The organism is Psychroserpens damuponensis (assembly GCF_000826655.1).
In the GTDB taxonomy this organism is placed as follows: domain Bacteria; phylum Bacteroidota; class Bacteroidia; order Flavobacteriales; family Flavobacteriaceae; genus Psychroserpens; species Psychroserpens damuponensis.
The window spans coordinates 230,686-288,356 of the sequence record NZ_JXJO01000011.1 but is presented as its reverse complement, the minus strand read 5'-3'; the positions used below and the strand labels follow the sequence as shown (position 1 = coordinate 288,356).

Sequence of the window (57,671 nt, the reverse complement as noted above, 5' to 3'; positions counted from 1 at the left end):
CATGCTCCAGAAACCGATTGATACTCATCAAAAACACGGTTTGAGTCACACGATAAAAAGCTCAACACAATCAATATACATCCTATCCAATACTTACTTTTTTGCATTACTTTTATTTGTATTGTTTGTATTTTTTCTACGTTGGTTTTGTTTGCCTTTATTATTTCTACGTTTCTTTTTACGTTTTGGACTATCAAAACGTGTTAAACTATCTTGACCAACAACGTTTTCAAACTCTGTTTTAGTATCTTCTATGAGTATAGAAGCGTACTCTTCAAGACTTGCAACTTTTTCTCTTTTCTTATTTTTTTCTATAATTTCATTGGCTTGATCTGTAGTTAATACATGCCAATTCATCCATTCGCCTTCGTAAGCATACCATAAATGACCTTTAAAAATATCTGTTTTTTGGCATACTGCTTTTCCTTTTTCTGTAAACAATTTAGTATCAGATTTAGGAAAGGCTTTTAAGGCATCTAAATAGGCATCTAACTCATAATTTAAACAGCATTTTAGTTTACCACATTGTCCTGCTAATTTTAAAGGATTTAATGATAATTGTTGGTAACGTGCTGCCGATGTACTTACCGATCTAAAATCTGTTAACCAGGTTGAACAGCATAACTCTCTACCACAGGAACCAATACCACCAAGACGAGCTGCTTCTTGCCTAAACCCAACTTGTTTCATTTCTATACGCGTTCTAAACTCACGTGCAAAAACTTTAATAAGCTCTCTAAAATCTACGCGTTCTTCTGCTGTATAGTAAAATGTTGCTTTACTTGCGTCACCTTGATATTCAATATCAGAGATTTTCATTTGCAATTTTAAATCAATAGCAAATTGTCTTGCTTTGACTTTCATTAGTTCTTCTTTATCTCTTGCTGCAGACCAAATATCAATATCTTTTTGACTTGCTTTGCGGTAAATTTTCATGACGTTATCTTCGTCATCAATATTTACTTTTTTACGTTTCATTTGTACTCTTACCAGCTCTCCAGTAAGTGTAACCATACCAATATCGTGACCTGAAGCGGCTTGAGTAGCAACGACATCTCCAATGCTTAATGTTAAATTTTCGGTATTTTTATAGTATTGTTTTCGTCCGTTTTTAAAACGCACTTCGACACCAATAAAAGGTTCTTGACCTTGTGGTAATGTCATGTTGGCTAACCAATCAAAAACAGTAAGTTTATTGCAGCTATCTGTACCGCAAGTTCCATTGTTTTTGCATCCTTTTGGTTGTCCATCCTTGCCAGTTGAGCAACTTTTACAACTCATGAAATTTTATATATAATTTGATAACTTGAATAAAGGTATCAAATGAAGATTAATGATTCTTTTGAAATGTAAATATAAGATTATTTATCCATAAAAATAATGAAAGCGATGTTGACTAAGTTCTCATAAACTTATATAGTTCTATAGCGATATAGAAATAGTATTAATGAAAAAAGCTTGCACTTTTAGTTTAAAATTTCCGAAGACATAAAACACAACCTCATGCGTTCATTCACCTTTTTTTTATTTTATCATATCTATTGGATTTTTAAAGTGCAACCGTTAAAAAAAGCTCCATTTAGGAGCCTTTTTTATTTTGAAAATGATTTGGAAATATTTCTCAAATCTTTTTTATACGGTAAATGATCTGCTCGTCCTTTTTTGAAAATGTCATTACTATTGCCTTGGCCTTTGCGAAGTGCTTTTTGCTCCTCATAAGGCAAATTATGAATTTCTTTACAGTTGGTTGAACAACAATTTTCCATTTGTGCTTTACAACTATCACATTGAATAAACAATAAATGACAAGCTTCGTTAGCACAATTAGTATGCATATCTGCAGGTGCTCCACATTGATGACAATTGGCGATGACATCTTCACTAATACGTTCTGATCGACGTTCGTCAAACACAAAGTTTTTACCAATAAACTTATTTTCTAAATCATTAGATTCTACTTGTCTTACATAATTGATGATACCACCATCTAGTTGAAACACGTTTTTAAACCCTTTGTGTTTGTAATAAGCACTAGCTTTTTCACAACGAATTCCGCCAGTACAGTACATGACTAGATTTTTCTCTTCTTTATGTTCTTTTAAATCTTCTTCAATAATATCTAAAGATTCTCTAAACGTATCGACATCTGGAGTTACAGCGTTTTTAAAATGACCTATTTCACTCTCATAATGATTTCTCATATCTACCAAAACGGTATTTGGGTCTTCAATGAGCTCATTAAATTTTGAAGCATCAACATGTACTCCTTTATCAGTTACATCAAACGTGTCATCATTGAGGCCATCTGCTACAATTTTTTGTCGCACTTTAACTTTTAGTTTTAAAAATGCAAAATTATCATGCTCAATAGCAATGTTTAATCTTACGTTTTCTAGAAATGTAATAGTGTCTAAATGCGTTTTGAAAGTGTCAAAGTTTTCGGCAGGAACAGAAAGCTGAGCATTTATACCTTCATGAGCGATATAAATTCGACCTAAGACATCAAATTCATCCCATGCTAAGAACATGTGATTTCTAAAAATTTGGGTGTTTTTAATTTTTGCGTACTTGTAAAAAGAGATTGTTAAGCGTTCTTTTCCCGCTTTTTCAATAAGTTCGACTCTCTCTTTAGCACTTAAGTTATTGTACAGTTGCATGCTATACTAATTTTAAGGTTAAAAAAATTACATCTGTGTTTAATCTATGATGTATGTGGATACAAAGGTAAGGAAAGTTATGAGTTAAATAAAACGCATAAAAAAGCCCTGCGGATTTGATAAAACAGGGCTTTTTTAGAGGACTAACTCGTTATTAATATTTTTAAATTTGTCTTAAAAACACATAACGAGCTAGCCACCATCGGCTTTACAGTTACTATTCACATGAATTGCAACTGTAACACCTGAGGCATTGTTAAAAATAGTTTTTCTAAAAAATCTCATTTCTAATAAGAATTTAAGTTTGTGGGATATGCCTAATTCTATAGTGTTTTTTAAAATTATGATGCTTAGAAAAACCTCTAACTAAGTCGCACACTTTCTAAAATAATAGAAAGTACAAAGTTTTTAGTTTTCAATTTGTCAATAATTTATAATCTCATTTACAGATTTAAAGCTTCTTTTTCATAACAAGATTTCCCAATCTCAATTGGTAGATGCAAAAAGTTTAAAAAGGTTGCGTCATAAGTCAAAAAAAAATAAAAGTTGTTGTATTTTAGCTAACCCTTTTAAAAGGAGATTAATTATATAAATTACAAGGAAATGAGCAGTGAAAAAGACGCAAAATTAAAAGCATTAAAATTAACTTTAGATAAACTTGATAAGGCCTACGGTAAGGGAACAGTAATGAAAATGAGCGATCAAGCAGTCGTAGATGTTGATGCTATTTCTTCTGGATCTTTAGGTTTAGATATTGCTTTAGGTGTTGGTGGATATCCTAGAGGAAGAGTTGTTGAAATATACGGTCCAGAATCATCTGGTAAAACTACATTAACGTTACACGCTATAGCCGAGACTCAAAAAGCTGGAGGCATTGCTGCATTTATTGATGCTGAGCATGCTTTTGATCGTTTTTATGCTGAAAAACTTGGTGTTGATATTGATAACCTTATCATTTCACAACCAGACAATGGCGAGCAAGCTTTAGAAATCGCAGATAATTTAATACGATCTGGTGCTATTGACATCGTGGTTATTGACTCGGTTGCCGCATTAACTCCTAAAAGTGAAATAGAAGGCGAGATGGGAGATTCAAAAATGGGATTACATGCACGTTTAATGTCTCAAGCGCTTAGAAAATTAACAGGATCAATTAGTAAAACTAACTGTACTGTAATTTTCATTAACCAATTACGAGAAAAAATTGGTGTTATGTTTGGTAACCCAGAAACAACTACAGGTGGTAATGCCTTAAAATTTTATGCATCTGTACGTTTAGATATTCGTCGTTCTACTCAAATTAAAAACACCGATGGAGGTGTAATGGGTAATAAAACCAGAGTGAAAGTTGTTAAAAACAAAGTAGCACCTCCTTTTAGAATGTGTGAATTTGACATTATGTATGGTGAAGGTATTTCTAAAGTTGGAGAAATTTTAGATGTTGCTGTTGATCAAGAGATTGTTAAAAAGAGTGGCTCTTGGTTTAGCTATGGTGATACTAAATTGGGTCAAGGTAGAGATGCTGTTAAAGCGTTAATAAAAGATAATCCAGAATTAATGGATGAACTTGAAGAAAAAGTTCGCGCAAATATTAATGGTGCCGACTAAAAAAAACCATTTTTAAAAATTTAAAAAAATCCCTCTTTTTGGGATTTTTTTGTTTTTAGACGCAACCTTTTTGTACTTTTTGTATCTACATGATGAAATCATAATATATTTCAAAAATTAATTTATATAAATGAAGAAGATTTTTTTATTAAGCTTTATAATAACCTTATTAGTCTCTTGTAGTCCTGATGATAGTCAACTTAGCTTTCATACCGAAGTTTTACCAATTGAAAATGTGACTATACCAGATGAATTCCAGTTTGGTGAAGTTTATCAAATAGGTGTCACTTATTTTAGACCTACTGGCTGCCATATATTCAACAACTTTTATTACGACATCAATGAAAATGAACGCATTGTTGCTGTGATTACTACGGTTTATGATGAGCAAGATTGCCAAACTTTTGAGCCAGAAGAAAATGAAGTAGAAGTAGCATTTAACTTTCAGGTTAATAGTTTTGACACTTACACTTTTAAGTTTTTTCAAGGACTAGATGAGAACGATAATGACCTCTACTATATTATAGAAGTACCTGTTGTAGAATAAATTAATTAAATTATAATTATGTGAGTTTAGACCAACTCATTAAAGGCTGTAAACGAAATGATACTCAAGCGCAAAGTCAATTATACAAGCTATATGCTAGTAAATTGTTTTCGGTGTGTTTGAAGTATTCGCGCAATTATGTCGAAGCCGAAGATAATTTACAAGATGCCTATTTAACGATTTTTAAAAAAATTGGTCAGTTTAAAAGTCAAGGATCACTTGAAGGTTGGATGAAACGAATTACTATAAATACCGCGTTGCAACGTTATAGAAGCGCTGGTGTTTTTGATATTATAAATGAAGATCAAATTGAAGATGTAACTGTAAACGTTGATGATGACGATGATATGAGCATTGACTATCTACTTATCATCATTCAAGAATTACCAGACCGTTACCGTTTGGTATTTAATTTATATGCCTTAGATGATTATTCGCATAAAGAAATTGCTGCGTTATTAAATATCTCTACAGGTACATCAAAATCAAACTTGGCGCGAGCTCGAATGATTTTAAAAGAGAAAATAAAACAATATAAAGCGAGTCCCAATTCGCAAAGTATATAATGAGTGAAAAGAAAAACATAGACAAACTCTTTAAAGAGCAGCTCAAAAATTTTGAAGTTGCTCCAAGTGATGCTGTCTGGGGAAAAATTGAGGCAGAACTCCATAAAGATAAACGTAAACGCAGAGTGATCCCAATTTGGTGGAAAGTTGCTGGAGTTGCGGCTGTTTTAATAGTAATGTTTACTGTAGCTAATACTTTCTTTAATGCTTCGGAAAATTCAATTGAAAAAGACATTGTTGATACAGAAAAATCTAAGAATAATTCTACAATCGACGATAAAGAGCAAGAAAATAGTACTGATTTAATTACTTCGGAAAAGATAAAACAACAGCCAATTGTAGATAACAAAACTAAAGCTGATACCTCTACCAAGCTCAGTACAAATGTTCAAAACGAATCCAACAACAACAACAACAACAACAACAACAACAACAACAACAACAACTATTCACCTCAAAACGAGCTTACAACACCTCATAAAACAGACTACAAAACGAGTGTAACGATTTCCGAAGAGCACGAAAAAACAGAAAACGATAAGCGCAGTAACGACACTCAAAACAATACATCTATAATTAAGAATACATCACAACAACGTGATGCTGTTGTTTCTCAAGAAAAAAATAATTTTAAGACCGACAAAGCGACCAATAAAAGCGACCTCAACAGCAAAAATGCTATTGCTAAAAACTCAAACAACAAAACTCCCGAAAATGAATCGCTTAAAAACGATAATAGAAAAGACAAATCTGAAATTGATAACCTCATAAAACAAACTAAGAGTAATACATCAACTCAGGTAACGACTTCTAATGCTTCGGAAAAAGAAAATAGCGAAACATTAATAGATACCATAAAAGTTATTGAAGAAAACGCGATAGAAAAAGCCATTGCTGAAAACGAAACTGAAGATAATGAAGAGGTTAAGGACTCTATTAATCCGTTGTTAAAACGTTGGAGTCTTGCGCCAAATATGGCTCCTGTATATTTTAATTCAATAGGTGGCAAAGGGTCTCCAATTGATGAGCAGTTTGTTGATAATACTAAAAAAGGAGATATTAATTTAAGTTACGGTATTAAAGGGGCTTATGCTATTAATAAAAGGCTAACGGTTAGAGCTGGAGTTAATAAGGTTGATTTGGGTTATTCTACAAATAACGTTGTTGCATTTTCTAACCCAAGTGCGTCTAGTTCAAGTCGTGCTTTACAAAATGTATCTTCAACCGATTCTACAACCACGTACATAAGTGCTAGTAATTTTAGTTTTGCTACAGGTCCTGAAGTATTGTTTATAAAAGAACAAGGATCAATTAGCCAACAATTAGGGTTTATAGAAGTGCCTATAGAATTAGAATACAATGTGCTTGACACTAAAATTGGACTCAATATCATTGGTGGTTTTAGTACGTTATTTTTAAGTGATAATGATGTGTATTCTATAGAAAGTAACGGAAACAAAACGCGATTAGGCGAAGCCTCAAATATTAACGACATGAGTTATAGTGCCAATTTTGGTATTGGTGTAAACTATAATATTTCAAAACAATTACGATTTAATCTTGAGCCCACGTTCAAGTATCAAATAAATACATTTAATAATACGTCTGGAGATTTTCAACCTTTTTTTATAGGTGTTTATACTGGACTTAGTTTTAAATTTTAGGTTTTTTAGTTGGTTAGATAATTATTGCAAATGCAATAATGACGAAAAGCTACTCTGTGCCAGGAGTAGCTTTTTTTTGTGATTAAAACTTGAACTTCACCGATAACAAAACCAGTCTTTCAATCAAATTATGCTCATAATTAGATGACGAAAAATCAGATACATTTATATTTTGATAGGTGCTATTATTCAATAAATTATTAGCTTTTAATTGATACTCTATTTTACCTTTTTTAGGTTTATAATTTAAAGAGGCATCTAAAAATAAATCACCATTAATGTTAGTTTTTAAATCTGGCTTAACATATTGTGTAGTAAATACAAATTGAAATTCATTTTTTACAAACTTTGTTTTAAAATCAGTTTGCAATGCAGTAAATGAATTTGTTGAGCCATCTTGATTATCAAAAACATTGTTTCTAATAGCAATTTTATTTTCAAAATTGATTGCAGACTTAAATCCTGTTCTAAGTTGAAATTTAGCAAACAGCGATTTACTTTTATTATTTCTTAACTCTGAATCATTGATAATGTTTTGATATTCATTTATTGAATAATTACTATCAAAGTTTAAAGTACTTCTCATAAAATGAAGGTACTTTTCTAATCTCAAACCAAAATTATAATTATTGTTATTTGTAACATTTACGATAGATGTGTAAAAATCTACATCTTCTGAAACATTAAAACTATTTACGTAACCATATTTATTATAACTATAACGACCAAAAAGATTAAATTGAAATAAGTTGTAGAAGTCATTAACTTCATAACCTAATGTATAACTGTGATTGTTAAACAAATTAAAACTAAAATCATTTACTAAAAGAGACCTAACATCTCTCAATATTAATCCAGAATAAATATTTGATAAGGTTGGTATTTGATTTGAAAGGTTATAATCTACATAGTAATTTGCGTTTTTACTTATGCTGTATTTTAGTGTAAGCGATGGATTTAAAATGAACTCACTATTACTATAAGTGGATTCTAAATTAGCATCTTCAATTTTTATATTAAGCAATTGATTTTCAACTTCTGCTAGAAATTGCCATTTATTTTTATTGTAATTATATGATAGGTTTAAAAACGGTTTTGATAATTTATAATTAAGCTGGTTTGTTAATGATAATGATGTTTGGATCCCATCAAGGTTAGAAACCAAATCATTTGTTTCAAAGTTATAGCCTAGACTAAATCCATACTCTATATTTTTTTGTTTTGTGAAATAATTAGACTGAACATTAAATGTTGTTTTCTCAATATCAATAGCTTGATGACTAAAATCTGTTTCTTCTAATACTTCTAAATCTTGAGGTATCTTGTTTGAAGACATATTTGATACGATCTGCAAAACACTTTTACTATCAACTTTATAGGTGTATTCTAAATCGGTATTAAAAAATAAATCTTTGCTCACAGATGTTCTTTCTAAGTATAATCCATTATTATTTCCTATGGCATTCTCAGTTATATTTTTAGACTCAAATTTACCTTTAGCAGTAAATAAGGATTTTTTATTGATGTGATAAATCAACTCAGAGCTAACATTATGTAATGTTGGTATTCTATCAATATTATTCTGAGAAAAAATATCTATTTGAGTATCTTCAAAATTGTATAAAACAGCATTAGTTTCATTTCTTTTTAATTTATCTGCAAATAGATTATAGTTTCCTCTTAGAGAAATATCCTTGTTAATTTTATAGAGTGCATTTAAACTCCCAAAAAAATTATTATTAACTCTAACTCTATGATCTGGTAAACTTGAATTAAAACCACTTCCATTTACTAAATTACTTGTTCTTTGGTTAATTTCGTTAAGGGAAGAAATATCTAAACTATTAGAAACAAAATTATACGGACTATAATTTTCTCCAATATTATTATGACTAAAAGTCCCAAAACCTTTAAGTTTTTTTGAAACAGAAATCATATTGGCTCTTAAATAAGTCCTGTCTTCAATACCCAAACCAACCTCAGCATCTCCTGATACATCAACCTTGCCTTCTTTTAATATAAGATTGACCGCAACATCATCTGAACTTTTAACGCCTTTAAGCAAAGGGTTAGTATTATAATCTTCAATAGCCTCAATAGAGGCAATAATATTTGAGTTTATATTACGAGAACCAACCGTATAATTAGAATCAAACAAGTTGTCTCCATCTAAAAGCAACCTAATCACTCGCTTACCTTTAAATTTAATATTACCATTTTCGCTAACAGTGATTCCTGGCAATTTTTTGAGTAAATCTTCAACAACTTGTTCAGTACCATCTTTAAATTGATTGATGTTATAAACTGTAGTATCTTTTTTTACGGTAATTGGTCTTTTTTTGCCTTCAATATATACTTCCTTCAATGCGGTAAGTCGTTCTTCTAAACTAATATCTAGTGTGATGTTAGAATTCTTATAATCTGAGATTAGAATTTCTTTACGGTAAGCTAAATGACTAATTATAGAAGTCTCGAGAATCAATTTATCAAATCCAGCAGGTAACTTTATATTAAAATCACCATTAAGGTCTGTACTCGTATAATCTAAAATTAAACCATTTAAGTTTTTTAATAGTATGTTTACATCTGGTACAGGTTTAAGAGATGTTTTATCAACAATATTGCCGCTGATTTCTGTCTCTTGTGCCTCTGATAAAAATGAAGTTAAAAAAAACAGAACCATAAAAAATATTATGGTTCTATTGGCTTTATTAATCAATATAAAATTATTAATTCTCAACAAGTAATTCTATTTTTTTTGCTGGTATTGATGATGATCCACCATCAGGATCAGTGTAAGATAAAAGTTCTTCATACTTTCGTTTGTATTCGTCTGTAAACTCTTTCCAAGACACTTTCTTTTCAAGATAATTTCTATATGGGTTTTTAATATCAGTATCACTTTTCTTTATGCTTAACTTATTTATTTCTAATTGAAAAACACCATCTGTGGATTTAACTTCCATTATTAAACCCGGAAGACCAGCAAATTTCCATGGTCCATTATTAAATGGGATTTGCGATGAAAAATAGGCAACATAGTTTCTGCCTCTGTAAAATGTAGTCGCCTTTTGACATTTATAATTTAAAATATCCTTAAACTCATTTTCAAGTTTCCAATCAAATATTTTAATATTATCCTCTACAAGAAACGGTTTCATCCCAACTCTTTCAATACTATAAAAATTATTAGAAAGTAAATCTTTATAAATATAAGGATTGTTTTTAGGTTTTATGGATAAAATCTTCCCTTGTCTTCCTTCCCTTTCTTCTAAAAAATTAGAATCCCCAACAAAATCCATTTCATAAACAGATTTTGTTTTGCTTGCTATCAAAGTAGAATTTACTACCGTTGCAGTAGGAAGTTCTTCCATTTTAATTGAATAAGAATATTCGGCAATCAATATATCTTCTTTCTCATTGCCTAATAAAAATATCGATAGTATAAAGATTAATTGAGTTAATTTCATGTTTATTTATATTTAAAAGAAAGACAAAATAGAAATATGAATTGTCATTCTTTTTAGTAAATTTGAACTATTATTCAGGCGTAAACTCTGGTTCATTTTGATTTTTTAATATCCAATTTTGAGCCTTTTTTTCAGCAATACGACAAGATAAACCAGTGTCAATACCACATTCCGTAAAAGATTTAACAGCTACTCCTTTGTAATAAATTATCGCTGTACAACAACCGAATGCTTCTTCGATTGTTAAATTTGTTTCATTTTCACTACTAAAAGACATAAACCCCAAAGACATGATTGCTAAAAACAATAATTTTTTCAGAATTAAATAAATTTTTGGGTAATAATTACTCAAATATGAGAAAATATACTATACCTCCAAAACAATTTAAGTTAAATATTTTATTTTAACACCAATTAATCAAAAACACAGTCTAAACTACGGAAAAACCGTAATTAAAATGAAGATTTTTCTTACTTATACACTTTTAATTGATTTAATATCAATAATCTAGATTGCTCGTTTACCAGCTTAGTGTCCTTAGTTGTCAATCCTTCCGTAGACATAAAACGATGCACTTTTGAACGCATTTTCCCTGGACTTCCACTAAAAAACGTGTATGAAAATCGCTTTTTATTATCACCAAACGTTATAGGTACAATTGGGATGTGATGATTAATTGCCATTCTAAAAGCTCCATCTTTAAAATCATCTAACACGATGCTTTCATCTGGCACACCACCTTCTGGAAAAATACAAATACTCATCCCTTGTTTGAGACGACGCTGTGCTCTTAAAAACACGGCTTGCCTACTTTTAGGATTACTTCTATCTACCAAAATACTAGTGCGCTTATAGAAAAAGCCAAATAATGGGATTTTTGCCAACTCTGCCTTACCAACAAATACAAACGGATTTTTAACCGTTACTAACATCAACATAATATCTGCCATTGATGTATGGTTTGCTATAAACATGTAGCTTTTATTTTTCTTCGGAATTTCCTCACGCTCAATTTTAACTCTAAAACCCATCCCAATTAATATAAACCAAGACCATAAACGCGCCATTTTAAAAAAATAAGGATACCAAGATTCTTTTAAAATAGATACTACCAAAAAAGGAAACATCACAATAATTGGTAATGCCACCAATATGTAGAACCAAATGCGATAGAATGTATAAAATATGTTCTTAAAAATCTTCATTGGGTTCAAAACTACTTAAATTAATTCAACATTTCTACTAAAAAAATTACCTTTGCTGACGATATAGGAGGAAGTTGAAGACTGAAGACACATAACTGCAAAGCGCAACTTCAAGCATGACGTTTCACCAGCGAATGTTTAGAAAGAAACTCTCTCTTATTGACATGATGTTTTGGTTCGTTTATTCGTGATCCTTATTTTATAGATCACATGATGTGCTTCGCAATTTGCAACAAGGTAAAACGAACAAAAATAAAGTTTAATTAAAGAGATACCTGCTTTTGCAGGCAATACTATGGCAAGAATACTCACAGGAATACAAAGCACAGGAACACCACATTTAGGAAATATATTAGGCGCTATTTTACCAGCTATTAACATGGCTAACGACACCAAAAATGAGTCGTATCTATTTATCGCTAATATGCATACACTCACACAAATTAAAAATGCTGAAGAATTACGTCACAATACGTATTCGGTTGCTGCAACTTGGTTAGCATTTGGTCTAGATATTAACAAAACAGTATTTTATAGACAAAGTGATATTCCGCAAGTTACTGAGTTAGCTTGGTATTTAAATTGCTTTTTTCCTTATAAACGCTTAATGCTGGCACATGGTTTTAAAGACAAAGCAGACCGTTTAGATGATGTTAACTCTGGCTTATTTATGTATCCAATGCTCATGGCTGCCGATATTTTATTGTACGATGCCGAAATAATTCCTGTAGGAAAAGATCAACTGCAGCACTTAGAAATGACTCGTGATGTAGCATCGCGTTTTCATGCGCAAATGGGAGACACTTTTGTATTGCCAGAAGCAAAAATACAAGAACATACCAAACTCATTCCAGGAACCGATGGTGAAAAAATGAGTAAAAGTAGAAATAACTTTATCAATATATTTTTACCAGAAAAGAAACTACGCAAGCAAATCATGTCTATTGAAACCGATAGCACACCTCTAGAAGACCCAAAAGACTGGAGTACATGTAACTGCTTTGCATTGTATAATTTATTAGCCTCACCAAATGACATCACCACTATGAAAGCCAATTACGAAAATGGCAACTATGGTTATGGTCATGCAAAACAAGCGTTATATGAACTTATACTCTCAAAGTTTTCTTCGGAAAGAGAACGTTACAACCATTATATGTCTAACCTCAACGACATTGACGATGCCTTAGCTATTGGAGCTGAAAAAGCTGGAAAAATCGCTAATGACGTTTTACAAAGGGTTCGTAGTAAAGTTGGCTACTAAACAATATTTTAGATAAAAAAAGACTTTTGTATAGTGTACAAAAGTCTTTTTTTTATTTGAAACTTATTGTTGCTTTAGTTTATTATCTTCTTAGACACTAAAATATCACCTTCTAAACCTATAGAAATGATATACACGCCTTTAGAAAATTTAAAGCTATCATTTACAGTGCTACTTTGTCCATTAAACTTATAATGAGCCACTTGTCTTCCGTTTAAATCATAAATTTCAATATGCTCAATACCAACTGTAGATTTTACATATAATATATCATTATCAACATAAGAAAACGTGTTAGACGTAGAAACATCATCAATAGATAGCGTTGACGCTGTATACCTAAGAACAAGACGATCATTAAACACACCTGTTTCTCCTGTAAACGTATATGGAGATACTCTTAAATCATGAATTATACCTAAGTAAACATCTTCTATATATATACTTTGTGTATCATCTAAAAACGTACTTCCTTTTAAATTATCAATACCAATTTTATAAATCCCGTTTTCAATTAACTCAAAACCTAAAGGTACCGTATCACTTTCATCAAATGGCAAAGGACGACCTTGTATGACCATATGATCTTCAGCTATCATAGAATACAAACTAAACCCATCACTATTAGTAATTGCATCGTATAATCTATCTTTTTCATTTGTTGCTCCATCTACATAACCTATTAAAGTACTAGACGACATATTACTTTCATTTACTAAACTTAACCACACTAATTGCTTTTCTTCAGGTGCAGTAGTCGTTTCAGAGTTGCTTCTAAAAAACTGCGAATTATCATAAGCACTTTCTCCACTACCATAACGCATATCGTTTGTAAAACTTACTAAACTCGTATTAGGCGAAGCACTGTCAACATTTACAAAAAACCCTTGTCCTGACGCAATATTTCCATCAAATTGATCATCAGGATTTGAAGCTCCAACACCATTGTAAGTTACATATTGATTCCCATAATTATATGAGAAATCCTCATAAAACGGATTGTCTACAGAATTTGAAACCTCTGTATTATGCAACCATAAATCCACACGACCTTCAATTGTAGGATTATGGAGAATAAAATCATTTACATTTAAAGCAGAAGGGTAAGGATTCCCAATTAAATTCCAGTTTTTATTGTCTTCATCGGCTACAAAGCCAGTGGTTTTAAATACCTCAACATCAATGCTTCCGTTATTTGGCACACCAACAAAATTAGATGTAAAACCAGTAGATACAGCGTCATTATCTATCCTTATGATATAACCTTCACCAGTAGCCATGGCTGTATTTCCTGCAGCTACCCAATCGCCTGATTGCCCATTAGCATTAGTCTGGTTTACGCTCCACTGATATGCAGGCATATTTGAAATACCTGAAACATTGAAATTGGCAACAGGTGAAGACCAATACACATAATCGTTTGGATGCAAAGTACTAGCCTCTACTGTTCTTTTAACTTTAATTGCACCACTATTTTCATTTGTAGTAACATTTTTAATCTGTATTAAGCTAGCATCATCCTCTAAAGTAAAGGTTCCTGCTTGTACAAAAGGCACAATATTACCGTCGTCATCTGTATATGAAGGTATTTCAGGTTCAACGGTTATATTATTATAAAGCTTAATAGTTGATCCTGATGGAATAACAACATCTTTACCTGCTGGCACTGTACAATCGCAACCTACTAAATCACCAGTTTGATTATAATCATCGGTAAAAATCAAATTTTTATCTTCCTGATTAATAGTAATTTCTGAATAAATAGGCGCTAGTACCCAATTTGTACCATTCCAATATGTAGGAGTTCCTCCTTCACTAACGGTAAAAGGAACATCAATGGCTCCATACTCATTTTTGATCCTTACCTTATAAACTAAATTTGTTAAATCACTTGCCGATAAACCTGAAGGAATTGTAAAAGAAGTTGATGTTTCAGATGTTATTGGTTGATAATTCTCGTACCATTGATATGATATAGTTTCACCCGAATCTCCTGTAGGATCATCAACAATTCCAAAAGCATTAAAATTTAATGCTGAAATTGTAGGAAGTCTACAAACATATCTAGATACAGGAGCCTGATCAATTTGAGGTGATTTAATTTCAAAAGCAGCCTTATTGTAAGCCATAAAAGCCATATCAGAAGATCCACCAGCTCCCATATTAATACTATTAACATCGGTAATATTAGAAGTGTTCAAACCAAAATCTTCGAGTTTAAAAGCAGCCATTCTAAAAGGTCTGTGTTCTTGAGTACCAAACGACTCATGAACCGGATATGAATTTTCATATGTTACTCCAGATGATAAATCTAATCTATACAAATCTAATCTCCATTCATATAATTTAGAACTACTTCCAAATGCAAGTTTAATAGGTGTTCCTACAACATTACCATCAATATCCGAATAGTAATATACATCACTTCCTCCTGGTTGTGCCATCTGTGTTATTATTAAATCTGGAGTATCATCAAGAGCTCCAACTTGCCCATTTCCACTAAAAAACTTGATATCTGCATTTTTATTGAAATTAGTAATTCCTGTACCCATATCTAAACCATTGACACCGTCAATAATAACATCGTAAACAGTAGCTAACACACCACTATTTAAGACTCTATTATTAATATGATTGTCAATTTTATCTGCCATTGCTAAATAATTAGACGAATTAGGCGTTCCACTAACACCATTAGAAGAATAGGCATTAAAAACCTGACTATTATATACTGTATTATCAGATATATCAACTCCTAGATCCAATAATTCACTTTCTAGTAAAGCATCATCGACACCTGTTGAAAAGATAATATCACCGCTTCCATAGTTCATTTTAAATCCTAACAAGTCATGGTTATCATTTGGCCAAGTTTCTTTTCCAGAAGCACTAGAAGATGAACTCCAATCTGATGATTTCCAAAAACCAACTCCATCATTGTTTTGGTCCCATGTGGTATAGACTTCTTTAACTATATTCTCACTCGATGATCCTAAAGATTTAGAAACTGGAGCTATATAATTAATACTGTTAGCAACTCCAGAGCTAAACGATACACCAGAAATTGAAAGCGTTCTATTACTATTAGAGCTACTATTAATAGTAATCACAAAAGTCATTTCGGTATCGCTAACTAGAGTTCTTGAGCTTAATACAGAAGAGCTTTCACTTCCATTTAATCTTATCTCATCTCTCATGGCTGCTGTAAATCCAGTACCAATAATAGTAACTTTACTACTTGTAGTTACTCGTGTAGGGAACACATTGGTTACCGTTTGACTTAAAACAATACTAGGAAGACACAGTAAAATGGTTAAAATAAAAAACTCAAATAAACGATTACGTTGTAAATGTCGTGTGGTTTTTAACTTCATAATTAGGGTTTTATTTTATATCTAGTTTCACCAATACGATTATGAGGTAAAACAACAATTTTTAATATATTTTAATTAGGGATGGTGTAACCATATTTATAGTATTAACTCAAATAAGTAATACTGTAGTTACTGTTTACTTCAATAAAAGCAGGTTTAATAAAAAAGAGAGGGTGATAAGTGTTTTTCTTTGACAAATCAAAAGAAAAAACGAACTGTAAAAATGTTTTCATAGGTCTGTTATAGAAAAAAATATTTTGAAATAATATTTACATAAAAACATACACTTTATGAATATCATTCTAAATACATTTAAATTTGGGACTGCAAAAATGAGCTAGATAACTCAACACCCAAAATAAATTAGTTGACATGTAAGAAAATTCCGTTTTAATGTAATTTTCAAACGACATCTTCTTTAAACAAACTCTTGCATATTGTTTTTCTTTAAAGGAAGTATCTAATAACTTCAAAATCACCTTAGCATCAAAAAAAAACCAAAACCAAAACCATCTGTGGCACATTAGAAGTTATATAAACTCCACCGCATTATAAAGGTGAATATTGCTCGTAAATCCTGTATATAGGACGAACCTAAAGTAGCATCAATTTAATAATCTTATGATTTTCTTCGGAAAGAGAACGTTACAACCATTGTACCTATACATTCAACAAAACCCACAATATATTAGCCATTAGAACCTAACCACCTAGAACATTTTGAAACATTTGGCGCGTATATATCTGTATTCAAATAATTTAATAATATACTTTTAACAAATTAGGCACATCAACTAAACCAGTTCAAACAATTTTCCTGGCAAAGGTCGAGTCACACCTTTTAATTCCATAGTTAATAAAATACCTGCCACTTTAAAACTTGGAAGCTTGCATTGTATCGCAATTACATCTAATAACTGCGCATCTTTATCTTTTAAAAAATTATAAATGCGTTTTTCGTCTTGATTTAACTCCACAAATAACTGTTTTTGAATTGCAGGTTTATTTAATGAACCTGTCGCACTATCTAATTGCCAATTAAGTAAATACGGAACATCCATTGGGTTGGACAATAAATGAGCCTGCTGTGTTTTTATCAAATTATTACAACCTATACTTTGACTATCGTTTGCACGACCAGGCACTGCAAACACATCTTTACCATAAGAATTAGCAATATCTGCTGTAACGAGACTACCTCCTTTTTCGGCAGATTCTATTACAATCGTTGCTTCACTCATACCAGCAATAATACGGTTTCGTTTTAAAAAATTATTACGATCAAAAGGGTCTGAGCTCCAAAAATCGGTAAGAAATCCTCCATGTTCTTCAATTTCGGTCATATACCTTTTGTGCGTTTTTGGATAAATTTGATTCAACCCATGCGCTAAACAACCAATAGTTTGAAGCTTATGTTTAATTGCAGCTTTTTGTGCTGTAATATCTGTTCCGTAGGCAAACCCAGAAACAATAATAGGATCATATGGCACGAGTTGTTCAACGAGTTTTTCGCAAAACGCAACACCATAGGTCGTTATTTTACGCGTACCAATAACACTGATAATGCGTTTTTGTTTGAGATTGACATTGCCAACTTGAAATAATAAAATTGGGCTATCTATACAATGTTTTAATCGTTCAGGATAGTCTTCACCTGTAAAATACAGACATTTAATGCCGTTGTCTTTAATAAATTGTAGTTCCTTTTCGGCTTCTTTAATATGTACAGGATCAAAAAGCCCTTTAATTGTTGTGGCTCCTATCCCATCAATTTTTAATAGATTAAATTTTGTTTCTTTCAAAACACCTTCCGAAGAACCACAATGATTAATTAGTTTTTTAGCCGTAATATCTCCTACTTTAGGCACATGTTGCAATGCTAAAACATAAATTAGTTCTTCATCTGTCATTTTATAGTCTATTTTCTACATGCAAGAAACGAAATTTTAGATTATGAAGCGCTTTAATTTTTTTTTTTATAAAGTAAACTCATGAATTTTAGATAAATAAAAATCCAAATCACATCTGTTAATAACTACTCGCGATGAGATTTTATTCACAATAAAAAATTTTTAACTTTGTTTTTATGCAATTAGAAACTTACATCAGCGATTTATTATATAGATATGATTGTGTTATTGTGCCTCAGTTTGGAGCATTTTTAACACATCGTGTATCAGCAAAATTAAACGAAAACACACAATCTTTTTATCCTCCAAAAAAGGCATTATCTTTTAATGAGCAATTGCAAACTAATGATGGCCTTTTGGCTAACTACATTGCTGAAGTTGAAAAAGTTCCCTACCTCGTTGCTGTAGAAAAAATTGCCAAACAAGTAAAATCTATAAAATCTTATTTAGTTGAAGGCGAAACCATTGAACTTTCTAATATTGGAGATTTAATATTAAATAAGGAAGGTCATATCAATTTTGAGCCTTCAAGCCATATTAATTACCTTACTGATGCTTTTGGTTTGTCTCAATTTAAAACGGTTGAAGTTACAAGAGCTATACATAAAGAAACAGTAGAAGCCGTAGAAAAAGTGATTCCTATAGCGATTACTCCAGAAAAACGTAAGTCTAGACCATACCTTAAATATGCAGCCATTGGTTTAATATTTTTAACGGCTGGAGGTTTTTTTGCTTCTAATTACTACGGAAAACAAGTAGATTCTCACAATCAAATTGCACAAGAAGAAGCTAATGTACAACTCGATGCAAAAGTGCAAGAAGCTACTTTTATAATCGAAAGTCCCTTACCTGCTGCGACACTGCAAGTAGAGAAAAAAATTGGAAATTACCATATCATTGCTGGTGCATTTCGTGTAGAAGCAAATTCTGATAAAAAAGTGCAACAACTAAGAGATAAAGGTTTTAAAGCTCGTAAAATTGGTGTTAACCGTTACGGACTTCATGAAGTCGTTTACTCAAGTCATACTGATAGAATTGAAGCTCTAAATGCTTTACGCACCATTAAACGCACTCAAAATAGTGATGCTTGGTTGTTGGTTAAGGCTCTGGATTAGTATTATGTCTGTCATTCAATGCCATAGTGAAGCATCTAATTGTTAGACTTTCTTAGATTCTTCAATCGTTCCTTCTTCTATATGACATCGTAATTTTCATTTAACAAAACCTTAAATAGCGCATCTAAGCGACAAATTCATCTTACCTTTGCATTCTTAAATTAAGCATGATTTTTTGTGCTTCGGAAATTTTAAAACTCCCAATTTATGGAACCAAGAACAGCATTTCAGTCTAAAACCATTATGACAGATTTGGTTTTACCAAGTGAAACCAACCCAATAAACAATCTATTTGGTGGTGAATTATTAGCGCGTATGGATCGTGCTGCGAGTATTGCTGCACGTCGTCATAGTAGAAGAATTGTAGTTACAGCCTCTGTTAATCACGTGGCTTTTAATCGCTCTATTCCTTTAGGAAGCGTTGTGACTGTTGAGGCTAAAGTATCTAGAGCCTTTACTAGCTCTATGGAAGTTTATATGGATGTTTGGATAGAAGATCGTGAATCTGGTGAATGTATCAAAGCTAATGAAGCTATTTACACCTTTGTTGCAGTTGATGAAACCGGTCGTCCTGTAAGAGTCCCAGAACTCTTACCAGAAACACAATTAGAAAAAGAACGTTTTGATGCAGCATTGCGTCGTAAACAACTAAGTTTGGTTGTTGCTGGTAAAATGAAAGCTGCAGATGCTACTGAGTTAAAAGCTTTGTTTGTTTAGATAAATGAGATTCTGAAAACAAGTTCAGAATGACGACATCTGACCACATTTTATGAGTCCAACTTAAAAGTGTTTCAAAACGTTATTACATTTTGTAAATCCTCTAAAAGTGTTTCAAAATGTTATTACATTTTGTAAATCCTCTAAAAGTGTTTCAAAATGTTATTACATTTTGTAAATCCAACCTGCTGGATTTTCAGGTTTTGAATCTTTAAAAACACCAAAACCAAGCATTGTTTCTCCCTCGTTGTTGGTAAACACCTCTCCTATTTCTTGCTTAGCCATTATTTTATCGCCTTTACGCACGTATACTTTTGATAAATTTCTATACGCTGTGATGTAATTACCATGCCTAATTAGCACTGTTGGATTTGAATTTTTTTGACCTGCAACAGCTAGCACCTCGCCTTCAAAAACAGCTCTTACTTTTGCATTTCGCTCTGTAGCAATACGCACTCCATTACGATTTATTTTAACTGAAGGATCAATTAGAGATGGCTGTGTACCAAAACGTACTTTTACTACACCTTTTGCAACTGGCCAAGGCAGTTTCCCCTTATTAGAAATAAAGTTTTTAGCAATTAATTTGGCTTCTGGTGTTAATGCAAATCCTTTTGAAGATGTTGATTTACCCGCTTTTTTATTAGAGGCTGCTATGGCTTCTCTAATTAATTTATTAATCTCTCTATCAATAGCATCAATATCTTGCTGCTTCTTTTTAATTTTTGAAGCATAGGAGCTTAAATTCTGCCTAATAGAAGCCATGAGTTTATCTTGCTCCTTAAGTTCTTTTTCTAACTCTTTTTTAGCTGTTCTATTTTCTACGATGAGTTTGTCTTTGTCTGCTTTTTGTCGCAATAAATCTGTATTTAATTCTTGGAGTTTTGTAGTTTTTCCTTTTATTAAATCGCCTTGCTCTTTTTGATAATCTGCGTATTGTTTGATGTATTGAAGCCGCTTGTAAGCTTGTTTAAAATCATCAGATGACAATAAAAACATCACACGACTTTGCTCAGATTTGTTTTTATACGATTTGACTATCATTTCAGAATAGTCCTTTTTAAGTGCTGTTAATTGATTTCTTAAACTCGAAATCTCGTTTTGATTGGCATTAATTTCACGAGTTAATAGATTGGCTTGATCGTTTGTGACTTTAATTAAATTACGCCTCACATTGACCTTATAATTTAAATCTTCTACTAAAGACACAACCGATTTCTCTTCCTTTTTATTAGTAAACAACAACGCATTTAGTTGCTTTAATTCTTGCTGATATTGAATTCGTTTTGCCTCTAGTGCTTTTTGTTTAGCACTTTGTGCTTCCGAAGTAAAACAATTCAGAATAAAAAAAAGAAACAGTATGTAGGTAATTTTATATTGCATTTTATAGTATTATTTCTTCAAAACCTGAAGGGATTCTAAACGGAAATCGTACTTCTTCATTTACAGAAACCGACTTATATTCCATTATTACATTAAGCTCTTCACTATCTTCTACAGCAATAATTTTAATGTTTTGCGGTAACACTTCTTTATCAACTTCTTGATACCCTGTATAATCTATTTGAAGAAAACGCTTTTTTAAAGGTTGCAATAATTGCTGAGAATCCATTTTAAAATGTGATGGATTAAACAGTAAAAATAACTCTAACAACGCATTTTGATTTTTGGGTTGGAGAATGTAAGAGGTTTCATTATTAGAGATTACGTAGGTGTCTGCTTTCAAATCAAAAAGCGACTCGCCAATTAAAAGGCTTTGTACTTTCTCAAAATTTAACTCTACACCTAACAAATCACTCAATAATTTGTAATCTCCATCAAAATATTGATCATTAATTTTATCATAAAACTGAACACGATCTGGAGTGATCATCGCTCTCGCCAAACCTAACGTTGCATTTAGCCAAATGGTTTTATCTTTCTCCATTCTTAAGTTAAGCGTATATGACGATTCTTTAAGTCCATCTATAATATCAATCTTCACTTTGGCTTGAAGCGTTTTAAAATTAGATTCACTTTTTCCGTTCTCTCTTATTAATTGTTTTGCTGTTAATTTAGCATCTACTTTGCCATTAGCAACTATACTTCGTGCCGACTTACAAGACATTGCTAGCACTAAGAAGGAACAAGCTATAAAACATTTTAATACTCTCATAAATTATTGATCTTTCAATAAGGCTTCTGCCTTTTTAGCAAACGTTTGAGATTGACTTATATTATTTAGTTGTTTGTGAGATTCACTTAACTGCTTATAAAAATCTGCTTCCATTTTAGGATTCTCAACTAAAAAATCTAGACCTATTTCTAAGCTTTCTATCGCTTTTTTAGGCTCATTAATTTTATTATTTGCTACACCATTAATTAAATATAATATGGGCTGAGACGGGAAGATATCTAAGGCGTTTTTACTTTTAGCTGCAGCTTCTTTATCTTTATTTAAATCTATTTGAAGTAACAACACATCTCTTATGGTTTTAAACGCATTTGGTTCTTGTTGTAAGGCTTCTTCATAATAGCTTAATGCTTTTGCTTTATCATTTGATTTTAAATAATAATCGCCTAATTCTAATAACGTTTTTACACTTTTATCATCACTAATTAAAGCAGTTACTTCTACCAAATCTGATTCGTATTGCGGATTTTTACCTACAAATTTCACAAAATCATTGAGCACTTTGGTCTTTGCTTCTGGCTTAATAAATGAACTTGTTAACACTACTTTCATAGATTTGATAGCGTTTTCAGTTTCATTTCCGTCTAAATAAAACTTATATAATGCTAAATGCACCAATTGTGATTCTGGGTTGGATGCATGTAAACGTTTTGCTGTATCAAACGCTTTTTGAGTTTCTCCTGTTTCGCTGTATCTATAAATTAAACGAAGATAATTTGATTCATCTTCTGGATTACTCTTAACACGTTCTTCAAGGTTTTCTATACGATCTTCATCATTACCAGTAATATTGTAAATTTGATTACGCAAATAATCTCTATCTTCACTATAACCTAGTTTAGAGTCCATTTCGTCTAAAATCTTCAATGCATCTTTATATTTTTCTAACTGTATATATAAAGATGCCAAATCTTGCTTATAATCTGGATGATACTCTACAAGTTGCTTAACCGTTCTAAGCGCCTTATTCATATCATCTTGTTGCACGTAAACACCATACAGCTCATCTAAATACCATTCGTTTTTTGGAGCCTTAGATACGGCTTCTTTAAAGGCATCTTCGGCTGCGCCAAAGTTTTTAAGTTGCATGTAGTTTTTACCAAGTTCATAATACAATACAGGATCGCTATCATTAATCTCAATACATTTTAAAAGCGCATCTGCAGATTTTTGGTAATTCTCAATCCCTTTTTGTTTTAAGGCTTCAAAGAAATATTCTTGAAACGTATCTTCTACATTTCCTAAATCATCATCTGGTCGCTTATTGAAATCAACTTGCGCATAGGTGTTCTGCGGAAATGTAACTATTCCGAAGAAAAAAAGCAGGATGTATAATTTAGTTTTCATCATTTGTTATTAAACAAAGAGGTTTTTAAGGTTTTAAAAAAAATCTTCGCTGCGTTTTGAATGACATTTCAATACTTATTCTAACACAGAATAATCGCCAATACTAATGGCTTTAAAATTGCCATTGTATGTCACGTGATTTCCAATCATTGCATTGTCTAAAGTAGCATTTTTAATACTTGTATGGTTTTGTATTAAGCTATTTTTAACGCTTGTGTTTTCTATAACGCAATTATTACCAATAGATACATTTGGACCTATAGTAGCGTTATTTAATTCTACATTTTCACCAATATAACAAGGTTCAATGATTGTAGAATTATTATTTTTCACAGAGGTCGCAATCATTTGCTCTTCATTATCTGCTTTTAAAAAGCCTAGCATTCTTGTGTTGGTATCTAGAGTTACGTTTTTGTTTCCGCAGTCCATCCACTCATCAACAGTACCTGTTTTAAATATTTTACCATCTGCCATCATACGCTTAATACCATCGTTTATTTGATATTCTCCGCCATTCATCACATTCTCATCAAGAACTTCTTGCAATTTATCTTTTAAAACTGCTACGTCTTTAAAATAGTAAATTCCAATAACGGCTTGATCACTTACAAAGGTTTCAGGTTTTTCAACTAATTCAACAATCTCATGATTATCATTAAGTTTTACAACTCCATAAGCTTCAGGGTTTGCGACTTTTTTAGTCCAAATAACACTATCTGCATTTTGATCTAAATCAAACTCTGCACGAATTAATGTATCTGCATAAGCTACCACAGCAGGTCCAGACAATGATGGTTTTGCACACATAATGGCATGTCCCGTTCCTAGAGGTTGATCTTGACGGTAAATTGACGGTTTTGCACCTAAACTTGTTGCTAAGGCTTTTAAACTGTCAACAACATCATCACCAAACCAAGCTGGATCACCTAAAACAAAGGCGATTTCATCTACAGGTTGCTTTAAAACTTTAGCAATATCTTTTACCAAACGATGTACTATTGGCTGTCCTGCAACAGGAATTAATGGTTTTGGTACTGTTAAACTATGTGGTCTTAAACGAGAACCTCGTCCTGCCATTGGTACTATTATTTTCATCGAAAAATTTGTTTTTCGTTTCCGTGAAAACGGAAATCTATTCAATTTAATTTTATTTATGCTTTTGGATACGATTAAATAATCTAATCTTAATCAAATAATGACTACATGGTTTTTAAAATCTTACAGAAAATACTAAGACATTCCTGTACTACCAAAACCACCTTCGCCTCGATCTGTTTCAGATAGTGCTTTAACTTCAGTCCACTCTGCACGTTCATGTTTTGCTATGACTAATTGTGCAATACGCTCGCCATTATTGATGGTGAAATCTTCATTAGACAAATTTACTAAAATGACGCCTATTTCTCCTCTATAATCTGCGTCTATGGTTCCAGGAGCATTGAGAACTGTAATTCCCTTTTTTGCTGCTAAACCGCTTCGTGGTCTTACCTGAGCCTCGATACCAACAGGTAATTCTATAAAAAGTCCTGTACCAACAATACTACGCTCTAAAGGTTTTAATATTCTAGGTTCTGAGATACTTGCCCTCAAATCCATTCCTGCCGAAGCCATAGTTTCGTAGTGTGGTAGATTGTGATTAGATTTGTTTATTATTTTAATGTTCATGATTTTAAATGCTTCGTTTCACTCTAGATAACAAGTTAACGGGTTTTTAATAGTTGTTTCAGTTCTTTTTGTTCTGAAAAGAATACAATAGCCAAAAATACAATTAACATTGAAATTCCTATAAGATAATTGCCTCTAAAATAGTAGAATGAAAGCACAGACATGCTCACAGAAAGTACGAGATATAATCCTATTTTTTTTAGGTTGTATGGGATTGGGTAGTATTTCTTTCCGAAGTAATAAGATAATACCATCATAATGGTATAAGCGACTAATGTGGCTATTGCTGATGCTTTATAACTATATGTTTTAATAAATATAATATTTATAGCCAAGGTTACAATGGCTCCAACGATAGAGATATAGGCTCCAAATTTAGTTCTATCTGTAATTTTATACCAAACCGAAAGGTTATGATAAATCCCTAAGCAAAAATTTGCTAACAAAATTATTGGTACAACCCACATGGCTTCCCAATAAGCTTCGCTTCTTACTATATATGGTTTTAAAACATCAGCAAATACAACGACCGCTAGTAAAATTATGGAGCCAAATGCAACGAAAAATTCTAATATTTTGGCATAATTTTTTTGTGGGTTTTCTGTTTTAGCATGACTAAAGAAAAAGGGTTCTATTCCTAACCGATATGCTGTTGCAAATAAGGTCATAAACAAGGCTAATTTATAACAGGCTGAGTACATACCTATTTCGGTTTCGGCAATATCTGGAGGTAATAATCGATCTAATAAAATACGATCAAAAGTCTCATTAATTGAAAATGCAACACCTGCCACTAAAACAGGAAACGCGTAACGAAACATGGTTTTCCAAAGTTTTGAATCAAACTTATATTTAATTTTTAAGTAAAATGAGGCTACTAAAACCAAGGTGACAGCACTGGCTATTAAATTAGCAATAAAAATGTAACTAATTTCAAAATTGTCTCTACAAATACTATGAAATATAGAGTTTCCATAAGATAAATTTGTGAGCCACAATAAGAAAAATAAGTTTAGCCCAAGATTTATAGCAACATTTAGAATTTTAATAATGGCGTAACGCATGGGTTGTACCGTAGCTCGTAACCAAGCAAATGGAATAATCACTAAGGCGTCTAAGAGTAAAATCCAGATTACAAGATTGATGTATTTAACATCGATTTGAATTAATGATGCTATTTGATTCTGAAATATGAGAGCAAGCGCAAAAAAGCCTAATGAGGATATAATTAAAGAAATAGCTGAAGTACTAATAACGCTATCCTTATCGTCTTCTTTATTAAAAAATCTAAAGAAAGCGGTTTCCATACCGTAAGCCAAAATAACATTGAATAATACAAAATAAGAGAAAATCACAGATACTTTACCGTACTCTGCAACAGATGATAACACACCATCTGTGGTATAAAGAGGCACTAATAAAAAGCTTAACATTCTCGGTAAAACCGTGGCTAAACCATATATAAAGGTTTGTTTAAAAAGAGATTTTAATGCACTCAAGGGGTTAATTTTGTTAGGCTAAAAATACGTTTTTAGCAAATGTGAACCAAAGATAAGTTATTGCATCTCTAAAGGTCCTTCTTCATAGTAAATCCCTTCGTTTTCAATAACATTACTTATTTTGAAATATTTCGTTTCACCATGATCTCGATAACTAATTACACATTCTCTATTAGTGATATCAAAAGGAAAGTCCTTTAGCGTATTCAAACCATGGCCTTCACTTATTGAATTTCGTTTTATTAACTGGCAAATGTATTTACCTTTAGAAGGCATTAATCGTCCTTTTAGGTTTCTAAAAAACACACTATCAATAACAATGTTTTGTGTAGGTGTTAAATTAGCAATGTGGAAATTATACCCAGAACTTCCAATTTTAATAGCACTAGTCCAATTTTGGAAATAAGCTCTAGAATATTGGATTGGAGTTGTTTTTTGTAGCTTGTATGCATTGGAGCAACTAAAGAGCATTAGAAATACAACTATGAAACCATAACATATAGATTTTGAAGCATTCATATAGTTAAAGTAGTGATTAATTACGTATTAAAGTATTATTTGGTGGAGCACTTGGATAGTTTAAAGATTCTTTTTCCTTAACATTCGTAATCTTGTAATACAATGTTTTATTATCTACAATATAACGCACTACACATTCATCATTCATTAATTCAAAAGGAATAACAGTTGTATTTTTGGGTAACTGATTACCATATTCTTCTTTTGGATCACTACTCAATATGATATCCTTATGTTGATTTATTGATGTGTTAAAACGTCCTATATATAGTAACCCGTTTGCTGTTTTTGTAATCTCAAGTTTCACATGTCTACCTCTAAAATAAACCGAATCAAATACTATATTCTCGTTTGTGTTTGAATTGGTTTCAATAAAGAGGTTAATACCCGATCCACCACCTTTGATACCAGCTATCCATTTTTGAACGTATACATCGCCAAATTGAACTGGCGCTTTCTGTTGCAATTTTTGTGCTGTTGAGCATTGCGAAACAGTTACCATAAGAATTAACATTACTAATAGAAACGAGGTTTGTTTTAAAAATTTCATCATAAGATTTTAAACGTTATAAAGATACAATTTCAAAATTAATGCCATAAAAAAAGTCCAACTCATAAAGTTGGACTTAACTAATATGATAAGACGTTATGCTTATCTAATAAATTATAGACTAGTTATTCAAGGCTTCTGCTCCACCAACGATCTCAAGGATTTCGTTTGTAATTGCAGCTTGACGTGCTTTGTTATAAGTTAACTTCAATTGATCTCTCAATTCTGTTGCATTATCTGTTGCTTTATGCATCGCAGTCATACGAGCACCATGTTCTGACGCAAAACTATCTCTAATAGATTTGTATAATTGTGTTTTTAATGACTTCGGAATTAATTGCTCAACGATTTCTTCTTTTGAAGGTTCAAACGTATAATCTGTGTTTGTATTTGCCTCTCCTTCCATAGGAACAATTGGTAAAAATTGTTCTGTCATTACAATTTGAGTTGCAGCGTTTTTAAACTTGTTATAAACGATTTCAATTTTATCAAAATCACCAATAACAAATTTTTCCATGAGCATTTCTGAAATTTCAGCAACATTATCAAAAGTTAAATCATCAAAGACTTCACTCTTATTAGCGATAACATTGTTTGTTTTTTTAAATGCGTCATTTGCCTTTTTACCAATAGCTACATAAGACACTTCTTGATTAGCGTACTTAGTTTTGGATAGGTTAGTAACCTCTTTAATGATATTAGAATTAAAAGCACCTGCAAGACCTCTATTTGAAGTAATTGCTACAAGTAGTACTTTTTTAACTTCGCGTTGCTCAGCAAATACACTTGCAGAATCCCCTTCTAATGTTGAACTTAAACTCTGTAAGAGTTCAGTTAACTTGTCAGAATACGGACGCATTGCTGTAATTGCATCTTGAGCTTTCTTCAACTTTGCAGCAGATACCATTTTCATGGCACTAGTAATTTGCATCGTTGACGATACTGAAGATATTCTATTACGTATTTCTTTAAGATTAGCCATATTTCAAAATATGAAAATATTCCTGTTACTGTTACATAACAGGAATGTTAATTATGCTCTATATTTCCCTGATAAATCTTTAGCTACAGTAATTAATGTATCTGTAACTTCATCAGTTAATTTTCCTGCTTTTAACGTGCTTAATACATCAGCATGTTTCGCTTTTAAGAACTCGATGAAATCTCTTTCAAATTCTTTAACTTTATTAACAGGTACATCTTTTAATAAGTTTTTAGATCCTGCATAAATAATTGCAACTTGATCTTCAACTGTAAACGGATCATTTTGAGCTTGCTTTAAGATTTCAACGTTACGTTTACCTTTTTCAATTACATTTAAAGTTACAGCATCTAAATCTGAACCAAACTTAGCGAACGCTTCTAATTCACGATACTGAGCTTGATCTAATTTTAATGTACCAGATACTTTTTTCATTGATTTAATCTGTGCATTACCACCAACACGAGATACAGAAATACCTACGTTAATTGCTGGACGAACACCAGAGTTAAATAAATCTCCATCTAAGAAAATTTGACCGTCAGTAATAGAAATTACGTTTGTTGGGATATATGCAGAAACATCACCTGCTTGAGTTTCGATAATTGGTAATGCAGTTAAAGAACCACCACCTTTTACCATTGGTTTTAATGTATCTGGAAGATCGTTCATTTCTTTAGCAATTGCATCGTTATTGATGATTTTTGCAGAACGCTCTAATAATCTAGAGTGTAAATAAAATACATCTCCAGGATATGCTTCACGTCCTGGTGGACGTCTTAATAATAAAGAAACTTCACGATAAGCAACGGCTTGCTTTGATAAATCATCAAATACAATTAACGCTGGTCTACCAGTATCTCTAAAATACTCTCCAATAGATGCTCCTGTCATTGGTGCATACACTTGCATTGCAGCAGGATCTGATGCATTTGCAGCCACTATAGTTGTGTAAGCTAATGCTCCTTTTTCTTCTAGAGTTTTAGCAATTAAAGCCACTGTAGAAGCCTTTTGACCAACAGCAACATATATACAATATACAGGATTTCCTGCATCGTAAAATTCTTTTTGATTTAAGATCGCATCAATACAAACTGTAGTTTTACCAGTTTGACGGTCACCAATAACCAACTCACGTTGACCTCTACCTACTGGAATCATAGCATCAATAGCCTTAATTCCTGTTTGTAATGGTTCTGTTACAGGCTCTCTATAAATAACACCAGGCGCTTTACGCTCTAAAGGCATTTCATAAGTATCTCCTGTAATTGGTCCTTTACCATCAATTGGATTACCTAAAGTATCTACCACACGACCTACAATACCTTCACCTACTTTTACAGATGCGATACGAGATGTACGTTTTACTGTAGATCCTTCTTTTACTCCTATTGAAGTTCCTAACAATACAATACCAACGTTATCTTCTTCAAGGTTAAGTACGATACCTTCTGTACCACCTTCAAATTCAACTAATTCACCATATTGTGCATTAGCTAATCCGTAAGCACGTACAATACCATCACCTACTGTTAATACTGTTCCAACTTCGTCTAATGAAGCTCCTGCTTCAAAACCTGATAGTTGTTGTTTTAAGATTGCTGATATCTCAGCTGGTTTTACTTCTGCCATCTTTATTTAGATTTTAGACGTTCACTTCGACGAGCGTCGTGATCGAATTCTATTTAATTTAATGTAAACTCTCTTTTTAATGTATTCAATTTATTAGCAACACTTGCATTGTATTGAATATCTCCAATACGTAATATGAAGCCTCCTAATATGCTTGGATCAATAACACTATTGATCTCAACTTCTTTTCCTGTAAGCTCTTTTAATTTTGCTAAAACCTTCGTTCTTAAATCATCAGATAATTCAACTGCTGTAGTTACTGTAGCAACTTGCGTTTCTTTTAACTGATCGTAAAGTTCATTGTACTGCGTAGCAACATCACCAATTGAAGAGATTCTTTTATTTTCAATCAATGTATCTACAAGTTTAGCAGATAACGGATTTAAATTTTTGAATACCTCTAATAGGATAGATTTTTTTACTGAAGAGCGTACCACAGGATTTTGAAGCGTCAGTTTTAATTCTTTACTATCTGCAATAGTTGATGCTATTAATTTCATGTCTGAATTAATAGTGTCTTCAAGTTTTTGCTCTTGAGCCAAACTTAAAACTGCTTTTGCATAACGAATTGCTGCTCTTGTTCCTGCCATAATCTTTTTTTACATCCAATTTCCGAAGAAAAAGAATAGGTTATGATTATTAGTTTAATTTAGTTTCGTTTAACATAGACTCAACTAATTCTAGTTGTTTGTCTTTGTTAGATAATTCTTGACGCACAACTTTCTCTGCAATTTCTACAGATAAGTTAGCCACTTGATTTTTAAGTTCTGCCATGGCAGTTTTCTTTTCATTATCAATTGCTAATTGTGCTTGCTCAATCATTTTGTTAGCTTGTGCTTGTGCTTGAGTTTCAGCATCAGTAATCATCTGAGCTTTCATTTCTCTAGCCTCTTTAAGCATTGCTTCTCTTTCTAATCTTGCTTCTTGCAATAACTTTTGGTTATCTGCTTGAAGATTTTCCATTTCACGCTTTGCGCTTTCAGCTGCGTCTAATGCACCTTGTATACCTTCTTCTCTTTCATTTAATGAATTAAGAATTGGTTTCCATGCAAACTTCACCATGATAAAAATCAATAATAAAAGTAGTATTGTTTGTACTACAAAAAGTCCTGGTGAAAAATCGTTTAGTAATTTATCCATTTTAGATATGCTTAATGTTTTTTTCTTTTTTTAATTTAAAACCTATCCTGCAACCAACCGTTACAGGATAGTGTTTTGTAAGTTGATTTGGTTCTTATTTTCCTAAGAATAAAGCTCCAAATGCTAAACCTTCTAAAAGTGCTGCAATGATAATCATCGCTGTTTGAATTTTTCCTGTTGCTTCTGGTTGACGTGCAATACCTTCCATTGCTTTTCCACCAATTTGACCAAGACCAATTCCTGCTCCGATTACGATTAAACCTGCTCCAATTAAATTGTACATAGTAAAAATATTTATAGTTAAATTAAAAAAAACTCATATTAAATGAAATCTCCACGCACATCTTCTGCGTCTGGGACTTCGTGACCATGCTCATCATGAGCGTGATCGTGATCGTGTTCTGCCACAGCCATACCTATAAATAATGCTGAAAGCATTGTAAAGATATACGCTTGTAAGAACGCGACTAAAACTTCTATTAATGTTATAAAAAATGACAACACAAATGACAATCCTGTTGCTCCTGCAACTCCTAAAGAGTCTTTTAAAGTAAACATAATTGCTATTAAACTCATTACAACGATGTGTCCTGCTGAAATGTTAGCAAACAAACGTACTAATAATGAAAATGGCTTAATGATAAATGCACCAGCAAGTTCTATTATTGCTAATACAGGACGAATCCACCATGGTGCGTCTGGCATCCATAACATGTGCATCCAGTAATCTTTATTACCACTTGCCGTGTAAATAACTAACGTAAATATTGCTAGACATGCTGTTACTGCCAATTGTCCAGTAACGTTAAATCCAAATGGTGTTAATCCTAATAAGTTTAAGATCCAGATAAAAAAGAATACCGTTAATAAGTAACCTGTAAATTTTCTATAATGCTTATCTCCAATGTTTGGTCTTGCAATCTCATCTCTTACATATATAACAAGTGGTTCTAACACACGACCAAAACCAGTTGGTATTTGTTTGTTTTTGTATTGTCTTGCTAAACCAGAGAACCAGAAGATCATTAACAACCCAATCAATAACACACCAACAACACTCTTAGTTATAGAAAAATCTAATACTTTGTGAGCATTTGTTGCATGATGATCTTCATCAAAGCTTACCTGAGATGCTGCTGCGTCTAACTCGTAAATTTTTGAATGTATTTTCGCGAATTTGAGCCCGTTTTTCTCTACAATCACATGACCATCATCGTTATGATGAAACTCAGACGACATAAATGTTGTTAAGCCGTTGCTTGTCCATAAAATAACAGGCAATGGAAAACCAACATGTTTACGTTCTCCTGCCTCATTTGTGTATGAAAACAAAGAGAAATCATGAGAATCCTGAATGTGATGTAAAATGTAATCCTCTACTTCTTTTTTGGTGCTGATTTGACCCTCACCTTCAGAAGAACTATTTGCAAATGATGCTGTTGAAAAAAACAGTACACTTACAATTGCTAAAAATTTAAAACTTTGTTGAAATATCTTCATTGTTATAAAATCAAAAAACTACTCTTTCTAAATTCGGTGCAAAAGTACGGAAATTATTAAAATAACAATATGTTTTTTCACCTTAATATTTTGACAACATTAAGTCCTTGTAAAACAACACTAATCTAACTGGTTTTCCTTGAGAATTTGTGTAATAAAAAAGACTTCTAAAATTAAAAACAAAAGTAAGGGTATCAATAAATGCAAACGCTCATGAATTGTTAAGGTCTCTTGATTAAAAATAGACGACTTAAACACCACAAAAAACAAGATGCCTTTTATGAATAAGGTAGGTAAATAAATAAAGCCTAATTGCGGTTGTAGTGATTTTATATGCGAAAAGATTTCAAAATGAATACAAATAATGAGTGAGGATACTGCATAAAACATATTAGTATCATATACATTAAATCTTAATATTTGCGATGATTTGTTTATGACAAGATTTTGCAAAAAAAATAAAACACCAAACAATACTACAAATGCAATTGTAAACACCACTACTTTTTTAATCATCTTGTTTTGAAACTTTAATCACTTGAGAGATTACTAGATACATAGAAATAAACACAGAAAGCAAAGTAACCGTAGATTCCCAAAACTCTTGATTATATTTTGTATCAAGCCATTTTCCCAGGAGATTACCCAACCAAATTGTTGCTCCCATTTGAAAAGCAACAGATGTAAATCTTAAAAATTTACTAGGAGATTTACCTTTTTTCTGGTCGTTGCGTCGATTGTTGCGCTGTTGGATTGCCATTTTTAATATCTTTCATAGCGCCTTTCATTGAGCAGGTTGCGTTAAAATTTGCTCCAGGCTCTACAGCTAATTTACCTACCATTACTTCACCTTCTACGTGAGCAGATGATTTTAATGACAAGGTATCTGTTAATAATAATTTGCCTGTAAATTTGCCTTCAATATCTGCATTAGCACTTTTTAAAGTACCATTTATAACACCTGTTTTACCAATAACAACCTTACCAGGTGTTTTGATATTACCTTGAATAGTGCCTTCAATTCTAAAATCACCTTCGCTAATAATATCACCTGTAATTACAGTGCCTTTAGCAATTGTGTTTTGTTGTGAAGTTGTATCTGAAGCCATACTTATTGTTTTTTTACCTGAAAACATGGGGTCTAAATTTATTGAGATTCTAGGTATTCGTTTAAATTTTTATGTCGCTGTACAATTTCGTAGTTAGGAGAAGAAATTGAATAAAAATTACGATCTATTTTGTCTTTAGTTTCTTTTAATATTTCTGCAAAGCCTGCAGAACCCTGTATACTTTTTAGCCCGTGAACTACAACAAAAGTCGTGTTTTCATCATAAAAATCTACAGATGTAGACAGGTTGAAATAATTTATTTTTGAGATCGCATTTTCTAATTTCTCGACAAACTCTTTAATTTGATCGTTTTCATCGGTATTAAATGGATATAATACATTAAAGCGTGTTCCTGTATCATCACTTTTAAATTCTTTATTGGCTAAAACAGGAATAACGGTTTCTAAAATTTCTTTTGCTTTTTTTCCTTCTTCGGAATTTGGATACGTCAATGCAATATAATTAACGCCTTTTTTATACGCTTCAAATCCACTTAGCCTACCATTGGCAGATGCTTTTAAAATTTCGAATTTAGGCACCAATGGATCACCTTCAAACTGAGTAATATATTGCTCTGCTTTGGCAACTACCTCTACATATTGTTGCTCGCCAAATTGTTTAAACAGGTTAGCATATAAGGTTTCTGGACTGTTTTCGTCTTGTGCAAATTCAGATTTTGGATTTAATAAGATCTTAGCATATCTAGAGTCTGGATAAGAATTTACAATCTCATCTTTCATTGCAGCTGCTTTACTGCTTAAACCTAACTCTATATAAATTTTATATAAATTGTACTTAGAAGGCAGTATTAAACGGTCTTCAGGGTTATTTTGAAGTAAGGTTTCTAATTTAGTTTTAGCTAATTGGTACTCCTTAAATTTTTCTTTATAAATAGTACCTAATTGATAATAGGCGTAATTTCTATCTTTTGCTAAACTATCAATCACTTTTTGATCTGTTGGTATTTTAGAAATATAAAACTCAGGATCAAAACGTTCGTCTTCTGAAGCATTAGCTGCAACATCTATTGTTTGTGCCGTATTAAAACCTTTGCCTTTTATATCAGATAATCTCCAATTATCTTTAAGTTCTCTGTCTCCCCAAACTTTAATGAATTCACTTTTTCCGTAGGCAACCGTTGTTGTATTATAAAAATAAAACTCAGTCTCTTGGTTACTGCCAATACCTCCTGGAGTTGCTCTTACAGATTTCCCTGACGATGCGCTAACACCTTTTAAATTGTTTTCGTTGGTTTTTAATCCGGAACTAGCTGCTTTACGACGCTCATCGGCTTCGGCTTTTTCTTTTTCAGCTTCTGCTATAACCTTTAATTCTTCGGTATAGGTTGTAAAATAGCTTAATCTTTCGGCTTCGGAAAAATCAACTAACCTTAAAATACTGTCATTTGCTTGAGCAATGGCTTCATAATAGATCACATCTTCAAGGTTTTCACGTTTCCGAAGAACAACACGATATGGTTTAGAGTTAAGCTTCATATTCATCATGGTGCTATCGTAATATGCACCTGCAACTTTATACTCGGCATCATCAAAATTCATATCACCAAGTGTAGCATAATCGCGAGATTTTAGTTCTTTATCACCCAAATTAGTGCGTAATGATTTATTGTAATAGGCCATTGCCATTGAATCTCTTTCGTTGGCTCGATGAAACTCTGCAATGCGGTAATATATTTTATCTAAATACGGACGATTTTCTCGATCTTCTTCCAAATCTGTTAAGTATTCTAAAAACTCGATTTGGTTTCCGTTTTCCATATCAAAGTTGTTTGATTTGGCTAAATGTGCGTTGATATAATATGGTCTTGGGATTTTGCGATGCATATCTATCACATTATCAAACGCTAGATTTGCGCTATCCTTTTTACCAAATTCATTATAAAGCTGACCCACAATATAATTAAAACGTGCTTTTTCTTTATTCTTTTTAGTGTACTCAGCTGCAATCACTAATTGTGTTAAAGCACTGTCCTTAGCTTTAATATTTATATAACCTTGCGCCAAAATAGAAGTAGCATCTGCCAAATCTTGATCTTCTAATTCCTCTTGCTCTAACAGTCGTTTTAGGTTTTTAATTGCTAGTTCATTGTTTTCTAATCTAATATTAGCTTTTTCTCTCCAAACTTTAGCCGTATTAATTTTATCACTAGCAGGATATTTGTACAAAATATAATTGAAAGCTTCTAAAGCAGGTATAAAACGTTGATCGAAATATCGTGCTTGACCTAATAATAAATAAGCTTCATCAATTTGCGGATTGTACTCTTTACCTTTAATATTCATACCGTGTTTTTGAACAGCTTTTATGGCTTTTTCTTCGGCACGTTCAAAATCTTGGTTTTTAGATTGTCCTGGTAATATAATCTCTTCAGACACTTGCATACGCTCTATTGGTAGAAGTTCCCAATAGTTATCTGTAGCAGCATTATCAACCGTTTCTCTTCCTTTTTCTAATGCGATGTTACCGTTATACAAAATGTTGTATTTGGTACCTAAGGCATGAAAATTACGGTTAACAAACGTGTCTTTTTTACGAGAACAACTTGTGATAAGCATGGTTACGCAAAAGACTGATATTAAGACTTTAAAAGATGTATTCAAAAGGTTTAGTTTTTTGTAAATACTATAACTAAAATCGCTCGCATATATTATATGAATACCATATAAACTATATTATTCACCAAACTTAATTGTTCATTTTTCAATTTACATCATTGTAAAACGCTTTTGTAACTCAAGTTATGAAAGTGTTTTACTGCTTCATAATATAAAAAAGCAACTGCGCAGTGTTATGCGCATTATACAATTTATTTGGTATAGCGCTGTAAAAATAAGCATCTTTTTGAATTATAGCGGAAAATTGAGTGATTTATCGATGTATTGAAGATTGAGATTTAATAATAGCCATTACTTACATTAACAAAATACCTCTTTAAAAAGTGTTTGAGCGGCTTTACAACCCTAAATCGCTATAAAAAAATCATACACTTTCAGATCCCGAAAAATGAGTCTCTAATTCTTTTAGAGTTTCAGCATTTGTTGCTAAATCCTTAACAATTTCACCTTTTTCTAGTACTACAATTCGTTCGCAAACATCTGTGACATGCATTAAATCATGACTAGACACTAAAACGGTAACACCTTGTTTTTCTGCTAAGTTTTTAATAATACCTTTTAAACGAATTTGTGTTGTTGGATCTAAATTTGCAAATGGCTCATCAAGTATAATAACTTCAGGGTTTCCTATTAAAGCAGCTACAATTCCTGCTTTTTTCTGGTTTCCTTTACTTAAATCACGTAAATACTTTTTTTGACCTAAAATTTCGCCGTGAAAAAAGTCATCAAATTGAGATAAAAGCGCGTTGACATCTGCTTTATTTTGTCCGCGAAGATCACCTATAAAATAGAAATATTCTTCTGGAGTTAAATAGCCAATAAGAAAACTTTCATCAATAAATGATGATGTAAAGGGTTTCCAATCTTCACTTTCATGAACTAAAACGTCGTTGTTTTTAATATGTCCTGATGATGGCTGAATTAAATCTAATAGCAAACTAAAATAAGTTGTTTTACCTGCACCATTATTACCAACAAGTCCAAAACTTTGTCCTTTTGGAATCTCTAGGTTATCTATATTTAAAACGGTTTTACTCGCGTATTTTTTTGAAAGGTTTGATGTAGTTATCATAATCTTTTTGTTTTAATTTTGTTCTTTAAATCCAGCAACCATTGCATACTTTTTAGATCTGTAAATTTCTGTGATTTTGTTTAAAAGTAAGTTTCTAAAAAGAATACCAATTACACCTACCAAACCTAAAACCACTGTTGCAATAATAGCATTAGACAATAGATAAGGGATTAAATAAATTACAACTGGCAATCCTAGAAAAGGAAATATAATAATCCATTGTGCAGCACTCATCCCTTGTGTATTCATCATTGGGCTTTTTTCTAGATCTATTCTTTTTTTATTCATAGATGAGATGAGTAAAACCATTGGCATGTTAATACCAATATTATAAAGTGCACAAGCAAAATTGAGCGCCAAAACTTCCCATCCAAAATAAACATATGGTATTGATAATAAAAACAATACTACAACGCTAAACGTAATCAAACCAGCTTTAGAATCTAAGTATTTACGCAACGGAATATTTTGTGACATCATCATACTATAATACGAGCTGTCCCAACATGGTATAAATTGACCAAAGTTTGAAAGAAACATTCCTGTTATAAAGATTCCAGCAAAAACTAGTATCACTGGTATTTCTAACATTTTATCATTGGTATAAAAATAAAGGCCATACAACAAAAATAAAATGGATAAAAAAACTGTCATTCTAGGTCTTTTGTTTCTCCAAATCAATTTCAAATCTAATTGTAAAAATGGTGCAATGTCTCCAAAACGATTTGTCCAAGTGAGATCTTGCGTCTTAGCCTCCTCTGTTTTTTGTTTCAATGATGCATCTAGAAATAAAAGACCTCTAAGGTTTTTATAATTTAAATAATACACCAAGGTCAATATGACCATTGGTACAATAGTTAATATTGGATTATTATAAAGTACATTAAACGCTTTACCACAAACTACCGAAACTTCAAATACGTTATAATATTCTAAACCAATAGCAACAGTTAAAACACCTAGTATGGCATAGAAATAGATATTCTTTTTATTAATTAAAAAGTTTAAAAAATTGATTATTAAAACAATACATATTAAAGAAACAAACCAAGGCAACACATTAATTACGGGATAACCATTAAAAAGTAGCGTAATGCAAAAGGGAATGATCCAAAATAAGGACATCACATTAAAAAAGGATAAAGCCGACTTAGTTAACACATAATTGGTAATTTTATGTCTAGAAACGGTTAAAGTCAATAAGGGTTTGATATTGAGTACAGGTAATTTTTGCAAGAAATACCTCAGTACTAATTCAATTAAAATCCAATAAATTAGGTAATTATTCAAAACCTCAATTGGATCCATCTCAGGGAAAAACTTACGTAGAGCTTTGTATAAAATAATACCTACAAACAAAAAAGCGCCTATCATATAAAGCGCCATAAAGCCCATAAAAATTTTAATAGCTATACTCTTTCCAAAATTTGCTGAACGAAAAAATTGTTTCCACTCTAAATTAACAAACTGCTTAATTCTCATGTTTTGGTTGATTGGTTATTCTAAAATGTTAGTAGAAGAAACTATAAATTTGTTACAAAGAAAATTCTGGATAGGTTTCATTTAAAAGGTCTTCGGCTTTATTTGGAAGGAGCTCAAAGCTAATGTACATCCAAAGTACAAATAATGTAGCACATAATGACACTAAGCTTAACATGCTATTTGATGATAACATCATATCAGAAAATTGGTGTAGAGAAGGAAATTGCGACATCAATAATAATCCAGAAACACCAGCTTGTTTAAATATGATCTCCTCAAGCATCCACTTTTTATTAGATTTTTTCTTTCTAAGTTTAAACTGCCTATTCAATTGTATGCTTTTATAAATACTCCAAATAGCAATTATAGAGTAAGTTCCTACCAATACATAAAATGCTATACCAAAAGAAAGCATCGTGTAAAACCCAAAATAAATTGTTAGTGTTATTAATAACTTCGGAAATGTAACCCACTTTTTAAATTCTTGCCATAAATACATATTATAGCGCTTACCCATTGCTTTTTGGCGTTGACTCACCACATCCATAAAACCAAAAATTCCAAACTTTTTAAATGCTTTATCACGAGCTTCTAGGTAAGATAAGCTTGGCTGCTCAACCCAAATCGTTTCAATATCATTAGCTAAATGATCTACAAGTTCGGTTTGTAAATCATAATGCTCTACAAAATGCTGTCTTGTAAACGCATAGAGGTCTTGTATTTGTTCTTGGGAAATGGTCATATTTATGATGTCATACATTTATAATCTTTACGATATTGTCTAATGATGTTTAAAGTAATTTTTATGATTAGTAAACTCAATGTCCCAATAACAGCTATTACAATAGCTACAATATAGAAGTTGCTTTTGCTTTTAATATACAGTCCAGAAAAAGCACACATAAAATGAAACAACTGAAAACCAATCATATACAAAAACGCCAAACGCTCAATACCAGAAAATCGAGGTAGCTTAAATATATTTAACGCAATAACATATACTATGCAAAATGGTACTATAGATACCATTGGAAATAGTGCCATATAATCCCTTAAACCTTCAACTTCAATAGTAGACAACCACTTATAACTTATAAAAAATATCAAACTAAAAATGACTAATGTTGTTAGTTTACTTAGGTCAATCCACAATCTTTTAAGTATAGATGTATCAGCACATTTAATAAATTGTTTATTATTTTCTAATACTATAGATTTGTTACTTACCATATAAAACTTAAATGTCTCATAGAAATCTCCACCTTCAGTCTCCATGAGTTGTTCAATTTCCGAAGCAACATGATCTGTCATTTCCATGCGAATATCAGCATAAAAAATATCTGAATTTTCTAGATAATTATCTATAAATTGTATGTTTTCTTTATCTAGTTTCAACATTATTCTAAACTCAATTTAGGGTTCACCAAAACTTGCATTGTTTTGATATACTCTTGCAACTCATGTAATTTACTAACAGTTTCTTTGCTACCTTTTTCAGTAAGTTTATAATATTTTCTAAGCCTATTATCTACCTTTTTAACCTCAACTTCTAATAATCCTTCTGCTTCTAATTTATGAAGTGCAGGATATAAAGCGCCTTCGGTAATTTTCAATTCTCCTTTAGTGAGTTCTTTAACTTTTTGAGTGATTTCATAACCATACATTTTATCACTTTCGTTTAAAAGTTTTAAAATTATAGTAACCAAACTGCCTTTATATAACTTAGAATTTGCCATAGACCAAATATACATAATATTCTTATGCATAAAACTATTAGGTAATAAATTTTCATCTAAAAAAATGACAAAGTGTGCAAGCTTCATTATTTTTACAAAAAAATATAATATGTCACAATTTCATAAGCTCTCAATTAAAGATATCACTAAAGAAACTGAAAATGCAGTTACTATAAGTTTTGACCTTCCGAAGGAATTAAAAGATACTTTTCAATTTAAAGCAGGACAGTATATTACTTTAAAAACAGAACTTAATGGCAATGAAATACGACGAGACTATTCGTTGTGTACTTCTCCAAAAAGTGGCGAACTAAAAGTTGCTGTCAAAGAAGTTATAGATGGAACTTTTTCTGCACATGCTAATAAAAATTTAACTGTTGGTGATGTGTTAGAAGTAGCGCCTCCAAAGGGACGTTTTATATTTGAGCCTAACGATTCTAAAACTAAAAATATTGGTTTATTTGCTGCTGGAAGTGGGATCACTCCCATCTTGAGTATTATTAAATGTGCTTTGGAGGAAGAGGTTTTAAGTAAAATCATACTTGTTTATGGTAACAAAAAAACAGAAGACACCATGTTTTTAAATGAATTGTTACAACTGCAACACGAGTATAAAGATCGTTTTGGGATACAATTTGTTTTTAGTCAAGCAGATGAAGACGATGCTATTTTTGGACGTATTGAGAAGAGTACAGTTAATTATGTTATGAAAAATAAGTACAAACATATTGATGTGGATGCTTATTATTTATGTGGTCCTGAAGGTGTGATTCATACAGTAAAAGATGTTTTAACAAGTCATGGTACCAACGAAGACCGTATTCATTTCGAACTTTTTAAAGCTGCAAAACCTGCGGTTGTTACAGAAGGTGCTGTTGCAAGTGGAAAATCTCAAATATCAGTTTTAGTAGATGATGAAACTTTTACTTTTGAAATGTCTCAAAAACAAACCATTTTGGAAGCTGCATTAGATGAAGATATTGATGCACCTTATTCTTGTCAAGGCGGCATTTGTAGTAGTTGTATTGCAAAAGTTACCGAAGGCGAAGCTATTATGAGACAAAATAATATTTTAACCGATGGTGAATTAGCCGACGGCCTCATTTTAACCTGTCAAGCACAGCCCACAACTCCAACAATTAAGGTTGATTATGATGATGTATAACTAAAAAAATATGCCGTAAATATTATAAAATTAAAAAGGTTAAAATACAATTCATCCTATTTAATTGAGTTTAAACCCTAAAAACGAGCGCTTTGTCGAAAAAATAAAAGATTTTCTTACCTATTCTTTTTAGCTAGTATTAATCAAAATACTTTCGCTCTAGATTAGGATTTAATCATAGGGATTATCTAAAAATTCTAAATCTTGCCTCGTTCTTTTGGAGCGAGGCTTTTTTATTTTAAGGCATTTATTATTTTAGACACTATGGTATTTGGAGAAATGGTGCGCATCGCGTTTTCATAGTCTTCTGGACGTTTATTACCATAGATAGACGTTGGTATTTTAGGATATTTTATTCTATCTGCTAAAATTGTAGCGTCTAATGTTGTGTTAAAAGGTAAAAATCCTGCATATGGATGAGTAATTCCCCAAACGGTAATTACTTTTACACCTAACATAGCTGCAATATGTGCGTTTCCAGAATCCATTGCAAGCATTAGGTCTAAGTTTGAAATAATATCCAACTCTTCATTTAATGAAAATTGACCTGCAAGATTAACAATAGACTCACCATGCTTGGCAAGCGTATTTAATATTATTTTTTCTTCATTGCCTGCACCAAACAATAATACTTTATAATCTTTAGAAAGCGTTTCTATAACCGTAGTCATTAAATCTAAAGGATACATTTTACCATCAAAAGCGGCAAAAGGCGCAATTCCAATCCACGGTTTTGTATCGTTACCAATAACCTTTAAATAGTCTTCTTTTAGGTTTTCTTTCTTTGGAAAAATAGGCTGACTCAAATCAATTGGGAATCCTAGTTTTTCAAATACATCTGCATAGCGTTGATGTGTTGATTTTAATTGCTTAAACGATTCTCCGTCAACCAAAGCTTTCTTTTCATCACGACCTTTATCTAACTGCACGACTTGCTTTCCGAAGAGAAAAAACTTTAAAATCTTACTTCTTAAAACATTGTGTAAATCTGCAATACAATCAATATCTAAACGCTTGAGTTCTTTAGAGAGTTTAAACAAACCTAAAACACCTTTATGTTTACCTTTTATTTGGGCTGAAACAATTGTAACATTAGTAAGGTCTCTAAAAAAAGGCGTAAAAAATGGTTTGGTTAAAACCGTAAGTTTTACATGAGGATGTTGTGCTATAAGTGCTCGCAATACAGGAACCGTCATTGCAACGTCTCCCATTGCTGAGAGCCGAATGACTAGGATATGATTTGGTTTTTTCATGTTAGAAACCCGTGAGTGTTTTGATTAACAAAAATCAAAAACCACCTTCCCCAAAAAAAGGGAAGGTATTAGATTTGGAAATCTATTTACTTTTGTGAACGTAACACAGGATTAAGTTCATCGTCATTATACATTTTCATTTGCTTATACACTTTCATGTACTTATCACCTTTACTAATGTCATCAATAAGCGTATCAATTGCTGTTGATAAATCTACACGTTGGTCTAATAAAACGTCTAACTTTGTTTGACATGCTGCTCTATGTTCAGCTGAAGCATCGTCACGAGTTGCTTCTTCGTTCATGTGATACACTTTAAGTGCTAAAATGGATAATCTATCGATTCCCCAAGCCGGACTTTCGGTATTTATAGTCGCATTTTCTTTTGGAGTAACTGCCTTATATTTTTCTAAAAAATAGCTATCAATGTATTCTACCATATCTGTTCTATCTTGGTTAGACGCATCAATTTGGCGTTTTAGCTTTAAAGCAGCAACAGGATCAATTTGAGGATCACGAATTATGTCTTCATAATGCCATTGCACAGTATCAATCCAACATTTTCTATAGAGTAAATGTTCTAATAAGTTTGAATCTTTATCATACTGATTAGTAAACGGTTGATCAACGGTATTAATAACGTGATATTTTGCTATCACATCTTGAAATATTTTATTGGCTTTTTCTGAAAACATAATATAAAAATTTAGACTACAAATATATGGGTATTTATTAACTTTAGCGTTCATAAAATGAACACTCAACTATGCATATTCATAATTTATCACAAGAAAATTCTATATTAAATTCATTTGTTTCAGAAATTAGAGATGTTAACATTCAAACCGATCGAATGCGCTTTAGGCGAAACATTGAACGTATAGGTGAAGTTTTATGCTATGAAATGAGTAAAACCTTAGATTTTTCAGCTAAAACAACCACAACTCCTCTAGGTGAAATTGAGACTAAACTATATAGTGATGATATTGTTTTGTGCTCAATTTTAAGAGCTGGTGTACCACTTCACAACGGACTCTTAAACTATTTTGATGAGGCAGAAAATGCATTTATTTCTGCATATAGGCATCATAAAGACAACCCAGAAACTTTTGAAATTATTGTAGAATATTTGGCATGCCCAAGTCTAGAAGGCAAAACACTAATTCTTGCAGATCCTATGTTAGCAACAGGTCAATCTATGGTTGCTACTTTTGAAGCCCTAAAACCTTTTGGCACGCCAAAAAACATTCATATTGTAAGTGTTATTGGAGCTCAAGATGGCGTTGATTTTATTAATGATCACTTCGGAAAAGATACACACCTATGGATTGCTGCTGTAGATAAAACGCTAAGTGATAAAGGTTATATTGTTCCTGGATTAGGTGATGCAGGAGATTTAGCTTTTGGAAAAAAACTACAGCATTAATAAAACTATTGGTGTTAAAATAAGCACCCAAAGCAGTGTTTCTTTAAACCATTTTTCAGAAATTACTTCAATATAATTGGTCATAATTATAGATAAAGGTGCAAATAGAAATAGAAACTCACTTCCATTTTTTGAAGGCGCTATTCCAATTATCACTATTCCAATAATAGTTGATAATATTATAAGTTTAAAAGAAGGTCTATAACTCTTCATTTGAGATGTTATATTTTTTATATAATAAAACAACGACCATAAGCCAAATGAAAATAATAGTGTTGCACCAATTATTATTCGTTTAGAATTTAAGGCACTAAAGTCTACGCTGTAATCAAATAAACCACTAACATAGTTAAATATGTCCTTATCACTAACAATAAAATAAGAGATTGCAATGATGGCTACAGTAGCTATACCTACAACTGGTATTAAATAATTTTTTACATCTGTAATAACGTAAACCAGTAAAGCTGCGACAATCATTATAAAAAATAAAGCCGACCAAAAGTAAAAAAGAGTGGCTATAGAAATCCAAATTGAAGCATCAAACAACTTTTTTTTAACATCTTTTTGAGATCTTAAACTTACAATTCGTCTTAAGGCTAAAAGGATAAAAAAGTTAGCAAATAATAAATTAGCGTTCAATGTAGCTTGAGGTAAAATGGCAAAATACAGTACAAACAGTAGTATGTTATAACTATTCTTTTTGGTTAAGCTATTACGGCTAACTAAGAAATCTAAAATAAAAATAGAACACAATGCGATAAGAAATAGCCCTAATTGTTTGGCAAGAATTACTAAATTAAATTCTTCAGAAAACATCGTAAATCTTACCAAAACAAAAACCAATAATAGTACGACACTAACAACGATGTAGTGTATTGGTTTTGATTTGCTAAAAAAATTTGAAATCATTGAAGTAGATTAAAATAAAAAAAATATGTAATTTTGTACTGTAAATATATGATTATACCAATGAAGCTTTATAAGAGTTTCTATAAAATATAACTTAATGAAAGACTTTTTTTACGCTATACAAGATTTATTCGTAGATTTTTTATTCGCTCCACTTGACGCACTTAGAGCTCTAGAATTAGAAAACTGGTGGTCGGCAAATTTCATATCATGGATTTTTATCATCATTTGTATAGTAGCTATGGTGTACTGGATGCTACAATTAAAAGAACATAGTAAAAACAACGAAGAAGATAAGAGTGTAACGTCTCATTCTTATTTATAGACTGGTTTTATAAATCGAAACCAATATCTTTTCGATAATTCATCTTATCAAAATGTAGTTGATCTATATTTTGGTAAGATTTTTTTATGGCTTCTTGGTACGTATTTCCATAAGATGTTATCGCCATAACGCGTCCGCCAGAAGTTAACGTTTTTCCATCTTTTAAATGAGCTCCTGCATGAAAAGCAATAGAATCTTCAATATTTTCTAATCCGGTAATTTCTTTGCCTTTTTCATAAGCCTCTGGATAACCACCAGATACAAGCATAACTGTTGTAGCTGCACGTTCGTCTATTTCAATGTCTATTGTATCTAAAGTTTGGTTAGCAATAGCCTGAAATATTTCAACCAAATCATTTTTAAGTCTAGGTAGCACAACTTCGGTTTCTGGATCTCCCATTCTAACATTATACTCTATAACTTTTGGATCATCACCAACTTTAATTAAACCAATAAACACAAATCCTTTATAAGGCAAATTGTCTTTTTGTAACCCAGAAATTGTTGGTTTTACAATTCGCTCTTCAATTTTATTTAAAAACTCGTCTGTAGCAAAAGGAACTGGTGAAATTGCTCCCATTCCGCCAGTATTTAAACCAGTATCGCCTTCTCCAATTCGTTTATAATCTTTAGCAGTTGGTAAAATTTTATAGTTTTTTCCATCTGTTAGAACAAAACAGCTCAATTCTATACCGTCGAGAAACTCTTCAATAACCACTTTAGAACTCGCTGTCCCAAACTTAGCATCAACAAGCATACTTTTAAGCTCTGTTTTCGCTTCGTTTAAATCATTAAGTATTAACACACCTTTACCTGCTGCTAAACCATCTGCTTTTAACACATAAGGAGGATTTAATGTTTCTAAAAACTTGTATCCATCTGCTACGTTACTCGCATCAAAACTTTCGTAAGCAGCCGTGGGAATGTTGTGCCTAAATAAAAATTCTTTTGCAAATTCTTTACTTCCCTCTAGCTCTGCAGCTGCTTTTTGAGGACCAATAACAGCAACGTGCTTTAACTGCTCATCATTTAAAAAGAAATCATGAATTCCTTGAACCAATGGATCTTCTGGCCCTACAACCACCATTTCAATATTATGCTCAATCACCAAGGACTTTATTGCCTCAAAATCGGTGACTTTAATAGCAACATTTGTTGCTATTTGTGCAGTACCCGAATTTCCAGGTGCCACAAAAATGGTGTCACATAATTGACTTTGATTTACTTTCCAAGCAAATGTGTGCTCTCTACCTCCAGAACCAAGAATTAATATTGTCATGTTTTCAATTTGTTTGCGTAAAAATAATTGTTTTTACGCGTTTCGAAGTTTCTAAACAAGACTTTTTTTCTTTACTTTACATCCAACACAAACTTATCCTTTTTTGAACCTTTTTGATTTTTCATTGCGATTAAATGGCTACCCTTTGGATAAGGCAAAAATTGAATTGGCTCATATTCAGCAAAAAAACGATAACGATTACAAAGCGTTTATTGATGATAAACTCAAAACCATTGTAGAGTATCACTTAAAGCACAACACCTTTTATAAATCTTTAGCACCTCATGCAAATTCTAAATCGTGGTCATCAATACCTGTGATGACTAAAAAAGATTTACAGCAACCCTTACATGAGCGACTATCAAATGGTTTTACCACTAAAAATGTGTATGTCAATAAAACATCAGGATCGTCTGGTGACCCTTTTATTTTTGCTAAAGATAAGTTTAGCCATGCCTTAACTTGGGCTGTAATTCAAAATAGATTTGGTTGGTACGGTTTAGATTTTAATACCTCACAACAGGCTCGTTTTTATGGTATTCCGTTAGATAAAAAAGGCTATTATAAAGAGCGTTTTAAAGATAAACTCAGTAAGCGTTATCGATTTTCGGTGTTTGATTTAAGTGACGAAGCTTTCAATTCGCATTTACAAAAATTTAAATCTACGTCGTTTGAATATATCAATGGCTATACGAGTTCTATTGTTCAATTTGCTAAATTTTTAGAACGACAATCTATTTGTTTAACCACTATTTGCCCAACTTTGAGCGCTTGTGTGGTTACTTCGGAAATGTTATTTGACAAGGACAAAAAGCTCATGGAACAACAATTTGGAGTACCAGTTATTAATGAATATGGAGCCTCAGAATTGGATTTAATCGCTTTTCAAAACACTAATAATGATTGGCAACTCAATAGTGAAACCTTGTATGTTGAAATATTAGATGAGAATGATGTTATACTTCCTTATGGAGAAGAAGGTCGTATTGTAATTACCTCATTATATAATAAAGCGCATCCATTTATTAGATACGATATTGGTGATATAGGTGTCATTTCTAAAAAGAGTACATTAAAAACACCTCTTTTAAAAACCTTAATTGGTAGAACCAATGATATTGCTATTTTACCTAGCGGAAAAAAAGCTGCAGGTCTCACCTTTTACTACATTACTAAAAGTATTATTGAAGATGATGGTAATGTTAAAGAGTTTGTAATAGAACAACTAGAACCGCATCTTTTTAAAGTTATCTATGTGAGTTTAACGACGCTTTCCGAAGAAAAAAAGAATACCATAACCCAAGAAATGGAACGTTATCTTGAAAATGGATTAACCATTAGGTTTGAAAAACAACATACATTAAAACGTTCTAAAAGTGGAAAATTAAAACAATTTACTTCTCACGTTACCTCTAATTCATGAAAAAAGACGTTTTAATTATTACCAGTTATTTTCCTCCAGAAATTGGAGCTGCTTCTAATCGCATTTTTCAATTGGCAAATGGTTTAGAGCAACAGGGTTTTAAAGTTTCGGTAGTGACACCTTTACCAAATTATCCTACAGGTAAGATTTTTGATGACTATAAGGGTAAATTTAAGCACATTTCCAAAGAGAATACTATTACGATTAATAGGTTGTGGATTTATGCCAGTAATTCAAAAAACAAGCTGTTACGATTAATTGCAATGTTGTCTTATAGTTTTAGCTTGGTTTGGTTTTTTATGTGGAATAAGATCCCAAAAACAGTTATTGTACAATCTCCTCCGCTTCTAGTTGCGTTCACCTCTATGCTTTTTCTTCGGAATAAAAATCGCAACCTCATCTTAAATGTGAGTGATCTTTGGCCAATTGCAGGTTTAGAACTAGGAGCTCTTAAAAAGAATTTTAGCTATAAAATGTTAGAAAAAATTGAGCACTTTAATTATAAAAGAGCGAATATAATTTTAGGACAAAGTGAAGAAATTTTAACTCATGTAAACTCTATATTTCCTGATAAAAACACGTTTTTATATCGTAATTACCCAAATTTTAAAGCTCCAAAAATTCAACAAACTCAATCTAATGGTTCATTAAAAATAGTATATGCTGGACTTTTAGGTATTGCTCAAGGCATTTATAAATTGTGTACAGCGTTAGATTATACTCATATTGAGTTTCATATTTATGGCTCTGGAGCTGAGCAGTTATTAATTGAAGATTTTATTGCTCAACATCCTGAATTGCCTATCTATTTTCATGGTAGAGTCACAAGAGATGAGCTTCACAGGCTTTTATTACAATATGATATTGCCATTATCCCTTTACTCAATAGAATTTATGGTAGTGTGCCTTCAAAAATATTTGAGTACGCTCGTTTAGGCTTACCTATGCTTTATTTTGGTGGTGGTGAGGGTGAAAATGTGATTACTACTAATAATTTAGGATGGATTGCTACGTCGGGAGATTATGATGATTTAAATAGCGTAATAGCGACTATTAAAAAGGATTCATTATCACTGGAAAGAAAAGTAAGTATCCAAAAAACTGCGCTTAAAAACTTTGATTTTAGGAAGCAGTTAGACGCTTTAAAAACTATAATTTAATACGCTTTATCTTCTCCTTTAACGGCATTCATAAACGTTTTTGTAATAATTTTTAGGTCTAAAAGTAGTGACCAATTTTCTATGTAGAAGATATCGTATTTTACACGACCAATGATATCTTTATCTGATTCTATTTCGCCTCTAAAACCACTAATTTGGGCTAGACCTGTAATGCCAGGTTTTACAAAATGGCGCACCATAAACTTGTCAATTTTTTTGGCGTACATATTTGTATGACTAACCATGTGAGGTCTTGGACCAACTACAGACATGTCTCCAAAAAGCACATTAAAAAACTGAGGCAATTCATCTATACTTGTTTTTCTAATAAACTTACCCATTCTAGTTATACGTTGATCTCCACGCGTTGCTTGATATAAATGCGCATCTTTATTAGGTGTCATGGATCTAAACTTATAGCAATCAAACTCCTTATAATTAAAACCATTTCTAGACTGTTTAAAAAACACTGGTCCTTTTGATTCTAATTTAATTAATATAGCAATTATTGGTGTTAACCACGATAAGATAAATATGACGACTATACTAGAAAAAAGAATATCAAATGTTCTTTTTAAAACCATGTTAAAAGAATCTTCTAGAGGGATATCTCTAAGCGATAAAATTGGGATGTAATCGTAATACTCATATTTTAATTTTTTTGAGTATATCTCTTTATTATCTGGAAGAAACTTTAATATTTTAAGGTTGTTATCTGCAAAATCTGAAATATCACTAATTTGCTGATTGGTCAACTCTGAAATTGAGCAGTAAATTTCATCAATTTCCTCTTTTTTAATGGCTTCGAACAAACTGAGTAGATTGATGTTTTTTCTATCCTTTAAATTAAATGTTTTGACATGTACATAGCCATATTCTGGATTTTGAGTAAAGAACGTTTCTAGAGCTCTAGTTTTTTTATTATCGCCAAATATGACTGTACGTCTAAAATTTCCGCCGAAAGAAACGCGATATTTTTGCAATAAATAATAGATTGTAAATTTGAAAAACGCAATAGCTAGAAATACAGAAATTATATATTTAAATATAGTTATTGGGTATATATTTAATTTATGATGGTAGCCAGCAAATGCAAAAATGATTAAGGTAAACAAAATCATTTGTGTGAGAATTAGAGAGTAAATTTTAACCTCTCTAGTATACCTGTATACTTCGTAAAATTTAGAATATACTGAAAGCGTAAGCCATGCAATAGATGTAAAAACAATAAATATGATGGGATCAATATTTATAAAAAAATAAAAGATTGCAAACCCATTTATAATACTTAAATCAATTAAATATGAAATTGGCCTTAAATATCCTGAATATCGTCCTTGTTTAAATAAGCTCAAATTACGGTTTTATGTGTTTTGAAAAGTCTCTATGCTCTCGTTTAAAAAGGTCTTCATGTGATAAGCTCTTGAAATACTCAAATGTTTTTATCATGCCTTCTTCTCTTTCAACCTTAGGTTCCCAATTTAGTAATTTTTTAGCTAAAGTAATATCTGGTTGTCTTTGTAATGGATCATCTACAGGTAAATCTCTATAAATAACCTTTTGTGTTGTATTTGTTAATTTTATAATCTCCTCTGCAAAATCACGTATTGATATTTCATGTGGATTTCCAATATTTACTGGATATGCATAATCACTTAGTAAAAGTCTATAAATCCCTTCAACTTGATCGTCAATATAGCAAAACGATCGGGTTTGAGAGCCGTCTCCAAAAACGGTTAAATCTTCGCCTCTTAATGCTTGTCCCATAAAGGCTGGAATAACTCTACCATCATTAAGTCTCATTCTAGGACCATAGGTGTTAAAAATACGTACTATTCTAGTCTCAACACCATGAAATCTATGATATGCCATGGTTATTGATTCTTGAAATCGTTTAGCTTCATCATAGACACCTCTAGGACCAATGGTATTAACGTTACCATAGTAATCTTCTGTTTGAGGATGTACGAGTGGATCACCATATACTTCGGAAGTTGATGCAATTAACAACCTCGCTTTCTTTGCTTTTGCTAAACCTAATAAATTATGCGTCCCTAAGGATCCAACTTTTAGGGTTTGGATAGGTATTTTTAAATAATCTATTGGACTCGCTGGTGACGCAAAGTGTAGTATGTAATCTAGAGTGACATCAACATCGATATACTCTGTAACATCGTGCTCTATAAATTCAAAATTATCATTAGATTTTAAATGTTCTAAATTGCGTATATCTCCAGTTATAAAGTTATCCATGCCTATAACTTTGTACCCTTCTTTTATAAAGCGATCGCATAAATGTGAACCTAAAAAACCTGCAGCACCAGTTATAAGTATATGTTTCATTAATTAATTGTATTACGCCCTATAGAAGTATATGAAAACCCTTCAGTTTTAACATCATTTACTTCGTAGAGGTTTCTTCCGTCAAATATAACAGGAGTTTTCATTTTAGATTTTAATTTATCAAAATCGGGAGTTCTAAATATACTCCATTCTGTACATATAATCAAAGCATCAACGTCATTAGTAGCTTCGTACATATGTTTAGAGTACTGTAATTTATCACCATATTTTTTTTGAACATTCTCCATGGCTTCTGGATCAAAAACTCTTATTGATGCTCCGGCTTTTAAAAGCTCATCAATTATATATAATGCTGGAGCTTCTCTAATATCGTCAGTTTCTGGTTTAAAAGCTAATCCCCAAACTCCAAACGTTTTGCCTTTTAAAACGTTTTTAAAATGCGACATTATTTTGGGCATTAATATTTTTTTCTGAATGTCATTAACCTTAATAACAGATTTTAAAATATCAAATTCATAACCGTTATCTTCTCCAGACTTATATAAGGCTTTTACATCTTTTGGAAAACAAGAACCGCCATAACCTATACCAGGAAACAAGAATCGTTTTCCTATTCTAGAGTCTGTTCCCATACCTACTCTTACTTTATCTACATCTGCGCCAACTTTTTCACAAAAATTAGCAATCTCATTCATGAAGGTGATTTTTGTTGCTAAGAAAGCATTTGCTGCATATTTTGTAAGTTCTGCCGAGCGTTCATCCATGGTAATTATTGGGTTGCCAGAGCGCACAAATGGTTTGTAGAGTTTTTCCATTAATTTAGAAGCTCTTTCTGAACTCGATCCTATTATAATTCGTTCTGGTTTTAAAAAATCGTCTACAGCGAAGCCTTCTCTTAAAAATTCTGGATTTGAAACAACATCAAATTCTACATTGGTTTCGTTAGCAATAGTTGCTTTTACTCGATCGGAAGTTCCTACAGGTACAGTACTTTTATCAACAATTACTTTATATTCTTTTAGTTGTTTACCAATCTCTTTAGCAACACCTAGTACGTATGATAAATCGGCAGATCCATCTTCATCTTCTGGAGTGGGTAATGCTAAAAAAATGATTTCACCATGTTCTAATCCTTCTGATAGTGAGGTTGAAAATTTAAGTCGGTTGGCTTTAATGTTGCGTTCAAATAAAACATCTAAATGAGGCTCATAAATTGGAACATTTCCTTTTTGCATTTGTTCAACTTTATTTTGATTTATATCAATACAAAGTACTTCATTTCCTGTTTCGGCAAGGCAAGTGCCTGTGACTAAACCAACATAGCCTGTTCCAATTACAGATATTTTCATTCATTAATATATTTAGAAACAAAAATAGAAAAATAAAGGTGGTTGAATAAAATAATTTAATTTAAAACTAGAGTTGGGTCAAAAATTTATTTCTATTTTAAATAATATTAGATAATACTAGAGTTTATAGGTGTATATTACTTTTCTAGCTCGAGGATAAAACGATCTAAAATAGGTTCTTTTGAGTAGTTTTTAATAACGTAAGCCTCTGCATTTTCACCTAATTGTTTACATAGGTTTTTATCACCTTTTAATGTTTTAATACTGTCTACAACTTGATTTAACAGGTTATCGCTATAATAATATCCACCTTGTGAATTTTCATAGACTGTGGCTACTTCTGAGTCTTTATTTCCTGTAACAATAGATGGTTTAGAACTCGCCATCATACCTAATAATTTAGATGGCATTACTGTATCTATAACATCGCTTTTTTGGAATAAAAAATGAACATCTGCACTAGATAAAAGTAAAGGAAGCTCTTCGTAAGGCACTAAATTATGATGTTTAACAAAATCATAGTTTTTGATGCCTTCAACGACCTTAATTTTTTCTGCACCTTCACCTACGATTATAACTTCTATATCTTTAATTGTTTTAAGTACATCTAACACCTTAAAGAAAAAATCCCAATCTTGCTTGGCACCTATGTTTCCAGAGTATACTATTTTAAATTTTTCTGAAGCGAGGTAAGGATGTTTACTCTCGGTTTTAACTCTAAATTTAGACGTATCAAGCCAATTGGTGAGGTAATAAGTATTTGTGTTTTTTACTTTAGTTTTTAATTTTTTAAGCATCCCATTACTAATTGTGCTAATGGTATCAGCTTTATGGAGCAAGGCTCGTTCTAACCAAAGTATTCGTTTAATAAAAAATGACTTATTACTACTTAGCAGACCAGAATCTATGGCTGCATCAAATTCAAAGTCTTGGATATGGATCCATAGTTTTGAACGGTATCTTAATTTCAAGAACCAACCCAGTAAAATGGAGGACGTAAATGGTACAATACAGATGACATGGTCTGGTTTAGCTATTTTAAACAGGTTTGGCACATTTCCGAAGGTAAAACTAAGCAAGTGTATAATTCGTTTAGAAAATGTAGGATTTGCTGGTACATATTGTTTGTATCTATACACCGAAACGTCATTTACGATTTCTTTGTACCATCTTTTTTTATGTTCATAATCTGAGCGAATTTTCCATTGCGGATAATATGGAAAGCCTGTTATGACAGATACGTTGTAACCTTTTGAGACTAGATATTCTGCTTTTTGTGTTGTGTATAAGCCAATCGCACTATCTTCTGGCGAATAGTTGACTCCAATAATGGTGATGTTATTAGTTTTCAATCTTTCTCTTTTTTACTGCTGAAGCTGGATTTCCGTAGCAAATAAAACCTTCTGGCATATCCTTAAACACATTGCTTCTGGCACCAATAACACATCCTTTACCAACTGTTACGCCTGGAGCGATATAGACATCATTAGTAATCCAAGCTTCATCTTCAATGATTACTTCTTGATGACCAATATCAAAACTTTCTTTGGTATAATCATGAAGTCCTGTATTAAAATACACGCCATGAGCAACTGCTACATGTTTACCTATTGAGATATTGCCTAGACTATATAAAATACAGTCTTCACCAATCCAGGTATAATCACCGATGGTTATTTTCCAAGGATATGTAAATTTTGCTGAGGGACGAATAAGCACATCTTTACCAATTTTAGCACCAAATGATCTTAATAAAAATCGTCTCCAACCATAGAAAAATTGTGGTGACCAAGCAAAAAGTGTTTTTTCTACTATCCACCAAAGCTGCACAACAACTTTAGATTTTCCTCGAAAGTCTCCAGGGACACTAAATGTTTTTAAATTTTGATACATTAATTATGTGCTTTATACCAGTTGTATGTTATTGTTGTTCCTTCTTCTAAACTATAAGGTAGCGCTCCTACAACTTCTTCAACTTTAGTGGTATCATAAATCATGTTGGTCATGATATTATCTAACCTAAATGAGGTTATTGGAGGTGAATTATAGCCTAATTTTTTTAAAATGTCACCAGCTATAGCTAATGTTTTTAATACAAATAAAGGTACAGATTTAATATCGTGTCCATGAAATTTATTTGAAATAATATTAGCCCATTGTTTCACTTCTAATGGTTTAAAATCTGACAAATAAACCGTTTGAGTGTTTAATGTATTATCAAATAATAATTTATCTAGTATATGAACACAATTGCCTACGAAACCAAAATTTTTATGAATACTTACTCCTTTTGGATGCACGTAAACTTTACGTTTGATAGAGTCAAAAAAGTTTTTATAAGGAATATCAAACCATGGTCCCCAAAGTGATGTAGGTCTCACAATTATCCAATTGTTTTCTAATTGCTTAGAATCTCTAACTATTTTCTCTCCAACTATTTTACTTTCTCCATAAACGGTTGAGGGTTTATAATCAAATTCATTTTTAGGCGTATAGCCTATTTCACAAACCAGCCTACTTGAAGCAAAAATGACTTTTTCTATAGATTTTGTTTGATTTATAGCGGTAATTATGTTTTCAACACCTTTAATATTAGCTGCATAATCATCTAATGTTTTACCATCGAGATCTGTTCTCGCTGCCATGTGTAAAACATAATGTGGTTGAAAATCTTTAAAAAGTTGTATTGTTTTGTCTTTGTCTAAAATATCGATGTCTCTCCAGTACGAAGAATGGGATTGATTTCTTGGTTTTGAATTGTCTAGGTTTAAAACTTCGTACCTATCTTTATAGTATTCAATAAGATTAGTTCCTATAAAACCTGAACCGCCAGTAACTAAGATTTTTTTCTTCATCAACTTTAAAATAATCTCAAAGATAAAATTATCATTTGTTTATCTCTAAAAAAATAAAAAAACTCATCTTTTATTAGTTAAAATGACTTATTCTAGGCTTAATTGAGCATATTTTGGTAGAGTTTAACCCAATCGTTAAATCTATATTGCCAAGAATATGATTTTAAAACAAAATTATGAAGTTTTAGTCCGTTATCGTTTCTTTGTTTTACGGTCCAATTAAGTGCTGTTTTCAATGCGGTTTCTATCTCATTTAAATTTGGGTTCACAAGCATTCCACCATTTTGAGACCATTCTTTTTTCAAACCTGTTTGAAAAGTAGTAATCACAGGTGTTTTATAGATGGCAGCTTCTAGATTAACCATACCTACAACTTCAGAGTGTGAAGGCGCTACAAAAACATGAGCATTTTTAAAGTAAACTATTTTTTCTTCACCAGTGATTAGACCTAAAAACTCAACTTTGTGCTCCATGCCTAGCGATACCACTAATTCGTCTAATTTTTGTTTATAGTCACTAAAGTTACCAGCTATTTTTAGTTTAAAGCCTTCTGGGTTTATATTTGAAAAAGCTTTTATGAGTAGATCTATTCCTTTTTTTGAATCTAATCTTCCTACGTATAAAACGTATTTTTCATTTGTATTATATTCACCTTCTTCTGCAAGATTTGAATCGATTAAATTAGGAATTTCTACCGTAGGTGTATTTGGGAATAGGGTTTTTATTTTGTTAGCTTCATTATTTGTAATTACATGCAAATAATTAGCTTTTGCAAATACAGATTTTACAACTAAATTAAAGTATAGTTTCTTCTTTAATGTTCCTTGTGACCACAACCATGGTTCATACATACCATGACAGGTAATTAAAAAAGGAATATGATGTTGTTTGGCAAATTTTGCAGCTGCGTATTGTGGATACATCCAAACACCATGAATATGTATGATGCTTATTTTATTTTGGTTATTAAGTGTATTTAAAGTGCTTTTTAGGTTTTTAGAATAACGCCATGGTGTAGATTCTCCTTCAACTTTTATAGCTTGATCTCCTTCCTCTATTCTTGTGGTAAGTATTTTAGAG

55 protein-coding genes (2 of these 55 only partly in view) are annotated in these 57,671 nt (G+C 31.8%); 12 read left to right on the top strand and 43 right to left on the bottom strand.

Annotated elements, in window-relative coordinates:
- The 3 genes from TD29_RS06535 to trhO form a co-directional block, all read right to left on the bottom strand.
- Positions 1–107 carry the 5' end (the start) of a gliding motility lipoprotein GldH gene (locus TD29_RS06535; protein ID WP_040279667.1) on the bottom strand. Its footprint begins 397 nt before the window's first position, so the window shows 107 of its 504 coding nt (coding positions 1–107); the start codon lies at positions 105–107; its stop codon lies beyond the left edge, outside the window.
- Entirely contained in the window at positions 94–1,281 is a 1,188-nt protein-coding gene (locus TD29_RS06530) for a PSP1 domain-containing protein (RefSeq protein WP_040279666.1), read from the bottom strand. Before TD29_RS06530 ends, TD29_RS06535 begins: the two co-directional genes overlap by 14 nt.
- A 311-nt stretch (positions 1,282–1,592) precedes the next feature.
- Positions 1,593–2,657, bottom strand: coding sequence for an oxygen-dependent tRNA uridine(34) hydroxylase TrhO (gene trhO, locus TD29_RS06525; RefSeq protein ID WP_040279665.1), 1,065 nt, complete (start codon positions 2,655–2,657; stop codon positions 1,593–1,595).
- 603 nt (positions 2,658–3,260) lie between these two features.
- Here trhO and recA point away from each other — a divergent pair.
- The 4 genes from recA (at position 3,261) to TD29_RS06505 (ending at position 7,042) form a co-directional block, all read left to right on the top strand.
- Entirely contained in the window at positions 3,261–4,265 is a 1,005-nt protein-coding gene (gene recA, locus TD29_RS06520; RefSeq protein ID WP_040279664.1) for a recombinase RecA, read from the top strand.
- A 130-nt stretch (positions 4,266–4,395) separates the two neighbouring features.
- Positions 4,396–4,812: a hypothetical protein gene (locus tag TD29_RS06515; RefSeq protein ID WP_040279663.1), complete on the top strand. Its 417-nt coding sequence runs from the start codon at positions 4,396–4,398 to the stop codon at positions 4,810–4,812.
- A 20-nt stretch (positions 4,813–4,832) separates the two neighbouring features.
- The gene (locus tag TD29_RS06510) at positions 4,833–5,378 is read left to right on the top strand and encodes an RNA polymerase sigma factor (protein WP_040279662.1); all 546 of its coding nucleotides are present in this window, start codon (positions 4,833–4,835) and stop codon (positions 5,376–5,378) included.
- Positions 5,378–7,042 carry a hypothetical protein gene (locus tag TD29_RS06505; protein ID WP_040279661.1) on the top strand — a complete coding sequence of 555 codons (1,665 nt, stop codon included), beginning with the start codon at positions 5,378–5,380 and terminating at the stop codon, positions 7,040–7,042. The genes TD29_RS06510 and TD29_RS06505 overlap by 1 nt, the downstream gene beginning before the upstream one ends.
- 82 nt (positions 7,043–7,124) lie before the next feature.
- Here the strand turns inward: TD29_RS06505 and TD29_RS06500 are convergent, their stop codons facing one another.
- From TD29_RS06500 to TD29_RS06485, 4 genes are all read right to left on the bottom strand, one after another.
- A complete protein-coding gene (locus TD29_RS06500; RefSeq protein WP_152611474.1) occupies positions 7,125–9,725 on the bottom strand; it encodes a carboxypeptidase-like regulatory domain-containing protein in 2,601 nt (866 codons plus the stop codon).
- Positions 9,726–9,771: 46 nt separating this feature from the next.
- Positions 9,772–10,512, bottom strand: coding sequence for a GLPGLI family protein (locus TD29_RS17825; RefSeq protein ID WP_052466995.1), 741 nt, complete (start codon positions 10,510–10,512; stop codon positions 9,772–9,774).
- Positions 10,513–10,582: 70 nt separating this feature from the next.
- On the bottom strand, positions 10,583–10,864 hold the full coding sequence (locus TD29_RS06490) for a hypothetical protein (RefSeq protein ID WP_152611473.1): 282 nt from the start codon (positions 10,862–10,864) through the stop codon (positions 10,583–10,585).
- Between the two features lie 119 nt (positions 10,865–10,983).
- Positions 10,984–11,718: a lysophospholipid acyltransferase family protein gene (locus TD29_RS06485; protein WP_040279658.1), complete on the bottom strand. Its 735-nt coding sequence runs from the start codon at positions 11,716–11,718 to the stop codon at positions 10,984–10,986.
- A 295-nt stretch (positions 11,719–12,013) separates the two neighbouring features.
- Here TD29_RS06485 and trpS point away from each other — a divergent pair, with 295 nt between their 5' ends.
- On the top strand, positions 12,014–12,982 hold the full coding sequence (gene trpS / locus TD29_RS06480; protein ID WP_040279657.1) for a tryptophan--tRNA ligase: 969 nt from the start codon (positions 12,014–12,016) through the stop codon (positions 12,980–12,982).
- Positions 12,983–13,056: 74 nt separating this feature from the next.
- On the opposite strand, the gene TD29_RS06475 is transcribed toward trpS, so the two are convergent.
- Together TD29_RS06475 and dprA are read right to left on the bottom strand one after the other, a co-directional pair.
- Positions 13,057–16,356, bottom strand: a complete 3,300-nt coding sequence (locus TD29_RS06475) for a T9SS type A sorting domain-containing protein (protein ID WP_040279656.1) — start codon at positions 16,354–16,356, stop codon at positions 13,057–13,059.
- A gap of 794 nt (positions 16,357–17,150) precedes the next feature.
- Positions 17,151–18,266 carry a DNA-processing protein DprA gene (gene dprA, locus TD29_RS06470; RefSeq protein WP_040279655.1) on the bottom strand — a complete coding sequence of 372 codons (1,116 nt, stop codon included), beginning with the start codon at positions 18,264–18,266 and terminating at the stop codon, positions 17,151–17,153.
- Between the two features lie 176 nt (positions 18,267–18,442).
- On the opposite strand from dprA, the gene TD29_RS06465 reads away from it, so the two are divergent.
- Together TD29_RS06465 and TD29_RS06460 are read left to right on the top strand one after the other, a co-directional pair.
- Positions 18,443–19,381 carry an HU domain-containing protein gene (locus TD29_RS06465; RefSeq protein WP_040279654.1) on the top strand — a complete coding sequence of 313 codons (939 nt, stop codon included), beginning with the start codon at positions 18,443–18,445 and terminating at the stop codon, positions 19,379–19,381.
- A 207-nt stretch (positions 19,382–19,588) separates the two neighbouring features.
- On the top strand, positions 19,589–20,098 hold the full coding sequence (locus tag TD29_RS06460) for an acyl-CoA thioesterase (RefSeq protein ID WP_040279653.1): 510 nt from the start codon (positions 19,589–19,591) through the stop codon (positions 20,096–20,098).
- 165 nt (positions 20,099–20,263) lie between these two features.
- On the opposite strand, the gene TD29_RS06455 is transcribed toward TD29_RS06460, so the two are convergent.
- The 23 genes from TD29_RS06455 to TD29_RS06345 all read right to left on the bottom strand — a co-directional run bounded on the left by TD29_RS06455 (position 20,264) and on the right by TD29_RS06345 (position 41,140).
- Complete coding sequence (locus tag TD29_RS06455; RefSeq protein WP_040279652.1) at positions 20,264–21,481, bottom strand: murein hydrolase activator EnvC family protein; 1,218 nt, start codon at positions 21,479–21,481, stop codon at positions 20,264–20,266.
- Between the two features lies 1 nt (position 21,482).
- Positions 21,483–22,253 carry a DUF4292 domain-containing protein gene (locus tag TD29_RS06450; RefSeq protein ID WP_040279651.1) on the bottom strand — a complete coding sequence of 257 codons (771 nt, stop codon included), beginning with the start codon at positions 22,251–22,253 and terminating at the stop codon, positions 21,483–21,485.
- 3 nt (positions 22,254–22,256) lie between these two features.
- Positions 22,257–23,621: a tetratricopeptide repeat protein gene (locus tag TD29_RS06445; protein WP_241485250.1), complete on the bottom strand. Its 1,365-nt coding sequence runs from the start codon at positions 23,619–23,621 to the stop codon at positions 22,257–22,259.
- A gap of 72 nt (positions 23,622–23,693) precedes the next feature.
- Positions 23,694–24,713, bottom strand: a complete 1,020-nt coding sequence (locus TD29_RS06440; protein WP_040279649.1) for a sugar phosphate nucleotidyltransferase — start codon at positions 24,711–24,713, stop codon at positions 23,694–23,696.
- Positions 24,714–24,848: 135 nt separating this feature from the next.
- Positions 24,849–25,283, bottom strand: a complete 435-nt coding sequence (gene dut, locus TD29_RS06435) for a dUTP diphosphatase (RefSeq protein WP_040279648.1) — start codon at positions 25,281–25,283, stop codon at positions 24,849–24,851.
- 35 nt (positions 25,284–25,318) lie between these two features.
- Positions 25,319–26,782 carry an oligosaccharide flippase family protein gene (locus TD29_RS06430; protein ID WP_040279647.1) on the bottom strand — a complete coding sequence of 488 codons (1,464 nt, stop codon included), beginning with the start codon at positions 26,780–26,782 and terminating at the stop codon, positions 25,319–25,321.
- A gap of 57 nt (positions 26,783–26,839) precedes the next feature.
- Complete coding sequence (locus TD29_RS06425) at positions 26,840–27,301, bottom strand: hypothetical protein (protein ID WP_152611472.1); 462 nt, start codon at positions 27,299–27,301, stop codon at positions 26,840–26,842.
- Between the two features lie 16 nt (positions 27,302–27,317).
- Positions 27,318–27,854 (bottom strand): hypothetical protein, encoded by a 537-nt coding sequence (locus tag TD29_RS06420; protein ID WP_152611471.1) that lies wholly within the window; start codon positions 27,852–27,854, stop codon positions 27,318–27,320.
- A 118-nt stretch (positions 27,855–27,972) separates the two neighbouring features.
- Positions 27,973–28,833: an ATP synthase F1 subunit gamma gene (gene atpG / locus TD29_RS06415; protein ID WP_040279644.1), complete on the bottom strand. Its 861-nt coding sequence runs from the start codon at positions 28,831–28,833 to the stop codon at positions 27,973–27,975.
- 51 nt (positions 28,834–28,884) lie between these two features.
- Positions 28,885–30,465 carry a F0F1 ATP synthase subunit alpha gene (atpA, locus tag TD29_RS06410; protein ID WP_040279643.1) on the bottom strand — a complete coding sequence of 527 codons (1,581 nt, stop codon included), beginning with the start codon at positions 30,463–30,465 and terminating at the stop codon, positions 28,885–28,887.
- A gap of 53 nt (positions 30,466–30,518) precedes the next feature.
- Positions 30,519–31,055, bottom strand: coding sequence for an ATP synthase F1 subunit delta (gene atpH, locus TD29_RS06405; RefSeq protein WP_040279642.1), 537 nt, complete (start codon positions 31,053–31,055; stop codon positions 30,519–30,521).
- Positions 31,056–31,104: 49 nt separating this feature from the next.
- Complete coding sequence (locus tag TD29_RS06400; RefSeq protein ID WP_040279641.1) at positions 31,105–31,605, bottom strand: F0F1 ATP synthase subunit B; 501 nt, start codon at positions 31,603–31,605, stop codon at positions 31,105–31,107.
- A 94-nt stretch (positions 31,606–31,699) separates the two neighbouring features.
- Positions 31,700–31,888 carry an ATP synthase F0 subunit C gene (gene atpE, locus TD29_RS06395; protein ID WP_013993139.1) on the bottom strand — a complete coding sequence of 63 codons (189 nt, stop codon included), beginning with the start codon at positions 31,886–31,888 and terminating at the stop codon, positions 31,700–31,702.
- Between the two features lie 38 nt (positions 31,889–31,926).
- Positions 31,927–33,105 (bottom strand): F0F1 ATP synthase subunit A, encoded by a 1,179-nt coding sequence (gene atpB, locus TD29_RS06390; protein WP_040279640.1) that lies wholly within the window; start codon positions 33,103–33,105, stop codon positions 31,927–31,929.
- A 120-nt stretch (positions 33,106–33,225) separates the two neighbouring features.
- Positions 33,226–33,621, bottom strand: coding sequence for a DUF6168 family protein (locus TD29_RS06385; protein WP_040279639.1), 396 nt, complete (start codon positions 33,619–33,621; stop codon positions 33,226–33,228).
- Positions 33,614–33,865, bottom strand: coding sequence for an AtpZ/AtpI family protein (locus TD29_RS18815; RefSeq protein ID WP_052466994.1), 252 nt, complete (start codon positions 33,863–33,865; stop codon positions 33,614–33,616). The genes TD29_RS06385 and TD29_RS18815 overlap by 8 nt, the downstream gene beginning before the upstream one ends.
- The gene (locus tag TD29_RS06375; protein ID WP_241485242.1) at positions 33,816–34,214 is read right to left on the bottom strand and encodes a bactofilin family protein; all 399 of its coding nucleotides are present in this window, start codon (positions 34,212–34,214) and stop codon (positions 33,816–33,818) included. Before TD29_RS06375 ends, TD29_RS18815 begins: the two co-directional genes overlap by 50 nt.
- 38 nt (positions 34,215–34,252) lie before the next feature.
- Positions 34,253–36,835 (bottom strand): type IX secretion system periplasmic lipoprotein PorW/SprE, encoded by a 2,583-nt coding sequence (porW, locus tag TD29_RS06370; RefSeq protein ID WP_040279637.1) that lies wholly within the window; start codon positions 36,833–36,835, stop codon positions 34,253–34,255.
- A 379-nt stretch (positions 36,836–37,214) separates the two neighbouring features.
- Positions 37,215–37,922, bottom strand: a complete 708-nt coding sequence (locus TD29_RS06365) for an ABC transporter ATP-binding protein (RefSeq protein WP_040279636.1) — start codon at positions 37,920–37,922, stop codon at positions 37,215–37,217.
- A gap of 12 nt (positions 37,923–37,934) precedes the next feature.
- Positions 37,935–39,404: a DUF5687 family protein gene (locus TD29_RS06360; RefSeq protein WP_040279635.1), complete on the bottom strand. Its 1,470-nt coding sequence runs from the start codon at positions 39,402–39,404 to the stop codon at positions 37,935–37,937.
- Between the two features lie 52 nt (positions 39,405–39,456).
- Entirely contained in the window at positions 39,457–40,164 is a 708-nt protein-coding gene (locus TD29_RS06355; RefSeq protein ID WP_084203406.1) for a hypothetical protein, read from the bottom strand.
- A complete protein-coding gene (locus TD29_RS18635) occupies positions 40,149–40,802 on the bottom strand; it encodes a hypothetical protein (protein ID WP_040279634.1) in 654 nt (217 codons plus the stop codon). Before TD29_RS18635 ends, TD29_RS06355 begins: the two co-directional genes overlap by 16 nt.
- Positions 40,802–41,140 (bottom strand): PadR family transcriptional regulator, encoded by a 339-nt coding sequence (locus tag TD29_RS06345; protein ID WP_040279698.1) that lies wholly within the window; start codon positions 41,138–41,140, stop codon positions 40,802–40,804. Before TD29_RS06345 ends, TD29_RS18635 begins: the two co-directional genes overlap by 1 nt.
- Before the next feature lie 109 nt (positions 41,141–41,249).
- Here TD29_RS06345 and TD29_RS06340 point away from each other — a divergent pair, with 109 nt between their 5' ends.
- Positions 41,250–42,305, top strand: a complete 1,056-nt coding sequence (locus TD29_RS06340) for a ferredoxin--NADP reductase (protein WP_040279633.1) — start codon at positions 41,250–41,252, stop codon at positions 42,303–42,305.
- 233 nt (positions 42,306–42,538) lie between these two features.
- Here the strand turns inward: TD29_RS06340 and TD29_RS06335 are convergent, their stop codons facing one another.
- Together TD29_RS06335 and TD29_RS06330 are read right to left on the bottom strand one after the other, a co-directional pair.
- Complete coding sequence (locus TD29_RS06335; protein ID WP_241485235.1) at positions 42,539–43,558, bottom strand: glycosyltransferase family 9 protein; 1,020 nt, start codon at positions 43,556–43,558, stop codon at positions 42,539–42,541.
- Positions 43,559–43,644: 86 nt separating this feature from the next.
- On the bottom strand, positions 43,645–44,253 hold the full coding sequence (locus tag TD29_RS06330; RefSeq protein WP_040279632.1) for a DUF4254 domain-containing protein: 609 nt from the start codon (positions 44,251–44,253) through the stop codon (positions 43,645–43,647).
- A gap of 71 nt (positions 44,254–44,324) precedes the next feature.
- On the opposite strand from TD29_RS06330, the gene upp reads away from it, so the two are divergent.
- Positions 44,325–44,984, top strand: a complete 660-nt coding sequence (gene upp / locus TD29_RS06325; RefSeq protein WP_040279631.1) for a uracil phosphoribosyltransferase — start codon at positions 44,325–44,327, stop codon at positions 44,982–44,984.
- On the opposite strand, the gene TD29_RS06320 is transcribed toward upp, so the two are convergent.
- On the bottom strand, positions 44,973–45,896 hold the full coding sequence (locus tag TD29_RS06320) for a DUF6427 family protein (protein WP_040279630.1): 924 nt from the start codon (positions 45,894–45,896) through the stop codon (positions 44,973–44,975). The genes upp and TD29_RS06320 overlap by 12 nt on opposite strands.
- Positions 45,897–45,993: 97 nt before the next feature.
- Between TD29_RS06320 and TD29_RS06315 the strand changes: the two genes are divergently transcribed.
- Positions 45,994–46,221 (top strand): DUF6341 family protein, encoded by a 228-nt coding sequence (locus TD29_RS06315; RefSeq protein ID WP_040279629.1) that lies wholly within the window; start codon positions 45,994–45,996, stop codon positions 46,219–46,221.
- A 7-nt stretch (positions 46,222–46,228) separates the two neighbouring features.
- Here TD29_RS06315 and purD read toward each other — a convergent pair whose 3' ends face one another.
- Positions 46,229–47,500, bottom strand: coding sequence for a phosphoribosylamine--glycine ligase (gene purD / locus TD29_RS06310; protein WP_040279628.1), 1,272 nt, complete (start codon positions 47,498–47,500; stop codon positions 46,229–46,231).
- Between the two features lie 103 nt (positions 47,501–47,603).
- Between purD and TD29_RS06305 the strand changes: the two genes are divergently transcribed.
- Both TD29_RS06305 and TD29_RS06300 read left to right on the top strand, forming a co-directional pair.
- Positions 47,604–48,923 (top strand): phenylacetate--CoA ligase family protein, encoded by a 1,320-nt coding sequence (locus TD29_RS06305; RefSeq protein ID WP_040279627.1) that lies wholly within the window; start codon positions 47,604–47,606, stop codon positions 48,921–48,923.
- Positions 48,920–50,083, top strand: a complete 1,164-nt coding sequence (locus TD29_RS06300) for a glycosyltransferase family 4 protein (RefSeq protein WP_040279626.1) — start codon at positions 48,920–48,922, stop codon at positions 50,081–50,083. Before TD29_RS06305 ends, TD29_RS06300 begins: the two co-directional genes overlap by 4 nt.
- Here TD29_RS06300 and TD29_RS06295 read toward each other — a convergent pair.
- From TD29_RS06295 to TD29_RS06265, 7 genes are all read right to left on the bottom strand, one after another.
- The gene (locus TD29_RS06295; RefSeq protein WP_040279625.1) at positions 50,080–51,438 is read right to left on the bottom strand and encodes an undecaprenyl-phosphate glucose phosphotransferase; all 1,359 of its coding nucleotides are present in this window, start codon (positions 51,436–51,438) and stop codon (positions 50,080–50,082) included. The genes TD29_RS06300 and TD29_RS06295 overlap by 4 nt on opposite strands.
- Before the next feature lies 1 nt (position 51,439).
- The gene (locus tag TD29_RS06290) at positions 51,440–52,426 is read right to left on the bottom strand and encodes a UDP-glucuronic acid decarboxylase family protein (protein WP_040279624.1); all 987 of its coding nucleotides are present in this window, start codon (positions 52,424–52,426) and stop codon (positions 51,440–51,442) included.
- Complete coding sequence (locus tag TD29_RS06285) at positions 52,426–53,736, bottom strand: UDP-glucose dehydrogenase family protein (protein ID WP_040279623.1); 1,311 nt, start codon at positions 53,734–53,736, stop codon at positions 52,426–52,428. Before TD29_RS06285 ends, TD29_RS06290 begins: the two co-directional genes overlap by 1 nt.
- A 137-nt stretch (positions 53,737–53,873) precedes the next feature.
- Complete coding sequence (locus tag TD29_RS06280; protein ID WP_040279622.1) at positions 53,874–55,088, bottom strand: WcaI family glycosyltransferase; 1,215 nt, start codon at positions 55,086–55,088, stop codon at positions 53,874–53,876.
- A complete protein-coding gene (locus TD29_RS06275) occupies positions 55,078–55,629 on the bottom strand; it encodes a WcaF family extracellular polysaccharide biosynthesis acetyltransferase (RefSeq protein WP_040279621.1) in 552 nt (183 codons plus the stop codon). Before TD29_RS06275 ends, TD29_RS06280 begins: the two co-directional genes overlap by 11 nt.
- Positions 55,629–56,591, bottom strand: coding sequence for an NAD-dependent epimerase/dehydratase family protein (locus tag TD29_RS06270; protein ID WP_040279620.1), 963 nt, complete (start codon positions 56,589–56,591; stop codon positions 55,629–55,631). The genes TD29_RS06275 and TD29_RS06270 overlap by 1 nt, the downstream gene beginning before the upstream one ends.
- 98 nt (positions 56,592–56,689) lie before the next feature.
- On the bottom strand, positions 56,690–57,671 hold the 3' portion of the coding sequence (locus TD29_RS06265; RefSeq protein WP_040279619.1) for a glycosyltransferase. It continues 101 nt past the right edge of the window; only the last 982 of its 1,083 coding nucleotides appear in the window; its start codon lies beyond the right edge, outside the window; it ends in the stop codon at positions 56,690–56,692.

Coding starts and splice junctions, on each gene's coding strand:
- TD29_RS06445 (WP_241485250.1), bottom strand. CDS start 23,621: ATGATGAAAACTAAATTATACATCCTGCTTTTTTTCTTCGGAATAGTT.
- TD29_RS06460 (WP_040279653.1), top strand. CDS start 19,589: ATGGAACCAAGAACAGCATTTCAGTCTAAAACCATTATGACAGATTTG.
- TD29_RS06320 (WP_040279630.1), bottom strand. CDS start 45,896: ATGATTTCAAATTTTTTTAGCAAATCAAAACCAATACACTACATCGTT.
- TD29_RS06505 (WP_040279661.1), top strand. CDS start 5,378: ATGAGTGAAAAGAAAAACATAGACAAACTCTTTAAAGAGCAGCTCAAA.
- TD29_RS06300 (WP_040279626.1), top strand. CDS start 48,920: ATGAAAAAAGACGTTTTAATTATTACCAGTTATTTTCCTCCAGAAATT.
- TD29_RS06285 (WP_040279623.1), bottom strand. CDS start 53,736: ATGAAAATATCTGTAATTGGAACAGGCTATGTTGGTTTAGTCACAGGC.
- atpG (WP_040279644.1), bottom strand. CDS start 28,833: ATGGCTAATCTTAAAGAAATACGTAATAGAATATCTTCAGTATCGTCA.
- recA (WP_040279664.1), top strand. CDS start 3,261: ATGAGCAGTGAAAAAGACGCAAAATTAAAAGCATTAAAATTAACTTTA.
- atpH (WP_040279642.1), bottom strand. CDS start 31,055: ATGGCAGGAACAAGAGCAGCAATTCGTTATGCAAAAGCAGTTTTAAGT.
- upp (WP_040279631.1), top strand. CDS start 44,325: ATGCATATTCATAATTTATCACAAGAAAATTCTATATTAAATTCATTT.
- atpA (WP_040279643.1), bottom strand. CDS start 30,465: ATGGCAGAAGTAAAACCAGCTGAGATATCAGCAATCTTAAAACAACAA.
- TD29_RS06335 (WP_241485235.1), bottom strand. CDS start 43,558: ATGAAAAAACCAAATCATATCCTAGTCATTCGGCTCTCAGCAATGGGA.
- atpB (WP_040279640.1), bottom strand. CDS start 33,105: ATGAAGATATTTCAACAAAGTTTTAAATTTTTAGCAATTGTAAGTGTA.
- TD29_RS06290 (WP_040279624.1), bottom strand. CDS start 52,426: ATGAAACATATACTTATAACTGGTGCTGCAGGTTTTTTAGGTTCACAT.
- TD29_RS06515 (WP_040279663.1), top strand. CDS start 4,396: ATGAAGAAGATTTTTTTATTAAGCTTTATAATAACCTTATTAGTCTCT.
- TD29_RS17825 (WP_052466995.1), bottom strand. CDS start 10,512: ATGAAATTAACTCAATTAATCTTTATACTATCGATATTTTTATTAGGC.
- TD29_RS06455 (WP_040279652.1), bottom strand. CDS start 21,481: ATGCAATATAAAATTACCTACATACTGTTTCTTTTTTTTATTCTGAAT.
- TD29_RS06275 (WP_040279621.1), bottom strand. CDS start 55,629: ATGTATCAAAATTTAAAAACATTTAGTGTCCCTGGAGACTTTCGAGGA.
- TD29_RS06450 (WP_040279651.1), bottom strand. CDS start 22,253: ATGAGAGTATTAAAATGTTTTATAGCTTGTTCCTTCTTAGTGCTAGCA.
- TD29_RS06270 (WP_040279620.1), bottom strand. CDS start 56,591: ATGAAGAAAAAAATCTTAGTTACTGGCGGTTCAGGTTTTATAGGAACT.
- TD29_RS18815 (WP_052466994.1), bottom strand. CDS start 33,865: ATGGCAATCCAACAGCGCAACAATCGACGCAACGACCAGAAAAAAGGT.
- TD29_RS06385 (WP_040279639.1), bottom strand. CDS start 33,621: ATGATTAAAAAAGTAGTGGTGTTTACAATTGCATTTGTAGTATTGTTT.
- TD29_RS06475 (WP_040279656.1), bottom strand. CDS start 16,356: ATGAAGTTAAAAACCACACGACATTTACAACGTAATCGTTTATTTGAG.
- trhO (WP_040279665.1), bottom strand. CDS start 2,657: ATGCAACTGTACAATAACTTAAGTGCTAAAGAGAGAGTCGAACTTATT.
- dprA (WP_040279655.1), bottom strand. CDS start 18,266: ATGACAGATGAAGAACTAATTTATGTTTTAGCATTGCAACATGTGCCT.
- TD29_RS06500 (WP_152611474.1), bottom strand. CDS start 9,725: ATGGTTCTGTTTTTTTTAACTTCATTTTTATCAGAGGCACAAGAGACA.
- TD29_RS06465 (WP_040279654.1), top strand. CDS start 18,443: ATGCAATTAGAAACTTACATCAGCGATTTATTATATAGATATGATTGT.
- TD29_RS06365 (WP_040279636.1), bottom strand. CDS start 37,922: ATGATAACTACATCAAACCTTTCAAAAAAATACGCGAGTAAAACCGTT.
- TD29_RS06425 (WP_152611472.1), bottom strand. CDS start 27,301: ATGAATGCTTCAAAATCTATATGTTATGGTTTCATAGTTGTATTTCTA.
- dut (WP_040279648.1), bottom strand. CDS start 25,283: ATGAACATTAAAATAATAAACAAATCTAATCACAATCTACCACACTAC.
- TD29_RS06360 (WP_040279635.1), bottom strand. CDS start 39,404: ATGAGAATTAAGCAGTTTGTTAATTTAGAGTGGAAACAATTTTTTCGT.
- TD29_RS06400 (WP_040279641.1), bottom strand. CDS start 31,605: ATGGATAAATTACTAAACGATTTTTCACCAGGACTTTTTGTAGTACAA.
- TD29_RS06440 (WP_040279649.1), bottom strand. CDS start 24,713: ATGAAAATAATAGTACCAATGGCAGGACGAGGTTCTCGTTTAAGACCA.
- TD29_RS06420 (WP_152611471.1), bottom strand. CDS start 27,854: ATGATGAAATTTTTAAAACAAACCTCGTTTCTATTAGTAATGTTAATT.
- TD29_RS06340 (WP_040279633.1), top strand. CDS start 41,250: ATGTCACAATTTCATAAGCTCTCAATTAAAGATATCACTAAAGAAACT.
- TD29_RS06375 (WP_241485242.1), bottom strand. CDS start 34,214: ATGGCTTCAGATACAACTTCACAACAAAACACAATTGCTAAAGGCACT.
- TD29_RS18635 (WP_040279634.1), bottom strand. CDS start 40,802: ATGTTGAAACTAGATAAAGAAAACATACAATTTATAGATAATTATCTA.
- TD29_RS06345 (WP_040279698.1), bottom strand. CDS start 41,140: ATGGCAAATTCTAAGTTATATAAAGGCAGTTTGGTTACTATAATTTTA.
- atpE (WP_013993139.1), bottom strand. CDS start 31,888: ATGTACAATTTAATTGGAGCAGGTTTAATCGTAATCGGAGCAGGAATT.
- TD29_RS06485 (WP_040279658.1), bottom strand. CDS start 11,718: ATGAAGATTTTTAAGAACATATTTTATACATTCTATCGCATTTGGTTC.
- TD29_RS06355 (WP_084203406.1), bottom strand. CDS start 40,164: ATGTATGACATCATAAATATGACCATTTCCCAAGAACAAATACAAGAC.
- TD29_RS06530 (WP_040279666.1), bottom strand. CDS start 1,281: ATGAGTTGTAAAAGTTGCTCAACTGGCAAGGATGGACAACCAAAAGGA.
- purD (WP_040279628.1), bottom strand. CDS start 47,500: ATGACAATATTAATTCTTGGTTCTGGAGGTAGAGAGCACACATTTGCT.
- TD29_RS06315 (WP_040279629.1), top strand. CDS start 45,994: ATGAAAGACTTTTTTTACGCTATACAAGATTTATTCGTAGATTTTTTA.
- trpS (WP_040279657.1), top strand. CDS start 12,014: ATGGCAAGAATACTCACAGGAATACAAAGCACAGGAACACCACATTTA.
- TD29_RS06330 (WP_040279632.1), bottom strand. CDS start 44,253: ATGTTTTCAGAAAAAGCCAATAAAATATTTCAAGATGTGATAGCAAAA.